The organism is Micromonospora sp. LOL_023 (assembly GCF_048060115.1).
GTDB lineage: Bacteria > Actinomycetota > Actinomycetes > Mycobacteriales > Micromonosporaceae > Micromonospora_E.
The window spans coordinates 1-54,917 of the sequence record NZ_JBHMIM010000041.1; the positions used below are offsets into that span (position 1 = coordinate 1).

General features: G+C 71.5%; 60 protein-coding genes (1 of these 60 running past the window's edge). 27 read left to right on the forward strand and 33 right to left on the reverse strand.

Annotated elements, in window-relative coordinates:
- Nucleotides 1-125 precede the first annotated feature (125 nt).
- From ACFHVL_RS21035 to pgsA, 9 genes are all read right to left on the reverse strand, one after another.
- Nucleotides 126-521: a PIN domain-containing protein gene (locus ACFHVL_RS21035; protein ID WP_416630035.1), complete on the reverse strand. Its 396-nt coding sequence runs from the start codon at nucleotides 519-521 to the stop codon at nucleotides 126-128.
- A complete protein-coding gene (locus tag ACFHVL_RS21040; protein ID WP_416630036.1) occupies nucleotides 518-730 on the reverse strand; it encodes a type II toxin-antitoxin system VapB family antitoxin in 213 nt (70 codons plus the stop codon). Before ACFHVL_RS21040 ends, ACFHVL_RS21035 begins: the two co-directional genes overlap by 4 nt.
- 65 nt (nucleotides 731-795) lie before the next feature.
- Nucleotides 796-1,545 (reverse strand): YebC/PmpR family DNA-binding transcriptional regulator, encoded by a 750-nt coding sequence (locus ACFHVL_RS21045; RefSeq protein ID WP_416630037.1) that lies wholly within the window; start codon nucleotides 1,543-1,545, stop codon nucleotides 796-798.
- A 30-nt stretch (nucleotides 1,546-1,575) separates the two neighbouring features.
- Nucleotides 1,576-2,172 carry a pyridoxal 5'-phosphate synthase glutaminase subunit PdxT gene (pdxT, locus tag ACFHVL_RS21050; protein ID WP_416630122.1) on the reverse strand — a complete coding sequence of 199 codons (597 nt, stop codon included), beginning with the start codon at nucleotides 2,170-2,172 and terminating at the stop codon, nucleotides 1,576-1,578.
- Between the two features lie 56 nt (nucleotides 2,173-2,228).
- Nucleotides 2,229-3,155, reverse strand: a complete 927-nt coding sequence (gene pdxS, locus ACFHVL_RS21055; protein ID WP_416630039.1) for a pyridoxal 5'-phosphate synthase lyase subunit PdxS — start codon at nucleotides 3,153-3,155, stop codon at nucleotides 2,229-2,231.
- Between the two features lie 137 nt (nucleotides 3,156-3,292).
- Entirely contained in the window at nucleotides 3,293-3,808 is a 516-nt protein-coding gene (locus tag ACFHVL_RS21060; RefSeq protein WP_416630040.1) for a hypothetical protein, read from the reverse strand.
- A 34-nt stretch (nucleotides 3,809-3,842) separates the two neighbouring features.
- A complete protein-coding gene (locus tag ACFHVL_RS21065) occupies nucleotides 3,843-4,988 on the reverse strand; it encodes a glycosyltransferase family 4 protein (RefSeq protein WP_416630041.1) in 1,146 nt (381 codons plus the stop codon).
- A 16-nt stretch (nucleotides 4,989-5,004) separates the two neighbouring features.
- Nucleotides 5,005-5,961 carry a phosphatidylinositol mannoside acyltransferase gene (locus tag ACFHVL_RS21070; protein ID WP_416630043.1) on the reverse strand — a complete coding sequence of 319 codons (957 nt, stop codon included), beginning with the start codon at nucleotides 5,959-5,961 and terminating at the stop codon, nucleotides 5,005-5,007.
- On the reverse strand, nucleotides 5,958-6,587 hold the full coding sequence (gene pgsA, locus ACFHVL_RS21075; protein ID WP_416630045.1) for a phosphatidylinositol phosphate synthase: 630 nt from the start codon (nucleotides 6,585-6,587) through the stop codon (nucleotides 5,958-5,960). The genes ACFHVL_RS21070 and pgsA overlap by 4 nt, the downstream gene beginning before the upstream one ends.
- A 298-nt stretch (nucleotides 6,588-6,885) precedes the next feature.
- Here pgsA and ACFHVL_RS21080 point away from each other — a divergent pair, with 298 nt between their 5' ends.
- Nucleotides 6,886-9,009 carry an elongation factor G-like protein EF-G2 gene (locus ACFHVL_RS21080; RefSeq protein WP_416630046.1) on the forward strand — a complete coding sequence of 708 codons (2,124 nt, stop codon included), beginning with the start codon at nucleotides 6,886-6,888 and terminating at the stop codon, nucleotides 9,007-9,009.
- Nucleotides 9,010-9,102: 93 nt separating this feature from the next.
- Here ACFHVL_RS21080 and ACFHVL_RS21085 read toward each other — a convergent pair whose 3' ends face one another.
- Both ACFHVL_RS21085 and thrS read right to left on the reverse strand, forming a co-directional pair.
- On the reverse strand, nucleotides 9,103-9,582 hold the full coding sequence (locus tag ACFHVL_RS21085; protein ID WP_416630124.1) for an HIT family protein: 480 nt from the start codon (nucleotides 9,580-9,582) through the stop codon (nucleotides 9,103-9,105).
- Nucleotides 9,583-9,683: 101 nt separating this feature from the next.
- Nucleotides 9,684-11,693, reverse strand: coding sequence for a threonine--tRNA ligase (gene thrS / locus ACFHVL_RS21090; protein WP_416630047.1), 2,010 nt, complete (start codon nucleotides 11,691-11,693; stop codon nucleotides 9,684-9,686).
- Between the two features lie 112 nt (nucleotides 11,694-11,805).
- Here thrS and ACFHVL_RS21095 point away from each other — a divergent pair, with 112 nt between their 5' ends.
- Nucleotides 11,806-12,948, forward strand: coding sequence for a class I SAM-dependent methyltransferase (locus ACFHVL_RS21095; protein ID WP_416630048.1), 1,143 nt, complete (start codon nucleotides 11,806-11,808; stop codon nucleotides 12,946-12,948).
- Nucleotides 12,949-12,982: 34 nt separating this feature from the next.
- Here ACFHVL_RS21095 and ACFHVL_RS21100 read toward each other — a convergent pair whose 3' ends face one another.
- Nucleotides 12,983-13,921, reverse strand: a complete 939-nt coding sequence (locus ACFHVL_RS21100; protein ID WP_416630049.1) for an ADP-ribosylglycohydrolase family protein — start codon at nucleotides 13,919-13,921, stop codon at nucleotides 12,983-12,985.
- Nucleotides 13,922-13,994: 73 nt separating this feature from the next.
- On the opposite strand from ACFHVL_RS21100, the gene ACFHVL_RS21105 reads away from it, so the two are divergent.
- The 3 genes from ACFHVL_RS21105 (at nucleotide 13,995) to ACFHVL_RS21115 (ending at nucleotide 16,655) form a co-directional block, all read left to right on the forward strand.
- The gene (locus ACFHVL_RS21105) at nucleotides 13,995-14,684 is read left to right on the forward strand and encodes a response regulator transcription factor (RefSeq protein WP_416630050.1); all 690 of its coding nucleotides are present in this window, start codon (nucleotides 13,995-13,997) and stop codon (nucleotides 14,682-14,684) included.
- Between the two features lie 29 nt (nucleotides 14,685-14,713).
- The gene (locus ACFHVL_RS21110; protein WP_416630125.1) at nucleotides 14,714-16,117 is read left to right on the forward strand and encodes an ATP-binding protein; all 1,404 of its coding nucleotides are present in this window, start codon (nucleotides 14,714-14,716) and stop codon (nucleotides 16,115-16,117) included.
- A gap of 271 nt (nucleotides 16,118-16,388) precedes the next feature.
- On the forward strand, nucleotides 16,389-16,655 hold the full coding sequence (locus ACFHVL_RS21115; RefSeq protein WP_416630051.1) for a hypothetical protein: 267 nt from the start codon (nucleotides 16,389-16,391) through the stop codon (nucleotides 16,653-16,655).
- Nucleotides 16,656-16,668: 13 nt separating this feature from the next.
- On the opposite strand, the gene ACFHVL_RS21120 is transcribed toward ACFHVL_RS21115, so the two are convergent.
- On the reverse strand, nucleotides 16,669-17,712 hold the full coding sequence (locus ACFHVL_RS21120) for an adenosine deaminase (RefSeq protein WP_416630053.1): 1,044 nt from the start codon (nucleotides 17,710-17,712) through the stop codon (nucleotides 16,669-16,671).
- A gap of 103 nt (nucleotides 17,713-17,815) precedes the next feature.
- Between ACFHVL_RS21120 and ACFHVL_RS21125 the strand changes: the two genes are divergently transcribed.
- A complete protein-coding gene (locus ACFHVL_RS21125) occupies nucleotides 17,816-18,802 on the forward strand; it encodes an aldo/keto reductase (protein ID WP_416630055.1) in 987 nt (328 codons plus the stop codon).
- A gap of 150 nt (nucleotides 18,803-18,952) precedes the next feature.
- Here ACFHVL_RS21125 and ACFHVL_RS21130 read toward each other — a convergent pair whose 3' ends face one another.
- The 7 genes from ACFHVL_RS21130 to ACFHVL_RS21160 all read right to left on the reverse strand — a co-directional run bounded on the left by ACFHVL_RS21130 (nucleotide 18,953) and on the right by ACFHVL_RS21160 (nucleotide 23,172).
- Nucleotides 18,953-19,156, reverse strand: a complete 204-nt coding sequence (locus tag ACFHVL_RS21130; protein WP_088962828.1) for a cold-shock protein — start codon at nucleotides 19,154-19,156, stop codon at nucleotides 18,953-18,955.
- Nucleotides 19,157-19,457: 301 nt separating this feature from the next.
- Nucleotides 19,458-19,730, reverse strand: a complete 273-nt coding sequence (locus tag ACFHVL_RS21135; RefSeq protein WP_416630056.1) for a DUF4235 domain-containing protein — start codon at nucleotides 19,728-19,730, stop codon at nucleotides 19,458-19,460.
- Nucleotides 19,727-20,032: a DUF3618 domain-containing protein gene (locus tag ACFHVL_RS21140; RefSeq protein ID WP_326554159.1), complete on the reverse strand. Its 306-nt coding sequence runs from the start codon at nucleotides 20,030-20,032 to the stop codon at nucleotides 19,727-19,729. The genes ACFHVL_RS21135 and ACFHVL_RS21140 overlap by 4 nt, the downstream gene beginning before the upstream one ends.
- Nucleotides 20,029-20,451 carry a phage holin family protein gene (locus ACFHVL_RS21145; protein ID WP_416630057.1) on the reverse strand — a complete coding sequence of 141 codons (423 nt, stop codon included), beginning with the start codon at nucleotides 20,449-20,451 and terminating at the stop codon, nucleotides 20,029-20,031. Before ACFHVL_RS21145 ends, ACFHVL_RS21140 begins: the two co-directional genes overlap by 4 nt.
- 50 nt (nucleotides 20,452-20,501) lie before the next feature.
- On the reverse strand, nucleotides 20,502-21,749 hold the full coding sequence (locus tag ACFHVL_RS21150) for a mechanosensitive ion channel family protein (protein WP_416630059.1): 1,248 nt from the start codon (nucleotides 21,747-21,749) through the stop codon (nucleotides 20,502-20,504).
- Between the two features lie 95 nt (nucleotides 21,750-21,844).
- Nucleotides 21,845-22,666: a DUF1206 domain-containing protein gene (locus ACFHVL_RS21155; RefSeq protein ID WP_416630060.1), complete on the reverse strand. Its 822-nt coding sequence runs from the start codon at nucleotides 22,664-22,666 to the stop codon at nucleotides 21,845-21,847.
- A gap of 101 nt (nucleotides 22,667-22,767) precedes the next feature.
- On the reverse strand, nucleotides 22,768-23,172 hold the full coding sequence (locus tag ACFHVL_RS21160) for a hypothetical protein (protein ID WP_416630127.1): 405 nt from the start codon (nucleotides 23,170-23,172) through the stop codon (nucleotides 22,768-22,770).
- A gap of 131 nt (nucleotides 23,173-23,303) precedes the next feature.
- Between ACFHVL_RS21160 and ACFHVL_RS21165 the strand changes: the two genes are divergently transcribed.
- Nucleotides 23,304-23,588, forward strand: a complete 285-nt coding sequence (locus tag ACFHVL_RS21165; protein ID WP_416630062.1) for a GNAT family N-acetyltransferase — start codon at nucleotides 23,304-23,306, stop codon at nucleotides 23,586-23,588.
- Nucleotides 23,581-24,675: a PQQ-dependent sugar dehydrogenase gene (locus ACFHVL_RS21170; RefSeq protein ID WP_416630064.1), complete on the forward strand. Its 1,095-nt coding sequence runs from the start codon at nucleotides 23,581-23,583 to the stop codon at nucleotides 24,673-24,675. Before ACFHVL_RS21165 ends, ACFHVL_RS21170 begins: the two co-directional genes overlap by 8 nt.
- Here the strand turns inward: ACFHVL_RS21170 and ACFHVL_RS21175 are convergent.
- A complete protein-coding gene (locus ACFHVL_RS21175; RefSeq protein WP_416630065.1) occupies nucleotides 24,631-26,220 on the reverse strand; it encodes a glycoside hydrolase family 3 protein in 1,590 nt (529 codons plus the stop codon). The two genes, ACFHVL_RS21170 and ACFHVL_RS21175, sit on opposite strands and share 45 nt — an antisense overlap.
- Before the next feature lie 260 nt (nucleotides 26,221-26,480).
- On the opposite strand from ACFHVL_RS21175, the gene ACFHVL_RS21180 reads away from it, so the two are divergent.
- The 4 genes from ACFHVL_RS21180 (at nucleotide 26,481) to ACFHVL_RS21195 (ending at nucleotide 29,782) form a co-directional block, all read left to right on the forward strand.
- Complete coding sequence (locus tag ACFHVL_RS21180; protein ID WP_416630066.1) at nucleotides 26,481-26,615, forward strand: hypothetical protein; 135 nt, start codon at nucleotides 26,481-26,483, stop codon at nucleotides 26,613-26,615.
- A 47-nt stretch (nucleotides 26,616-26,662) separates the two neighbouring features.
- The gene (locus ACFHVL_RS21185) at nucleotides 26,663-28,300 is read left to right on the forward strand and encodes a RecQ family ATP-dependent DNA helicase (RefSeq protein ID WP_416630068.1); all 1,638 of its coding nucleotides are present in this window, start codon (nucleotides 26,663-26,665) and stop codon (nucleotides 28,298-28,300) included.
- Between the two features lie 73 nt (nucleotides 28,301-28,373).
- Nucleotides 28,374-28,883 carry a hypothetical protein gene (locus ACFHVL_RS21190; RefSeq protein WP_416630070.1) on the forward strand — a complete coding sequence of 170 codons (510 nt, stop codon included), beginning with the start codon at nucleotides 28,374-28,376 and terminating at the stop codon, nucleotides 28,881-28,883.
- A gap of 101 nt (nucleotides 28,884-28,984) precedes the next feature.
- The gene (locus tag ACFHVL_RS21195) at nucleotides 28,985-29,782 is read left to right on the forward strand and encodes a TerC family protein (protein ID WP_416630072.1); all 798 of its coding nucleotides are present in this window, start codon (nucleotides 28,985-28,987) and stop codon (nucleotides 29,780-29,782) included.
- Here the strand turns inward: ACFHVL_RS21195 and ACFHVL_RS21200 are convergent.
- The 8 genes from ACFHVL_RS21200 to ACFHVL_RS21235 are packed head-to-tail and all read right to left on the reverse strand — an operon-like array spanning nucleotide 29,774 to nucleotide 38,548.
- Nucleotides 29,774-30,760 (reverse strand): DNA topoisomerase IB, encoded by a 987-nt coding sequence (locus ACFHVL_RS21200; RefSeq protein WP_416630129.1) that lies wholly within the window; start codon nucleotides 30,758-30,760, stop codon nucleotides 29,774-29,776. The genes ACFHVL_RS21195 and ACFHVL_RS21200 overlap by 9 nt on opposite strands.
- On the reverse strand, nucleotides 30,744-31,724 hold the full coding sequence (locus ACFHVL_RS21205; protein WP_416630073.1) for a glycosyltransferase family 9 protein: 981 nt from the start codon (nucleotides 31,722-31,724) through the stop codon (nucleotides 30,744-30,746). Before ACFHVL_RS21205 ends, ACFHVL_RS21200 begins: the two co-directional genes overlap by 17 nt.
- Entirely contained in the window at nucleotides 31,721-32,416 is a 696-nt protein-coding gene (locus tag ACFHVL_RS21210) for an SDR family oxidoreductase (RefSeq protein WP_416630075.1), read from the reverse strand. Before ACFHVL_RS21210 ends, ACFHVL_RS21205 begins: the two co-directional genes overlap by 4 nt.
- Nucleotides 32,413-33,924, reverse strand: a complete 1,512-nt coding sequence (locus ACFHVL_RS21215; RefSeq protein WP_416630077.1) for a PfkB family carbohydrate kinase — start codon at nucleotides 33,922-33,924, stop codon at nucleotides 32,413-32,415. The genes ACFHVL_RS21210 and ACFHVL_RS21215 overlap by 4 nt, the downstream gene beginning before the upstream one ends.
- Entirely contained in the window at nucleotides 33,921-34,685 is a 765-nt protein-coding gene (locus tag ACFHVL_RS21220; protein WP_416630079.1) for a D-sedoheptulose-7-phosphate isomerase, read from the reverse strand. The genes ACFHVL_RS21215 and ACFHVL_RS21220 overlap by 4 nt, the downstream gene beginning before the upstream one ends.
- A 1-nt stretch (nucleotide 34,686) precedes the next feature.
- Nucleotides 34,687-35,901, reverse strand: a complete 1,215-nt coding sequence (locus ACFHVL_RS21225) for a glycosyltransferase (RefSeq protein ID WP_416630081.1) — start codon at nucleotides 35,899-35,901, stop codon at nucleotides 34,687-34,689.
- On the reverse strand, nucleotides 35,886-36,860 hold the full coding sequence (locus ACFHVL_RS21230; RefSeq protein WP_416630082.1) for a glycosyltransferase: 975 nt from the start codon (nucleotides 36,858-36,860) through the stop codon (nucleotides 35,886-35,888). Before ACFHVL_RS21230 ends, ACFHVL_RS21225 begins: the two co-directional genes overlap by 16 nt.
- The gene (locus ACFHVL_RS21235) at nucleotides 36,857-38,548 is read right to left on the reverse strand and encodes an HAD-IIIA family hydrolase (protein ID WP_416630083.1); all 1,692 of its coding nucleotides are present in this window, start codon (nucleotides 38,546-38,548) and stop codon (nucleotides 36,857-36,859) included. The genes ACFHVL_RS21230 and ACFHVL_RS21235 overlap by 4 nt, the downstream gene beginning before the upstream one ends.
- 74 nt (nucleotides 38,549-38,622) lie before the next feature.
- Between ACFHVL_RS21235 and ACFHVL_RS21240 the strand changes: the two genes are divergently transcribed.
- The 3 genes from ACFHVL_RS21240 to ACFHVL_RS21250 all read left to right on the forward strand — a co-directional run bounded on the left by ACFHVL_RS21240 (nucleotide 38,623) and on the right by ACFHVL_RS21250 (nucleotide 40,567).
- On the forward strand, nucleotides 38,623-39,066 hold the full coding sequence (locus ACFHVL_RS21240) for an SRPBCC family protein (RefSeq protein ID WP_416630084.1): 444 nt from the start codon (nucleotides 38,623-38,625) through the stop codon (nucleotides 39,064-39,066).
- 53 nt (nucleotides 39,067-39,119) lie between these two features.
- Entirely contained in the window at nucleotides 39,120-40,151 is a 1,032-nt protein-coding gene (locus ACFHVL_RS21245; RefSeq protein WP_416630085.1) for an SDR family oxidoreductase, read from the forward strand.
- 65 nt (nucleotides 40,152-40,216) lie between these two features.
- Nucleotides 40,217-40,567 carry a hypothetical protein gene (locus ACFHVL_RS21250; RefSeq protein WP_416630086.1) on the forward strand — a complete coding sequence of 117 codons (351 nt, stop codon included), beginning with the start codon at nucleotides 40,217-40,219 and terminating at the stop codon, nucleotides 40,565-40,567.
- A gap of 42 nt (nucleotides 40,568-40,609) precedes the next feature.
- Here ACFHVL_RS21250 and ACFHVL_RS21255 read toward each other — a convergent pair whose 3' ends face one another.
- Nucleotides 40,610-42,214, reverse strand: a complete 1,605-nt coding sequence (locus ACFHVL_RS21255; protein ID WP_416630088.1) for a phytoene desaturase family protein — start codon at nucleotides 42,212-42,214, stop codon at nucleotides 40,610-40,612.
- Between the two features lie 69 nt (nucleotides 42,215-42,283).
- On the opposite strand from ACFHVL_RS21255, the gene ACFHVL_RS21260 reads away from it, so the two are divergent.
- Complete coding sequence (locus tag ACFHVL_RS21260; protein WP_416630089.1) at nucleotides 42,284-43,726, forward strand: aldehyde dehydrogenase family protein; 1,443 nt, start codon at nucleotides 42,284-42,286, stop codon at nucleotides 43,724-43,726.
- A 49-nt stretch (nucleotides 43,727-43,775) separates the two neighbouring features.
- Here ACFHVL_RS21260 and ACFHVL_RS21265 read toward each other — a convergent pair whose 3' ends face one another.
- Nucleotides 43,776-44,177, reverse strand: coding sequence for a ChaB family protein (locus ACFHVL_RS21265; RefSeq protein WP_416630130.1), 402 nt, complete (start codon nucleotides 44,175-44,177; stop codon nucleotides 43,776-43,778).
- A 139-nt stretch (nucleotides 44,178-44,316) separates the two neighbouring features.
- Here ACFHVL_RS21265 and ACFHVL_RS21270 point away from each other — a divergent pair, with 139 nt between their 5' ends.
- The 6 genes from ACFHVL_RS21270 (at nucleotide 44,317) to ACFHVL_RS21295 (ending at nucleotide 47,417) form a co-directional block, all read left to right on the forward strand.
- Nucleotides 44,317-45,294: a YihY/virulence factor BrkB family protein gene (locus ACFHVL_RS21270; RefSeq protein WP_416630090.1), complete on the forward strand. Its 978-nt coding sequence runs from the start codon at nucleotides 44,317-44,319 to the stop codon at nucleotides 45,292-45,294.
- A gap of 57 nt (nucleotides 45,295-45,351) precedes the next feature.
- Nucleotides 45,352-45,762: a DUF2795 domain-containing protein gene (locus tag ACFHVL_RS21275; protein WP_416630091.1), complete on the forward strand. Its 411-nt coding sequence runs from the start codon at nucleotides 45,352-45,354 to the stop codon at nucleotides 45,760-45,762.
- Between the two features lie 43 nt (nucleotides 45,763-45,805).
- Nucleotides 45,806-46,270, forward strand: a complete 465-nt coding sequence (locus tag ACFHVL_RS21280) for an SRPBCC family protein (protein ID WP_416630092.1) — start codon at nucleotides 45,806-45,808, stop codon at nucleotides 46,268-46,270.
- 147 nt (nucleotides 46,271-46,417) lie between these two features.
- Nucleotides 46,418-46,663, forward strand: coding sequence for a hypothetical protein (locus ACFHVL_RS21285; RefSeq protein WP_416630093.1), 246 nt, complete (start codon nucleotides 46,418-46,420; stop codon nucleotides 46,661-46,663).
- 127 nt (nucleotides 46,664-46,790) lie between these two features.
- Nucleotides 46,791-47,015, forward strand: coding sequence for a hypothetical protein (locus ACFHVL_RS21290; protein WP_416630094.1), 225 nt, complete (start codon nucleotides 46,791-46,793; stop codon nucleotides 47,013-47,015).
- Between the two features lie 15 nt (nucleotides 47,016-47,030).
- Nucleotides 47,031-47,417 (forward strand): DUF6401 family natural product biosynthesis protein, encoded by a 387-nt coding sequence (locus ACFHVL_RS21295; protein WP_416630096.1) that lies wholly within the window; start codon nucleotides 47,031-47,033, stop codon nucleotides 47,415-47,417.
- A gap of 107 nt (nucleotides 47,418-47,524) precedes the next feature.
- Here ACFHVL_RS21295 and ACFHVL_RS21300 read toward each other — a convergent pair whose 3' ends face one another.
- A complete protein-coding gene (locus ACFHVL_RS21300; RefSeq protein ID WP_416630097.1) occupies nucleotides 47,525-48,412 on the reverse strand; it encodes a mechanosensitive ion channel family protein in 888 nt (295 codons plus the stop codon).
- A gap of 140 nt (nucleotides 48,413-48,552) precedes the next feature.
- On the opposite strand from ACFHVL_RS21300, the gene ACFHVL_RS21305 reads away from it, so the two are divergent.
- The 5 genes from ACFHVL_RS21305 to ACFHVL_RS21325 all read left to right on the forward strand — a co-directional run bounded on the left by ACFHVL_RS21305 (nucleotide 48,553) and on the right by ACFHVL_RS21325 (nucleotide 54,315).
- Nucleotides 48,553-50,718 (forward strand): ATP-binding SpoIIE family protein phosphatase, encoded by a 2,166-nt coding sequence (locus ACFHVL_RS21305; RefSeq protein WP_416630098.1) that lies wholly within the window; start codon nucleotides 48,553-48,555, stop codon nucleotides 50,716-50,718.
- Between the two features lie 121 nt (nucleotides 50,719-50,839).
- Entirely contained in the window at nucleotides 50,840-51,622 is a 783-nt protein-coding gene (locus ACFHVL_RS21310; RefSeq protein ID WP_416630099.1) for a VOC family protein, read from the forward strand.
- A 179-nt stretch (nucleotides 51,623-51,801) separates the two neighbouring features.
- Complete coding sequence (locus ACFHVL_RS21315; RefSeq protein WP_416630100.1) at nucleotides 51,802-53,235, forward strand: glycoside hydrolase family 6 protein; 1,434 nt, start codon at nucleotides 51,802-51,804, stop codon at nucleotides 53,233-53,235.
- Nucleotides 53,236-53,464: 229 nt separating this feature from the next.
- Nucleotides 53,465-54,046, forward strand: a complete 582-nt coding sequence (locus tag ACFHVL_RS21320) for a general stress protein (protein WP_416630131.1) — start codon at nucleotides 53,465-53,467, stop codon at nucleotides 54,044-54,046.
- Nucleotides 54,047-54,180: 134 nt separating this feature from the next.
- On the forward strand, nucleotides 54,181-54,315 hold the full coding sequence (locus ACFHVL_RS21325) for a hypothetical protein (RefSeq protein ID WP_416630102.1): 135 nt from the start codon (nucleotides 54,181-54,183) through the stop codon (nucleotides 54,313-54,315).
- Between the two features lie 47 nt (nucleotides 54,316-54,362).
- On the opposite strand, the gene ACFHVL_RS21330 is transcribed toward ACFHVL_RS21325, so the two are convergent.
- Nucleotides 54,363-54,917, reverse strand: partial view of a pirin family protein gene (locus tag ACFHVL_RS21330; protein WP_416630103.1) — the 3' portion only. The gene runs 435 nt beyond the window's last position; the window shows 555 of its 990 coding nt (coding positions 436-990); its start codon lies off the right edge, out of view; the stop codon is at nucleotides 54,363-54,365.

Genomic DNA, 54,917 nt, shown 5'->3' on the forward strand with positions numbered 1-54,917 from the left:
CCTCGCCGAGCTACTATTAGCCCCGTCAGCAGCGTAAACACCCACTGTTGCGACGACCGGTTGAATCCGCCGCGAGAATTACGTACCCCAGCCCTCCCCTCGCGACGGTTCGGCGGCTTCAGCAGTCAGGCGATCCGCTCCTGAGCCAGTTGCGGCACGAAGCGGGCTGCAGTCTCGAAATCAGCGTCCTGGTGAAGCACCGTCAACTTCAGACGAATCGCGGTGGCGATCACGAGATGGTCGGCCACCGACACCCCTTGGTGGGCGCTGTGGCTGGCGAGTTCGCCCCGCACGACACGCACGACCCGCCAGGCGTCGTCCGGTACCGGAACCCAGGGGTACAGGTCACGTAGCCCGCGTTCGACCTGTTCGTACGCCTTGACATCCGCGATGGTGAGCACTTCTACGAGCACGGGATCGCAGACCGCGATCATGCCGCGCGCGGCCAGGTCGGACCAGTGCGGGTCGACCTGGCGGCGCAGCATCCGAACCAGGGCACTCGTGTCGACCAGGTACTTCACCTGTCGAGTTCGTCGAGCTGATCGAAGTGGAAACCGCCGGAGTCAGCGATCTCCTGGAGGTCGGTTAGTGCCCGCTGCCGGCGCTCGCGGCTGGACTCCACCGCCTGTCGGAGTGCCTCCGTCACCGTTTCCCGCTTCGTGCTTGTGCCCAGCGCGGCGGTGGCTTCCGCCAGCAGGTCCTCATCAAGATCCAGCAGCGTCTTGGCCATGAGATATACCTCCCAGCGAACAATATATCGCAGTTAAGCGTATATCTCGACGGTGGAGCCTGCCGTCAGCCGACGGCGGCGAGGACCTCGTCGGAGACGTCGAAGTTCGCGTAGACGTTCTGCACGTCGTCGCAGTCCTCCAGCACGTCGATGAGCTTGAAGATGCGTCGGGCGCCTTCCTCGTCCAGCGGCACGTTGACGCTGGGCACCAGGGAGGACTCCGCCGACTCGTAGTCGATGCCGGCGTCCACCAGAGCGGTCCGCACGGCGACCAGGTCAGTGGGCTCGCTGACCACCTCGAAGGCCTCGCCGAGGTCGTTGATCTCCTCGGCACCGGCGTCGAGAACGGCAAGCATGATGTCGTCCTCGGAGTGGTCGCCCTTGGGCACGATCACCACGCCCTTGCGGGAGAACAGGTAGGAGACCGAGCCGGCGTCGGCCAGGGTGCCGCCGTTGCGGGTCAGCGCGGTCCGCACCTCGGTCGCGGCCCGGTTGCGGTTGTCCGTGAGGCACTCCACGAGCAGCGCGACGCCGCTCGGCCCGTACCCCTCGTACATGATCGTCTGCCAGTCGGCGCCGCCGGCTTCCAGGCCGGAGCCGCGCTTGACCGCGCGATCGATGTTGTCATTCGGTACGGAGCTCTTCTTCGCCTTCTGGATGGCGTCGTACAAGGTGGGGTTGCCGGCCGGGTCACCACCACCGGTCCGGGCGGCGACCTCGACGTTCTTGACCAGCTTCGCGAACATCTTGCCGCGTTTGGCGTCGATGACCGCTTTTTTGTGCTTGGTCGTCGCCCACTTGGAGTGGCCGGACATGTGCACCTCCGTCGCTTCCCACCTGCGGGGTCAGCCTGCCGCAGCGGCCATCTCCACGAACAGCCGGTGAAGCCGACGGTCGCCGGTCAACTCTGGGTGGAAGGCCGTGGCGAGCAGATTGCCCTGCCGAACCGCGACAATCCTACCTGTGGCCACACCGGCGGCCACCCGGCCCAGCACCTCGACGTCTTCGCCGACCCGCTCGACCCATGGCGCACGGATGAACACCGCGTGAAACGGCGGGCCATCGACGCCGTCGATGACGACCGGTGCCTCGAACGAGTCCACCTGCCGGCCGAAGGCGTTTCGGCGTACGGACATCGAGATGCCGGCGAACGATTGCTGGTCGGCCCGGCCGTCGAGGATCTCGTCAGCCAACAGGATCATGCCGGCGCAGGAGCCGTACACCGGCATCCTGCCGGCGATCCGCTTGCGGATCGGCTCCATCAGGTCGAACGTGACGGCCAGTTTGCTGATCGTCGTCGACTCGCCGCCGGGCACCACCAGGGCGTCGACCTGCTCCAGTTCCGCCGGGCGGCGCACCGGCGTGGCCGTGGCGCCGCACTCGGTCAGCGCCCGCAGGTGCTCGCGGACGTCGCCCTGCAGCGCCAGGACGCCGACCCGCACCGCGCCTGTGTCACGGACCCGGTGAGCGTCGTCGCCGACCCGTTGAGCGTCGCCGCTCACCAGCCGCGCTCGGCGAGCCGGTGCGGGACCGGGATGTCGTCGACGTTGATGCCGACCATCGCCGCGCCGAGCCCCCGAGAGACCTTCGCGAGCACGTCCGGGTCGTCGTAGAAGGTGGTGGCCTTGACGATCGCCTCCGCCCGCTGGGCGGGATTGCCGGACTTGAAGATGCCGGAGCCGACGAAGACCCCCTCGGCGCCGAGCTGCATCATCATCGCCGCGTCCGCCGGGGTCGCGATGCCGCCGGCGGTGAAGAGCACCACCGGCAGCTTCCCGGTCTGCGCGACCTCCTTGACCAGGTCGTACGGGGCCTGCAGCTCCTTCGCCGCGACGTACAGCTCGTCCGGCGACAAGGAGGTCAGCCGGCGCAGCTCCGCACCGATGCGGCGCATGTGCGTGGTGGCGTTGGAGACGTCGCCGGTGCCCGCCTCACCCTTCGAGCGGATCATCGCGGCGCCTTCGGTGATCCGGCGCAGCGCCTCCCCGAGGTTGGTGGCACCGCAGACGAACGGCACGGTGAACGCCCACTTGTCGATGTGGTTGGCGAAGTCGGCCGGCGTGAGCACCTCGGATTCGTCGACGTAGTCGACGCCGAGGGCCTGCAGCACCTGGGCCTCGACGAAGTGGCCGATCCGGGCCTTGGCCATCACCGGGATCGAGACCGCCTCGATGATGCCGTCGATCATGTCCGGGTCGCTCATCCGCGATACCCCGCCCTGGGCCCGGATGTCGGCCGGCACCCGCTCCAGGGCCATCACGGCGACGGCACCGGCGTCCTCGGCGATCTTCGCCTGCTCGGGCGTGACCACATCCATGATCACCCCGCCCTTGAGCATCTCGGCCATGCCCCGCTTGACCCGGGCGGTGCCGGTGGCGGAGGCGGGGGTGGCCGCAGAAGTGGCCGCAGCGGTGGTCTCGGACACGACGGATCGGCTCCTCGGCGATAGTGCGACAGGGCGACAGGGGGTTCGTCTGCGATGCTACGCCCGCTGGCGGGGTCCACCGACAGCCAATCGGCAACCCGGTGGCCTGCACTATGGCCCAGCTCACCCCGGCTGGCCTACGGGTGCGGCAGCCGCGCCAGGGCCGAACTGCGGGTCACCGTCGGGTCGTCGATGTCGAAGTACCGAGGCTCGTCGTGCCGGCGCCCGAAGCGCATCAGCCGCACCAGCGGACGGCGTCGGGCCAGCAGCGCGTCGCGGACCAGGTCGGTGTGCACCTGCCGGGCCAGCACCAACCGCCGGCTGGCCACCACCACCGCCTCGGTCGTCGAGTCCCGCCCGGTCAGCGCCGTCGCCCGCAACTGCCGGGTGAGATCGTTCTCGGCCGCTTCCCGTTCCTCCGGCGAGACGGCGTCCAACGCGATCCGGGCCGCGGCGTACAGCTCGATGCCGGGCCGCTCCTCGGCGAGCACCGCCGCGGCCGCCGCCCGCCGCAGCAGGTGGGCGTCGAGGGCCCGCGCCGCCGCCGCGACCCGCACGTGCAGCCGGTCGACCCGGGCCGCGGTCCAGGTAAGGTACGCCGACACTAGGACGACCGCGACACTCACACCGACCACCCACCACATTCCCGGCATCGTAGTGCCGTCGGCAGCTGTGCCGTCGGCCCGATCACCGTGGGTCCGCCCACTCCTGGTAGAGCACCCGCCCGTCGGTCGCCTCGATCGCGGCGGCGTACACCTCCAGCACCTGGCGCGCGACCATCGGCCAGTCGTAGTTCGCCACGAGTTGTTCGGCGCGTTCGGCGAACGCCAACCGGCGCGGCTCGTCGTCGAGCAGCCGCTCGACCGCCGTACGAAGGGCGACCGGATCGCCGGTCGCGAACAGCTCCCCCGCCTGTCCGTCGTCGAGTACCCGGCGGAACGCGTCCAGGTCGCTGGCGACCACGGCCGTGCCGGCGGCCATCGCCTCGGTGAGGATCATCCCGAACGACTCGCCGCCGATGTTCGGTGCCACGTAGAGGTCCACACTGCGCAGCATCCGCGCTTTGTCCTGCTCCGACACCTGTCCGAGGAAAGTGACCCGCTCCCGCAGTTCATCGGGTATGCCGGCGTAGAGCTCTTCCGGGTGCCCAGGGCCGGCGACCAGCAGTCGCAGCTCGGGCCGGTCCGGCGCCAGGGCGACGAACGCCTGACGGAGCAGCCCGAAACCCTTACGGGGCTCGGTGAACCGGCCGAGGAAGCCCAGTGCGCCACCGGACCCCGGCCAGCCCGGCAGCGGCGGCGCGCCGGCGAACTTCGCCACCGCCACCCCGTTCGGGATCTCCACCGCTCCCCCGTCGAGGTGCTCGACCTGCACCCGGCGGGCCAATGCCGAGACCGCGATCCGCGCGGTGATCTTCTCCAGGACGAGTTGCAGCGCCCCCTGCGCGGCGGCGAGCGCCCGGGATCTCATCATCGCGGTGTGGAACGTCGCCACCACCGGGCCTTTGGCGCAGAGCACCGCCAGCAGGCTGACGCTGAGCGCGAACGGCTCGTGCACGTGCAGCACGTCGAAGTCGCCGCGGTTGAGCCAGCGGCGCACCCGGGTGGTGACGACCGGTCCGAAGCTGACCCGGGCCACCGACCCGTTGTAGGGGACCGGCACCGACCGGCCGGCGGCCACCACGTACGGGGGGAGCACCGATTCCTCGTCGGCCGGCGCCAGCACGCTCACCTCGTGGTCGAGGGCGATCAGTGCCTCGGCGAGATCGATGACGTGGTTCTGCACCCCTCCGGGAACATCGAGGGAGTACGGGCACACGATGCCGATCCGCACAGTGTCTACCCGCCGCTCAGCCCGGCCCGGTGGTGCCGGACCGGCCCCGCTCGGTGGTGGCCTGGTTTGTGGTGGGCTGATCTGTCGCGGGCCGGTCGTCGAGCCAGAGCCGCTGCATCATGTGCCAGTGTTGCGGATATCGGGCAATGCCGGCCGCCAGCCGGTCGGCAATCTCCTGGGTGAGCAGCCGCACCCGCCCGTCCAACGAGCCTGCCGCCGGATCGGGTAGTGGCACCGGCCCGTCCAGCGCACCGTGGGCCCGGTCCGGCTCGAACCACATCGTGGTGACGTACAGCGGGGCACCGGTACGCAGCGCGAGCAGGGCCGGGCCGGGCGGCATCCGGGTCCGGCCGCCGAAGAAAGTCACCTCGACGCCACGGGCCGACAGGTCCCGGTCGGCGAGCAGCGGCACCACATGTCCCTTGCCGATCCGGTCGACCAGCACGTCGAACGGGGGCCGGTCGCCGCCGGTCGCCGGAATGATCTCCATCCCGAGGCGTTCCCGGGCGGCGACGAACTGCTCGTACACCCCTTCGGGCCGCAACCGCTCCGCAACCGTGGTCAACGGCCAGCCCTGCGCGGCCACCCAGGCACCGGCCGCATCCCAGTTGCCGGCGTGCGGCAACGCCACCACCGAGCCTTGACCGGCCGCGACGTTCGCGCCAAGCATCTCCCCACCGGCCAGGTGGAAGCTGGCAAGCCGCTGCTCGTGACTCAACGACGGCAGTCGGAACATCTCCATCCAGTAGCGGGCGTACGAGCGCACCGCGTCCCGCAGCAGCAGGTCGAACTCGGCCGCCGGCATGTCCGGGCCGACCACCCGACGCAGGTTGCCGGCGAGTCGGCGGACCGCCGCCGCCTCACGCCGGTGCGCCCGGTCGGCGCCGGCCCGGAACAGCGCCGCGGCCACCGGGCGCGGCAGGGCCCGGACCAGTCGCCAGGCGGCGGCGTAGCCGAACTCGACCGGCGTCACGCGTCCACGCCCTGCGCCAGCTCGACGCTCTGCCGGTGGACGTGAGCGACCCGCTGCCAGATGGTCACCACGGACAGCACCGCCAGCAGCCACAACGCGGCCGGCAGGCCCCAACTGACCCCGACGCCGCTGAGCAGGCCGCCGGTCCCGACCAGGATCAGCCGCTCGGTCCGTTCGGCGATCCCGACGTTGCAGGTCATGCCGAGGCCCTCGGCCCGTGCCTTCACGTACGAGACGATGCCGCCGGCGACCAGGCAGATCAGCGCCGCCACCGCGCCGGGCCGGTCGCCGCTGACCGCCAGCCAGTACGCCACCGCGCCGAAGATCGCGCCGTCGGCGATCCGGTCCATGCTCGAGTCGAGGAACGCCCCGAAGGTGCTGGTGCCGCCGCGCAGCCGGGCCATCGTGCCGTCCAGCATGTCGGTCAACGCCGAGACGGTGACGATCACCAGGCCGGTGAGCAGGTACCCCCGGGCACCGAAACCGATCGCGCCGATGAGCACACCGACGGTGCCGGCGACCGTGACCGCGTTCGGTGAGATCCCGACGCCGAGCAGTCTGCGGGCTACCGGCTCGATCACCCGGGTGATGCCCGCGCGGGCGGACACTCTGAAGATCTTCGCCATGGCGGTCCCACGATAACGGTCGGTGGAAACGGTCGGCTCGGTGGCCGTGGACATGACCCGGTGGCGGTCACCTCGCGCGCCGCGCTTGTGTACGGGGCGTCGCGGGTGTGGGATCGACACGTGAACGTGAACGAGCTCACCCGGGCAGGATTCACGTTACCGAGCGGGTTCCAGCCACCTGAAGATGTCGCCGCGGAATCACCCCGCGATCATCCCCCAGTGGTCCCGAGGGCCGTCCCCGGCCGATCGGGCCGCGACGTCCGCCCCACGCACGCAGGTAGCCAGGAGGAGCGCAGTCATGGCGCAGAAGAACCACGACCGGGGGTCCACCGGGACCATGCCGCTGGTGACCGAATCTGATCAGATCCGCAACGTCGTCGTCGTCGGGCACTCCGGAGCCGGCAAGACCACGTTGATCGAGGCGCTGCTGGCCGCGACCGGCACGGTCAGCCGGGCCGGGACGGTCCCGGACGGCACGACGGTCTGTGACCACGATCCGGCCGCCGTACGCCAGCAGCGGTCGGTGGCGCTGACCTGCGCGCCGCTGTTCCATCACGATTTCAAGGTCAATCTGCTGGACACCCCGGGCTACCCGGATTTCATCGGCGAGCTGCGGGCGGGTCTGCGGGCAGCGGACGCCGCGCTGTTCGTGGTCTGCGCCGCTGACGGGATGGACACGGCCACCGCCGCGCTGTGGGAGGAGTGCGCGGCGGTCGGCATGCCCCGTGCGGTGGCGATCACCCGGCTGGACCATCCGCGCGCGGACGTCGACGAGGCGATCGCGCTGTGCCAGCGGGTGTTCGGCGACGACCTGCTGCCGCTGCACCTGCCGATGCTGGCCGACGACGGGGTGCAGACCGCCGGGCTGCTGGACCTGCTCGCCCGGCAGGTGCTGGACTACTCGGCCGGCTACCCGCCGCAGGTGCGTCAGCCGGACCCGGAGCACCTGCCGGCGATCACCGAGGCGCGCGACGAGTTGATCGAGGGCATCATCGCCGAAAGCGAGGACGAGACCCTGCTCGACCGGTACCTCGCCGGCGAGCAGCTCGACCCGAAGATGCTCGTCGACGATCTGGAGGCGGCGATTGCCCGGGGGCATTTCCACCCGGTGCTGCCGGTCTGCGCGCACACCGGCGTCGGGCTCGACGCGTTGCTGTGGCTGCTGACCGCCGCGTTCCCGGCACCCGTCGAACACACCCTGCCGGCGGTGACCGGACTCGACGGCACGCCGCGGCCACCGTTGGCCTGCGACCCGGCGGGTCCGCTGGTCGCCGAGGTGGTCCGGACCACCGTCGACCGGCACCTCGGACGGGTGTCGTTGGTCCGGGTCTTCTCCGGCACGTTGCGTACCGATCGGCGGGTGCACGTCGCCGGGCACGGTCTCAGTGAGCGTGGGCATCCCGACCACGACGCCGACGAGCGGGTGGGGCACGTCTACAGCCCGCTCGGCGCGCAGCTACGGGAGGTCGGGTGCTGCGTGGCCGGCGACATCTGCGCGATGACGAAATCGGGCAACGCCGAGACCGGTGACACCATCTCGGCCGCCGAGGAGCCGCTGCTGGTCGAGCCGTGGGAGATGCCGGAGCCGCTGCTGCCGGTGGCGGTGGTGGCCCGCACCCGCGCGGACGAGGACGCGATGGCCCGTAACCTGGGCCGGCTGGTCGCCGGGGATCCGAGCCTGCGGCTGGTCCGCGACGCCGAGACGCAGCAGTTGGTGCTGTGGTGCACGGGTGAGGCGCACGCCGACGTGGTGCTGGACCGGTTGCGCGCCGGCGGGGTCGAGGTGGACACCGAGCCGGTCCGGGTGCCGCTGCGGGAGACGTTCACCGCGTCGGCGCGGGGGCACGGCCGGCAGGTGAAACAGTCCGGTGGCCATGGCCAGTACGCGGTCTGCGACATCGAGGTGACCCCGCTGCCGGAGGGCAGCGGCTTCGAGTTCGTCGACCGGGTGGTCGGCGGTGCCGTCCCGCACAACTACATTCCGTCGGTGGAGAAGGGGATCCGGGCCCAGTTGACCAAGGGCGTCATCAGTGGGCACCCGGTGGTGGATCTGCGGGTGACCCTGGTCGACGGCAAGGCGCACCCGGTCGATTCGTCGGACGCGGCGTTCCAGGCGGCCGGCGCGCTGGCGTTGCGGGACGCGGCGGCGAAGGGCCGGCCGGCGCTGCTGGAGCCGGTCGACGAGATCGTGGTACGGGTGCCGGGCAGCTTCGTCGGTGCGGTGCTCAGCGACATCGCCGGCCGACGGGGCCGGGTGTTGGGTACCGCCGCGGCCGACGACGCCGATGACCGTACGGTGATCCGGGCCGAGGTGCCGGCGACCGGGTTGCTACGGTACGCGGTCGAGCTCAGATCGCTGACCAGTGGTGCCGGCACCTTCAGCCGGGTGTTCGCCCGCTACGAGCCGGTGCCCGCCACCTGACGACGCCCTTTCTACCGACGATCTTGCACTTATCGAGAGCTTTTGCCTGATTTGTCCATCGATAAGTGCAAGATCGTCGTGATCATGGGGGGGTCAGGGGGTTGCTGGCCAGGCGGCGGCGAACAGGTCCCGGGTGTCGGCGAGCAACTGCGGCAGCACCTTCGTCCGGCCGATCACCGGCATGAAGTTGGCGTCCCCACCCCACCGGGGCACCACATGCTGATGCAGGTGGGCGGCGATCCCCGCACCGGCGACCGAGCCCTGGTTCATCCCGATGTTGAACCCGTGCGCGTTGCTGACCGTGCGGATCATCCGCATCGCGATCTGGGTGAAGGCGGCAAGCTCGGCGGTCTCGCCCGCACCCAGCTCCGGGTAGTCGGCGACGTGCCGGTACGGGCAGACCATCAGATGACCCGGGTTGTACGGATAGAGGTTGAGCACCGCGAACACCCACTCGCCCCGGGCCACCACCAGGCTCTGCTCCGCCGGCCGCTGCGGTGCCTGGCAGAACGGGCAGCCACCCGGCGACTCGTAGCCGCCGTCGGGTCGGTCCGCGCCGGAGATGTAGGCCATCCGGTGCGGGGTCCAGAGCCGCTCCAGGCCGTCCGGCTCCGGCCCGCCCGTCACCCCACCGCCAGTCACCCCACAATCCTACGGGCCTGCCGTGGCCAGGTTCAGTCGCCAGCCGTCGGATTGGCGTTGGTCCGCGACCGCACCACGTCGACGACGTGCGCCACCGCCTCGGCCACCGGCACCCCGTTGCGCTGCGAACCGTCGCGGTAGCGGAAGGAAACCGTGTCGCCAGCCACGTCGGCGTCGCCGGCGATCGCCATGAACGGCACCTTCTGCTGCTGGGCGGTGCGGATCTTCTTCTGCATCCGGTCGTCGGAGAAGTCGACCTCGGCGCGGATGCCCTCGGCGCGCAGCATCGCCACGAACTCGGCGAGATAGTCGCCGTGCTCGCCGCGGATCGGGATACCCACCACCTGCACCGGCGCCAGCCAGGCGGGGAACGCCCCGGCGTAGTGCTCGGTGAGGATGCCGAAGAACCGCTCGATCGAGCCGAAGAGCGCCCGGTGGATCATCATCGGCTGCTGCCGGGTGCCGTCGGCGGCCTGGTACTCCAGCCCGAACCGGCGTGGCTGGTTGAAGTCGAGCTGGATGGTGGACATCTGCCAGGTGCGGCCGATCGCGTCGCGGGCCTGCACCGAGATCTTCGGGCCGTAGAACGCCGCGCCGCCCGGGTCGGGCACCAGCTCCAAGCCCGAATCGACCGCCGCCTGCCGCAGGGTCTCGGTGGCTTCTTCCCACTCGGCCGGGTCACCGATGAACTTGTCCGAGTCGTCGCGGGTGGACAGCTCCAGGTAGAAGTCTTCCAGCCCGTAGTCGCGCAGCAGGTCGAGCACGAAGGCGAGCAGCGAACGCAGCTCGCCCGGCATCTGTTCCTTGGTGCAGTAGATGTGCGAGTCGTCCATGGTCAGCCCACGAACCCGGGTCAGCCCGTGCACCACGCCGGACTTCTCGTAGCGGTAGACGGTGCCGAACTCGAACAACCGCAGCGGCAGCTCCCGGTAGGACCGCCCGCGCGACCTGAAGATCAGGTTGTGCATCGGGCAGTTCATCGCCTTGAGGTAGTACTGAGCGCCTTCCATCTCGGCCGGCGGGAACATGGTGTCGGAGTAGTACGGCAGGTGGCCCGAGGTTTCGAACAGCTGAGACTTGCTGATGTGCGGGGTGTAGACGAACTCGTACCCGGACTGCTCGTGCCGCTGCCGGGAGTAGCCCTCCAACTCGCGACGGATGATGCCGCCCTTGGGGTGGAACACCGCCAGCCCGGAGCCGATCTCGTCGGGGAAGCTGAACAGGTCGAGGTCCGCACCGAGCTTGCGGTGGTCGCGACGGGCGGCCTCGTCGAGCAGCTTCAGGTACGCCTTGAGGGCATCGCGGGTCGGCCAGGCGGTGCCGTAGATCCGCTGCAGCTGCGGGTTGCGCTCCGAGCCCCGCCAGTACGCCGCCGCGCTGCGCATCAGCTTGAACGCGCCGATCAGCCGGGTGGACGGCAGGTGCGGGCCACGGCACAGGTCGGACCAGCAGACCTTGCCCGAGCTGGGGTCGAGGTTGTCGTAGCTGGTCAGTTCGCCGCCACCGACCTCCATGACCTCGGCGGCGTCGAAGTCGGCAGCGCCCTTGACGTCCACCAGCTCCAGTTTGTACGGCTCGTCGGCGAGCTCGGCGCGGGCGGCGTCGAGGTCCGGGAAGCGGCGCCGACGGAACCGCTGACCGGACTTGATGATCTCCTGCATCCGCTTTTCCAGCTTGTCGAGGTCATCGGGCTGGAACGGCTTGGCGACGTCGAAGTCGTAGTAGAAACCGTTGGAGATCGGCGGGCCGATGCCGAGCCGGGCGTCGGGAAAGAGGTCCTGCACCGCCTGGGCGAGCACGTGCGCGGTGGAGTGGCGCAGCACGTCGAGCCCGTCCGGCGAGTCGATGGCGACCGGTTCGACGGCTGCGTCGGCGTCCGGCACCCAGTCGAGGTCGCGCAGGGTCCCGTCGGTGTCGCGTACCACGACGATGGCCTTCGGCCCGTGGACCGGCAGCCCGGCAGCCGCGATCGCGTCCGCGGCCGTGGTCCCGGCCGGGACCACGACGGGTTCGGCTGGGGTGGTGGCTACGCTTGCGGACACGACGGACTCCTTCAGAGTTGCGGATCGCGGTACGGCAGACAGCCGGCACCGATGGTATAGGTCCCGACGGGAACGCCTGACGGCGACGTTGCCCCGGCGTTAGATTGACGCCGTGGCTCCCACCGACATGGTCGGCGCCCTGCGGCGCCGATACGACTCATTTTTCGCCAGCCGGCGGCCGGTGCCGTTCGCGGTGATCGACACCACCGGCGGGGAACACCGTTTCGGGCCCGGCGCGCCGGAGTTCACCATCGCGGTACGGGATCCGCGTGGCGCTCGGGCGCTGGCCGGTCTCGACCAGTTCGCGGTCGTGGTCGCGTACCTGCAGGGCTGGCTCGACGTCGACGGTGACCTGGCGGCCGCGCTGCGGATCCGGGAGTTCTTCACCGACCGGCACCCGGTGGCCCGGTACTCCGGGCTGTTCGCCGGTCTGCTGCGCGGGCGGCGGGAGGGCGACCGGCGGGCCATCTCCCACCACTACGACGCCGAGTCGGAATTCTTCCTGACCTTCCTCGACACCCGGCACCGCTGCTACACCGAAGGGGTGTTCCTCGCCGACGACGAACCGCTCGAAGACGCGATGACCCGCAAGATGGACATGGCGTTGGAGGCGATCGAGGTCAAGCCCGGCGACCGGGTGCTGGAGGTCGGCGGCGGCTGGGGGGCGTTCGCCGAGCACGCTGCGCGGCGCGGCGTCGAGGTGACCACCACCACCTTGTCCCGCGAGTCGGAGCAGTACCTGACCGGGCTGTTCGAACGGGAAGGGCTCGACGTGCGGGTGGTCCGCCAGCACATCTTCGGTTTCCGCGACGAACGCCGCTACGACGCCATCGTGAACATGGGGGTCACCGAGCACCTGCCGGACTACCGGCGCACCCTGCGCACGTACGCCGAGTTGCTCAAGCCGGGTGGGCACGTCTACCTCGACGCCCTGGCGATGCGCCGTAAGCACGTGGCGTCGGCGTTCATGAAGCGCTACATCTACCCGGGCCGGTCGGCACCACTGCTGCTGCACCAGTACCTGCGGCAGGTGGCCCGCTCGCCGTTCGAGTTGTGCAGCATCGCCGACGACCGGCACAACTACTACCTGACCTGCCGCGAGTGGGCGCGTCGGCTGGACTCGGCCCGCGACGACATCACCCAGCGCTGGGGCGAGGCGATGTACCGGCAGTTCCGGATCTTCCTGTGGGGTTCGGCGGCCGGCTTCGACACCGGGCTGGTGCAGGCGTACCGCTGGGTGTTGCGGCTGCCCTGAACGGCGGGCCTGAACGGGCCGGCCCGTTGGCGGGTCAGCCCGGTCGAGGTATCCAGGCCGGAAGCGGCTCTCGGGCGGCCAGCCAGTCGTCCGGCACCCCGCCGGGCCCCCCGCAGCCGACGTAGCCGGCGACGACCCCACCGGTGATCGCGGCGATGGTGTCCACGTCGCCGCCGGCCGCGACGCACGCGACGATCGCGGCCGGATAGTCGTCCAGGTGCCGGGCGGCCACCCAGATGGCGAACGGCACCGTGTCCGCCGCCGCACAGGTCGACCCGTTGCCGAGCTCCTCGGCCGCGATGGCGACCGGGCGTCCGATGAGCCGCCGCGCCTGGCGCAGTCCGCGGTGTACGGCGCTGCCGGCATCGACGGCGGCGCAGGTGGCGTCGACCACCTCGCCCGGGGTCGGCCGGCGGCCGCCGACGCGGGCGCGGACGGCGAACGCGGCGGCGGTGGCGACCGCGACCGCGCCGGCGATGCCATCGGGATGTGCGTGGGTCACCTCGGCGCTGGCCGCAGCCGCACCGGCGGCCCGGGTGAGCGAGTCGGCGTAGTAGGCGCCCAGTGGCGCGACCCGCATCGCCGCGCCGTTGCCCCAGGATCCCTGGCCGTCGAACGCGGTCGACGCGGCGACCGGCCACGGCGTACCGTCTCGGACCAGCCGCAACAGGTCGGCCGCGCCCCGGCCGTAGCCGCGGGCCGGGTCGTGCCGGGCGGCGAACCCGGCAGCCAGCCGGTCGCGGTCGATCCGGCCGGCGGCGGCGCCGGTGCCGAGCAGATCGACCAGGACGCAGGCCATCTCGGTATCGTCGGTCCAGGTCCAGGGCGGCGCGGGGAGCTGGCCGGCGGCGAGCGCGGCTGCGGGATGCCGGCCGCGCACGCACCGCTCGCCCAGCGCGTCGCCGACCGACAGCCCGGCCAGGCTGTCGCGGGCGAAGCCCAGACGGACGTCGTCGTAGAGCGTGAACGTCATTACCGTGCGATCATGCCGGTGGCGTCGGCTGACCGCAATGACCCCGACTTGCCAGGGGCAGTACGGTCGTGTGGTGGCTACGGTGCTGTTGGTCGAGGACGACCACGTCGTGCGCGGCGCCATGTTGCGTTCGCTGGCCGATCGTGGGCACGCGGTGCACGCGGTCGGCACCGCGCTGGACGCACTGCGCCGGGTCGCGGCGGAAACCCCTGACCTGGTCGTGCTCGACCTGGGCCTGCCGGATCTCGATGGCGCGGACGCGCTGCGGATGCTCCGGGGCATTACCGACGTACCGATCATCATCGCCACCGCGCGCGACGACGAGCAGGCGATCGTTCGGCTGCTGCGTGCCGGAGCCGACGACTACATGGTCAAGCCGTTCACCGGCGCGCACCTGGACGCCCGGATAACCACGGTGTTGCGCCGGGCGGGCCGGGCCAGCCGCTCGGTGACGCCGGCCGTGCACGAGGTGGGCGGGCTACGGGTCGACGTCGGCGAGCGCAGCGCGACGCTGGACGGCGAGGCGCTGGCGCTGACCCGGAAGGAATTCGACCTGCTGGCCTACCTGGCAGCCCGACCTGGGCGGGTAGTCTCCCGCCGAGAGCTGTTGGAGGAGGTATGGCGGCAGCCGTCGGTCGGCGAGGACCAGACCATCGACGTTCATCTTTATTGGCTTCGCCGCAAAATGGGCGAATCCGCAGCGAAGCCGCGCTACCTGCGCACCGTGCGGGGGGTCGGCTTCCGGTTGGTGGTACCCGACTGAGGTTGGCGCTGGCCTACCTCGGGGCCGGCATGACGTCGATCATCGCGCTGGTCTTCCTGATCCCGCTGGGTCTGCAATTGCAGCAGGAGACCCGTGAGCAGGCACTGGCCGACGCCGCCCGGCGGGCCGCAGTGGTCAGCGGCGCGCTGGCGATCAGCAACGACCCCGAGACGGTACGGGCGGCGATCGCCAGCCTCGGCGACAGCGCGCAGCGCCAGCCCGTGGTACACGGGCTCGAACTTGGCGGTACCGCCCGCGCCGACACCCAGGACGTCGCCGAAACCGCCGCCGGGACCGAGCCGGTGGTGGTCGCGGCCGACGGTGGAGTGCTGCGGCTGGAGCCGGTCACCGTCGGCGACGCCGCGACCGTCATCGAGGTGTTCGTCTCCGACGCCGAGCTCAACCAGGGTGCGGCCGGCACCTGGCTGCTGCTGGTGGCGATCGCCGCCGGCCTGGTGGTCTGCTCGGTCATCGTGGTGGACCGGATCGCCGCCCGCGCCGTCGCCTCGGCCCAAGGTCTGGTCAAGGCGGCGATGGCGGTCGGCGACGGCGATCTCGGGGTACGGATCCAGCCGAGCGGACCACGCGAACTGGCCGAGGCCGGATACGCCTTCAACCGGATGGCGGACCGGCTGGTCGCGTCGCGCACCGACGAGCGGGAACTCGTCGCCGACCTGTCCCACCGGCTACGCACCCCGCTGACCGTGCTGCGGCTGGACGCCGACGCCCTCGACTCCGACGACACCAGCGTCGGTTCGTTCAGCGAGGCCGAGCTGGACCGTAGGCGTACCATCCGCCGGATCCGTCAGGCGATCGTCACCCTCGAGGGCGAGGTCGACGTCCTGATCAACACCACCCGCAAGACGGTGAGCGTGGAGGCCGGGCCGGGCAGCTGCGACGTCGCCGAGGTGGTCCGCGACCGGATGGTCTTCTGGTCGGCGCTGGCCGGTGACCAGAACCGACCGTACGACGTGATCGGCGCTCAGCTGCGGACTCCGGTGCCGGTGCCCCGAGCGGAGCTCGCCGCGGCCCTCGACGCGGTACTGGGCAACGTGTTCCGCTACACCCCGCAGGGCACCGCGTTCGAGGTCGCCGTCTCCCGTCGGGACGGCTACGTCGCGATCCGGGTCGACGACGCCGGCCCGGGTATCGCCAACCCGGACCGGGCGCTGCGGCGCGGCGCCAGCGACCAGGGCTCGACCGGACTCGGCCTGGACATCGCCCGCCGGGTGGCGATGCAGGCCAACGGCTCGGTGAGCCTGGACCGGGCGCGGCTCGGTGGCGCCAGCGTGGTGATGCTGCTCGCCGACGCCGAGGCCGCGCCGCCGCGTCAGGTCAGCAGGTTCGGGCTGGTCGGGCGGCTGGCCCGGGAGCGGGACCGCGATCGCGACCGGGGCCAGGGCCGGGGTCGAGGCGTCTTGACCCCGGACTGAGCCAGGCCGACACACCGTGAGCCCGGCGGCCACACCGTCAGGTAACGCTGCGGTCTTGGCTGGCGCAAGTCTTCCTTAGGTCTGGATTAACGTCGTTCCGCACGCCGACCCCTTGGTGACAGCATCTGCTCACGAACCCATCGGCGTCCCTGGACCGTCGCCCGCAGTACCGTCCCGATTTCCCGGTCCAGGGTCGCCTGCGCGCGGCGGGGCCCGGTCCCCCAACATCGTCGTCCCGCCGCGCGCCCACCTTGGACAGAGGCAGGTTGACGTGCCACCGCCGCTTCGGAATTCCCCGACCGGGACCCGGCGGGACGGGCAGAAGGACAGCACCGGCCCGTCTGATCCGTCCGGCCCGCCACCCGGCCCTGATCCGTCCGGCCCGCCGGCGGACGATCCAACGGCCACCGCCGAGGACGAACCCGCGCTGATCACCTCCCGGCAGCTGCTGCGCTGGGTCGCGGTGGTCAGCGCACTTGTCGTCGCGGTGCTCGCCTGCTGGCAGGACCCGAGCTACGCCGGGACGTACGCCAGCTAGCCGCGACTCCCAGTCAGCTGCTCGCCGACCGGTGAGCGTCGATCTCGGCGAGCAGCCGTGCCTGATCGGCGACCGGCAGAAACGACGCGGTGACCGCGTTGCGGGCCAGACCGGCCAGCTGCTGCACTCCGCCACCCAGCAACGCGGCGGCGACCGCGTACTCCTCGTTGAGGGTGGTGCCGAACATCGGCGGGTCGTCCGAGTTGATGGTGACCAGGAGGCCGGCCGCCACCATCTCGGCGAGCGGGTGCTCGGCCAGCGTGGCGACCGCGCCAGTGCGTACGTTCGACGTGGGGCAGACCTCCAGTGGAATCTGCCGCTGCGCCAGGAACTCGACCAGCTGCGGGTCGCGCACACAGGAGATGCCATGGCCGATGCGTTCGGCGTGCAGCTCACGCAGGGCGTCCCAGATGGTCTGCGGCCCGGTGGTCTCACCGGCGTGTGGCACCGAGTGCAGCCCGGCGGCTCGGGCCTTGTCGAAGTACGGCTTGAACTGTGGCCGGGGGACGCCGATCTCCGGACCGCCGAGACCGAAGCTGATCAGCCCGTCCGGTGCCTCGGTCAGGCTGATCCGTAGGGTCTCCTCCGCCGCCGCCAACCCGGCCTCACCAGGGATGTCGAAACACCACCGCAGCTCGATGCCGAAGTCGGCGCGGGCCCGTAGCCGGGCGTCCTCGATCGCCGCACAGAACGCCGGCGCCGGGATCCCCCGGCGTACGTGTGAGTACGGCGTGACCGTCAACTCGGCGTACCTGACCTGCTGGGCGGCCAACTCCCGGGCCACCTCGTGGGTGAGGATCCAGACGTCCTCCTCGTCGCGGATCAGATCCACCACACTCAGATAGATCTCGATGAAGTGGGCGAAGTCGCGGAACACGAAGTAGTCGGCGAGCGCCGCCGGATCGGCCGGCACCGGCGAGCTGCCCCGGTGCCGGTCGGCAAGCTCCGCGACGATTCGCGGCGATGCCGACCCGACGTGGTGGACGTGCAGCTCGACCTTCGGCAGGCCGGCGATGAACGCCAAGAGCTCAGGCGTTGCTGCTGGAAGTTGGCTCATCGTGCGCTCGTCCTCTCCCCGGGACCGGCGCCACTGCGGTGATCTACGGCGCTCGACCGGCTTCGCCGAGCGTACCGTTCGCATTGTCGTCTAGGCTCTGCTGGTGGACAAGGGTGCGTTTCCGCGGCTCGGCCGCACGGTAGGTGTGATCGGTCTGGGTGCCTGGCAGCTCGGCGCGGACTGGGGGACGGTCAGCGAGGACGACGCGCTGGCCACGCTCGCCGCGGCGGTCGAGGCCGGCACCACGTTCCTGGACACCGCAGACGTGTACGGCGACGGGCGCAGTGAGCGGATCATCGGCCGGTTTCTCCGGGAGTCGGCGGCGGGCGGCGATCTCTTCGTCGCTACGAAGATGGGTCGCCGGGTGCCGCAGGAGCCGTCCGCGTACGTGCTGGACAACTTTCGTGCCTGGACCGACCGGTCCCGGGCCAATCTCGGCGTCGACACTCTCGACCTCGTCCAGCTGCACTGCCCGCCGACCGAGGTGCTGCACACCGACGCCGTCTACGACGCGCTGGACACCCTCGTGGCGGAGAAGCGGATCGCCGCGTACGGGGTGAGTGTGGAGACGGTCGCCGAGGCGCTCGCCGCGATCGCCCGACCGGGCGTGGCCAGCGTGCAGATCATCCTCAACGCGTTGCGGCTCAAGCCGCTCGAACAGGTGTTGCCGGCAGCCGCGGCGGCCGGCGTCGGCATCATCGCCCGGGTGCCGCTGGCCAGTGGGCTGCTGTCCGGTCGCTACGACGAGCAGACCAGTTTCGCCGCCGACGACCACCGCAACTACAACCGCGAGGGTGCCGCGTTCGACGTCGGGGAGACGTTCTCCGGTGTCGACTTCACCACCGGGCTGGCCGCGGTGCGTCGCCTGGCACCGCTCGTGCCGGCACCGGCGACCATGGCACAGTTCGCGTTGCGGTGGATTCTCGACCAGCCGGGTGTGACGGTCGCGATCCCTGGTGCCCGTAACCCGCAGCAGGCCCGGGACAACGCCGCCGCCGGCGCGCTGGGGCCCATCGACGAACCGACCCGGCGGTCGGTGGTGGCGATTTACGACGAACTGATCCGGCCGCAGGTGCACCACCGCTGGTGAGTCTCGGCCGGCTCACAGACCCCCGTAGCCCGCCGCAGAAGCGCAGCCGAAGAGCCCAAGAAGCCCCGTATCCGGCCGGATACGGGGCTCTTGTCACGACCGTTGCGGGTCGATTCGGGCCCAAGCGCCGGCACAGACCGGCGGCTGGGGTCAGATGGGGCGGACCTGCTCGGCCTGCGGGCCCTTCTGGCCCTGGGCGATCTCGAACTCGACCCGCTGGTTCTCTTCCAGCGACCGGTAGCCGCTGGACTGGATGGCCGAGAAGTGGACGAACACGTCAGCACCCCCGCCGTCGACGGTGATGAAGCCGAAGCCCTTGTCTGCGTTGAACCACTTCACGGTTCCCTGCGCCATGTGTATCTCCTTCTGAAACTGGCGGCCAAGCACGCCGTGCGGCCGGTTGGCCGTTTTCGAGCAGCGGCGCCTGAGGTGGCCTCCGGTGAAGGAGGTCTTCTCAACCCACGCTGTCTCGCAACAGCGTGGAAAGCAAACCACGTACGCAAAAACTTCGCACAGCCTACCTGACGAACGTCTCCTACATGTGACCTGAGACGCCGTTCACGCGGTCGTGGCGGACCGAAATAGTCCCCGGTCACGCCACCCGCTTACCGCTGTTGAGCTGGTCAAGTTGATCATACGATTGCCATCGAGGCAGTCATGACGGCCAGTGGCCGGTGAGCCGCCGTACCCCGGTCGCACCACCCCGGTCCACCGCGGCGCGAACGGCCGAGAAGATCGCGCCCTGCAGGGCCGCGGCGGCCAGGATCTCCCCCCAGCCACGCTCCTCGTCGATCGCGCTGGGCACCTCGTCGTGACCGGCCGCGATCTTCCACACCTGATGGAAGATCGCCCCGGCCAACGCGCCGGCCGCCATCCCCAGCACGAGTCCCACCGGACGGTAGGCCAACTTGTTGATCGACTTGCTCACCGGCGCCTCCCCTTGGTCATCAGCCACACCACGACGGCGGTCAACGTGACGCCGGTCAGCACGATCACCGGTACCGCGCCGCGCAAGTCGGTTCGCCGCGCGTCGGCCACCGCCCGCCCCGCCTGGTCGCGCAGTCGCTGGCCGGTACGGGCGGCGCCCAGCCGTACCCGGCTCTTCACGTCGGTCTTCGCCGCCAGCGCCTGCACGGTCTGTCCCAGCTCGGCTCTGGTCTGCCGGATCTCGGCCCGTAGCAGGTCCAGGTCGCCGGTGCCGTTGCCGTTCCTACCGTTGTTGGCCGTCACGGCTGCCGCCCCCGCTTCATCGCCGCGCTGACCACCGTCACGTCGGCACGCACGCTGTCCGCTGCCGCGGTCGGCACCGGTGGCGCGGCCTGGCGCACCTGCCGCCGGCCGGCCAAGGCCAGCCCGCCGGCCACCATGAACAGCGCCAACGCCACGACCAGCGCCGCCACCCACGGCGGCCACGCCAGGCCGAGCAGCAGCACCACGGCGGCGATCAACGTACCCAGGCCGTAGAGCGCGATGACGCCGCCGCCACCGAACAGGCCGATGCCGAAGCCGGCGTGTTTCCCCTTCTCCGTCAATTCCGCACGTGCCAGCGCGAGTTCATCGCGCACCAGCCGTGACAACTGCTCGCCGGCCTGCTGAACGAGTTCCGCGGTGGACTGCTCGGCGGGCGGCCGGTGCAAGACGTCGGCCATGGTGCCTCCTTTCCCGCTGTTCGCCGCTATATGCCCGGCCCGGCACCTGATCAATCCTGTTGGCGGCGATCCTGGCCAGCTGTTTCGTCCCGACCGACGAAGACCGACGCCCTGGCCTCGCCTTCAGCCCCGCCGCCGAACAGCCGGGCGTCGTCGGGTGGGTCGCCGTCGAGTTCCCGGGCGTCGTCGGGAGCCCGGTCGGCATCCGCTGCCCGGACGTCGCCGGCCGGCCGGCGACGCAGATCGAGCCAGTCCAGCAGCTCCCGACCGTCGCCGACCTCCGCGCGCCACCTGGGCAAGGCGGTCGGCCGCTGGTCGCGTACCCAGCGGACCAGATGTTCACGGACCAGACACCGCAGATCCCACAAACTCGGCGAATCGGCCGCGCTGACCAGCGCCCGCAGTCGCACCGTGCCACCGGTGGCCTCGGTCACCTGCAACACGCACACCCGCCCGTCCCAGAGGTCGGTGCTCTCCACCAGGCGGCGCAACTCCTCGCGCATCGCCTGCACCGGCACCGACCAGTCGAGGTCGAACTCGGCGGTGCCGAGCACCGCGGCGCGGGTACGGGTCCAGTTCTGGAACGGCTTGGTGGTGAAGTAGGAAGTCGGCAGGATGAGCCGACGGTCGTCCCAGATGTGCAGCACCACGTAGCTCAGCGTCAGCTCCTCGATCCGGCCCCATTCACCCTCGACCACGACGACGTCGTCGATGCGCACCGCGTCGCTGAAGGCCAACTGCAGGCCGGCGATCACGTTGCCGAGCACGCTCTGCGCCGCCAGCGCGGCGACCACACCGATCACACCAGCAGAGGCGAGCAGGCTCGCGCCGATGCCGCGTACCGCCGGAAACGTCATCAGCATCACCCCGACGGTGAGCAGCACGATCACCGCGATGGTCACCCGGCGCAGCATCACCACCTGGGTGTGCAGCCGGCGCGCGTGGCGGTTGTCCGGTACGTCGACCCGGAACCGCGCCAGCGTAGTGTCCTCCATCGCCAGCAGCACCGCGCCGACCAGCCAGGCGCCGGACGCGATGGTCGCCAGGACCAGCAGATGCAGCGTCGTCCGGCGCCACGGCTCGCCCACCGCGTACCCGGTGGAGAAGCGCACCGCGAACTGGATCGCGGCGACCGTCGCGGCGACCAGCATCGGTCGATGCGCGTGGGTGGCGAGTTCGGCGAGCAGGACCGACCGCCGGCCGAGTCGGCGCACGATCCGGTGGTTGATCACCACCAGGGTGTTCGCGAACAGCGCAGCGGCAACGGTCACCAACGCCGTCGTCACAACCGGGTGCACGAATTGTTCTCCCTTCACGGGTTGCGGTCATCTGGGGGGACGAACCGCCAAGAGTGCCCGCGGTGGAAGGGTTCCGCCAGTCGAACCGGCCAGGTTCAGACCTTGCGGTAGCGCGACTGGGCGAAGCAGAAGACGCCGAACGCAGCGAAGCCTGCGGCGACCAGACACAGCAGGATGGTGCCGAACGCCTGCTCCCGCAGGGTGTGCAGGGCCGCGTCCAGGCCCCGGGCCCGCTCCGGGTCGTACTGGACGGCGGCGACCACCACCAGCAGACCGGCGGTGCCGTACGCCACACCCTTGGCGAGGTAGCCGACCGTACCGAGCCGGCAGACCGTCCGGCGTACCTTGGCGCTCATGTCCCCGGTCGCCAGGTGCTTGGCGAACCGCTGGGTCGCTCCGTTGAACGCCATCCCGGCACCGACCCCGACCAGTGCCACGCCGGCCAGGCCGACCAGCCACTGTCCGCCAGGAGCGGACATCACCCGCTCACTCATCGCCTGTTGCTGGTCCGCGCTGTCGGCGTTGGCGTCGCGGAACACCTGCACGGCCGTCCAGGCGAACGAGAGGTAGACCGCGGTACGCCCGGCCGACAGCACCCGTTCGAGGATGCGGTCGGTGCCCTGCTCGACCCGGTGGCCGACAGCCGCCTCGATCCCCTGCCAGAGCGCCATCGCGGCGAGTCCCACCGCGACGCCGATCAGCAGCACCCCACCGAGCGGCTGCTCTGCGAGCGTCCGCAGGGCACCGGACTGGTCACCGTCGGCGGCTGGTCGGCCGAAGGCGATCTGCACCGCGAGCCAGGCCACCAGCAGGTGGACCAGTCCGTAGCCAATGAACCCGCCTCGGGCGAGCAGCTCCAGCCAACGACTGTCGCCAACCTGGTGAGCGGTGCGTCGGGCGTCTCGGGTGTTCGGCATGGGCGCTTCAATGACCGTTCGCGACCATCGCCAAACCTGTTCGCGACCATCGCCAGACCTGCCGGTGGGGCGAAGGCACCGCCGGACCGGTCGGTGATGGCCTACTGGCGGGTGACCTGGATCGCCACCTCCGACTCGGTGACCCGCTCCAGGCTGACCGCGAACCCACCCACCTCGGTGGCCTGCTCCCCCACCGTCAGGGTCACCTGCTCGCCGGCCACCTCCACGGTGACCCGGTCCCCTTCGGCGTTGATCAGTCGCGCGTCGATGCCGAGGAAACTCGCCCGCGCGTCGACGCCCCGGTTGAAGGTGACCGTGCATGCGTCCAGCCCACAGTCGGTGCTCGCCCCCTCGGAACTGCAGCCGGCGAGCAGCGCCGCGCCGAGCGTCAACGCGGCGAACCCGGCGGCCCAGCGGCCGCCTCGGCCGGGGCGCCGACCGGCGAACGGGGAGGTCTGGACGGTGGTGCCGGGAGGTTCGGCGGCCGGCGGAGCCGGGGGTGAGATCGTCACGGGTCAAGGGTACCGACGCGGTACTACCTGCGGCCGGCGCGCCCGGGCCGGGCCGGCCGGCTAGGCTCGGCCCGGTAGCGGGACGGCGGAGGGCCGCCCGATCCCCGGTCCAGGAGGTGCCCAGCGTGACGTTTCTGGTCGAGGACAATCCGGCGCGCCACCGGTTCGAGATCCTCGTCGACGACGGTCTGGCCGGCTTCGCGTCCTATCGGATCACACCCGGCACGGTGGTCGTGACGCACACCGAGATCGACCCGGCCCACCGGGGACAGGGCGCCGGCGACGCGCTCGCGCACGGGCTGCTCACCCGGATCAGCGAACGCGGCGAGTTGGTGGTGCCACAGTGCCCGTTCATCGCCGCCTACATCGAGCGGCACCCGGAGTTCGCCGCGCTGGTCGCCGGTGGCTGAGGCCGACCGGCAACGGACACTACGTACGGTGGTCGCGCTGGCCACGGTGGTCGCGCTGGCCGCCGCCGTGCTGGCGGTCGGCGGCTGGCTCGGCTGGTTCAGCGACCCGACGATCTCCGACGCCCCAGAGGCGTCGGCTGACGTCGAGGTGGTCGCCACCGGGCTGGTGGCCCCGTGGGATCTGGCGTTCCTGCCGGACGGCACCGCGCTGGTCACCGAGCGGGACAGCGCCCGGCTGCTGGCGGTCGACGGCCAGGGCACGATCCGGGAGGTCACCACGATCGCCGACGCCGCCCCGGGCGGCGAGGGCGGGTTGCTCGGCGTCGCGGTCTCCCCGCAGTTCGCGACCGACCGCTGGGTCTACCTGTACTACACGACGGCCGACGACAACCGCATCGTCCGGCTGCGGATCGAGCCGGACGGCGCGGCGGGCACCCCCGAGCCGGTGTTGACCGGTATCCCCCGGTCCAGTACGCACAACGGCGGCCGGATCGCCTTCGGTCCGGACGCGATGCTGTATGCCGGCACCGGTGACGCCGGCGACCGGGGTGCCGCGCAGGATCCCGCGAGCCTGGCCGGCAAGATCCTACGGCTGGCACCGGACGGATCGGCCGCGCCGGACAACCCGTTCCCGGACTCGCCGGTGTTCAGTCTCGGGCACCGCAACGTCCAGGGTCTGGACTGGGGGCCGGACGGGCAACTGTTCGCCAGCGAGTTCGGCCAGAACCGCCATGACGAGTTGAACCGGGTCGAGGCTGGCGGCAACTACGGCTGGCCGACCGCCGAAGGCGTCGCCGAGTTGGCGGAGTTCATCGACCCGGTGGCGACCTGGGCACCACGCGATGCCTCCCCCAGCGGGCTGGCCTTCCATCAGGGCCGGTTCTGGCTGGCCTGCCTGCGGGGCGAACGGTTGTACCGGGTGGAGGCGGATGGCACCGGGGCCGAGACGCTGATCAGCGGCGAGTACGGCAGACTCCGACATGTCGTGACGGCACCGGACGGTACCTTGTGGGCGCTGACGTCCAACCGGGACGGTCGTGGTTCACCCGTCGTGGACGACGACCGGATCCTGCGTATCACCGGCTGAGCGGGCCCGGCCCGGCTCCGCCGGCTCGATTCCGACCGGCGCGGGGCCGGCGAGTAGTTCCGCCGCCGCCTCGGCGTTGGCCCGGCTGGCTCCGTACGTGGACAGGTGGGTACCGCCGGTGACCCGGACCGGGACGCCCATCTCGACCACGACGGCGTCGGGACGCGCGGCCAGCAGCTGGTCGACGGCGGCCGACATCCACGGGTGGCGGTGCAGGTCCCGGACCACCAGGACCAGCGCGTGGCCATCGGCGGCGGCGAGTACCGGGTCGGGTGTCCGGCCGAGATCGACTTCGGTCAGCCGGACGGTGACCGTTCCGGGTCGCCGTCTGGTCAACGGCTCGCGCAGACCCCAGGGGGTCTCGGCGCCGGTGGCGATGTTGTGTGGTGGCGCGAACTCGACGACGTACGGCTGTCCCCGTAGGGGCAGGGTGCCGTCGGCCCGGACCCGGACGGCGCGGCGGGCGGCGGTGAGCCCCACCGTGGGTCGCGCCGGAGCGTCGGCGCTGGCCGACGGTGCCCCGTCGGCCAGCGTCGTGCGCCGCCGTGCGGTCCAGTCGGCGAGTCGTTCGATCCGCTCGGCCGCCTCGGCCAGTCGCTGGGCCGGCAACTGTCCGGCGGTCACCGCGTCGACGATGGCGTCGCGCAGCAGTCGGGCGGTGGCCTCGTCGGCGTGTTCACCGCCCACGCAGACCGCGTCGACGCCGGCGGCGAGCGCTCGTACCGTCGCGCCGGCCAGGCCGAACCGGGCGGTGACCGCGCTCATCTCGATCCCGTCGGTGACCACCACGCCGGTGAAGCCCAGTTCGTCACGGAGCAGGTCGACCAGGACGGCACGGCTGAGAGTCGCCGGGCGGACCGGATCGATCGCCGGTACCAGCAGGTGCCCGGTCATGATCGTCTGGCTGCCGGCGGCGATGGCCGCCCGGAACGGTGCGAGCTCGACGGCGTCCAGCCGGATCCGGTCGGCGCCGATACGGGGCACCGCCACGTGCGAGTCGACGCTGGTGTCGCCGTGGCCGGGGAAGTGCTTGGCGCACGCGGCGACCCCGGAGCCCTGCATGCCCCGGATCCAGGCCGCAGTGTGCCGGGCGACCAGGTGCGGGTCGTCACCGAACGCCCGGACGCCGATGACCGGGTTGTTCGGGTTGGAGTTGACGTCCGCGACCGGTGCGTAGTTGATGGTGATCCCGGCCTCAGCCAGTTCCTGTCCCAGGTCGTGGGCGACCTGTTCGGTCAGCGCGGGGTCGTCCACCGCGCCCAGCGCCAGGTTCCCGGGACGGGAGCTGCCCCGGCGGGACTCGAGCCGGGTGACGTCACCGGCCTCCTCGTCGATGGCGACGAGGATGTCCGGACGCTCGGCGCGAAGTGTCGCGGTGAGCGCGGCGACCTGGGCGGCGTCGGTGACGTTTCGGGCGAACAGCACGACGGTGCCCAGACCGGCTGCGATCCACTGCCGCACCCAGTCCGGGGCGGTGGTTCCGGTGAATCCGGGCTGCAGCACGGTGGCCGCCATGCGCCGCAGGCTCGGGCTGGAGTCGACCATGCGGCAGGCACGCTCCTTCGAATCGGTGGTGGGATCACGCGAGCCGCCCGGCGACCATCGGCGTGGGGCCTCGCGCGCATCCGGCCGGTCCGGGTTGGCCGCAGACAATGGTCACACCCCCGAATCTATTAGTCAATAAACCTTCCTATTAGCCGGGACCCGGCTCGGCGGGGCGGTTCGCCCCGGCGTCGACCGCGAGGGCGGGCAGGTCCGCGGAACACACTGTCGCCCGACGGACAACGGTGTGGGACAGTGCGCAGATGGCACCGGTCGTCCTGTTCGCAGCCGAAGACGTCAGTTGGCACGACATTCCCGGCGTCCAGGTGGTCGGCGCGGTCCTCGGCGTCCTGCTCCTGATGGCCGCCCTGCGGTCGATGTTCGGCAAGGGCCGCTGAGCCGGCGCTGTTTGATCACCGCCGCCGCCGGGTAACCATGGCTTCCGATGAAGCTGCCCCTGCACTCACCCCGCCTGCGCCGCGCGGCCCGACAGCGTTTCGGCTGGTCGGCACTGCGACCCGGACAACTCGGCGCGATGCGCGCGCTACTCAAGGGCCGCGACGCGCTCGTGGTGCTGCCGACCGGAGCCGGCAAGTCCGCCGTCTACCAGGTACCGGCCAGCATGCTGACGGGTCCGACGGTCGTGATCTCCCCGCTACTCGCCCTGCAGCAGGATCAGATCACCGCGCTCAACGACCGGAACCAGGCCGACCTACGCGCGGTCCGGATCAGCTCGGCGGAGACCCCAACGCAGCGGCAGGCCGCGCTCGACCAGGTACGCCGCGGCCAGGCCCGGTTCCTGTTCACCACTCCGGAACAGCTCTGCGACCCGGACCGACTGGCGGACGTACGTGATCTCAAACCGTCCCTGGTCGCGGTCGACGAGGCGCACTGCATCTCCGCGTGGGGTCACGACTTCCGCCCCGACTACCTGTCCATCGGGCATCTGGTCCGCGAATTGGGCCGCCCACCGGTGGTCGCGCTCACCGCCACCGCCTCACCGCCGGTACGCGAGGACATCGTCGCCCGACTCGGCCTGACCGATCCCCATCTGGTGGTCGCCGGCCTGGACCGACGCAACCTCTTCCTGGAGGTCGCGCACTGCCCGACCGAGGACTACCGGTGGCGCCGGCTACTCGCCCTGCTCGACGTCGAGCGGCCACCCGGCATCGTCTACGTGCCGACCCGCCGGGCGGCCGAGGAGTTCGCCGATCGCCTCGCCGCAGCGGGGCATCCGGCCCGCTGCTATCACGGCGGCATGGCCGCCGGTGCACGGGAACGCCTGCACGAGGAGTTCCTCGACGGGCTCGTGCCGATCATGGTGGCCACCTCCGCGTTCGGGATGGGCATCGACAAGCCCGACGTGAGATGGGTGGTCCACACCGCACTGCCCGACTCTCCGGACAGCTATCTGCAGGAGATCGGCCGCGGCGGCCGCGACGGCGATCCGTCCCGGTCGCTGCTGCTGTGGCGGGCCGAGGACATCGGACTGCAACGCTACTTCACCACCAGTCCGCCCGAACACGACGACCTGCGTGACCTCGCGGCCCTGCTGGACACCAGCCCCACCACCCGCAAGCAGCTAGGCGAACGCACCGGGCTGGGCACCCGCCGACTCGGCCAGCTGCTGGCCCTGTTGGAAGAGGTCGGCGCCGCGCGGACCGTCGCCGGAAGCCGGGTCGTCCGCCCGCCGTACGCGCCGCTGCCCGCGCTGGCAGCCGCCGACGCTGTGACGGCGGCCCAGCGCAGGCAGACACTGCAGCGGTCCCGGACCGACATGATGCGGGCGTTCGCCGAGGCGACCGGGTGCCGCAGCCAGGCGCTACTGGCCTACTTCGGTGAGCACATGGCGGAGGTCTGTGGTCACTGTGACAGTTGCCACGCCGGCACCAGCGTCGCGGACGACGGGGCCAGCGGCCCGTTCCCGGTGCACAGTATGGTGCGACACGCCGAGTGGGGTGCCGGCATGGTTCTCGGCTACGAGGAGGATCGGATGACGGTGCTCTTCGACGGTGTCGGATACAAGACGTTGTCGGTGCCGGTGGTCAGCGATCAGGGCCTACTGGCCGCCGAGCCGCGGTGAGGCGACGTTGAGCCGCAGCGCGGCTCGGCCCGCGTCGGGCAGCCCGCCCGGCGGACCGTTTGTTGAGAGGGGCATGAGTGTGACGGACCTGCCGGTGTACACCGAGCTCGGATTCTCCGACGAGGAGTGGGGGCTGCTGGTCGGACTGCCGCAGGCGGTACTGACCGCGGCGAGCGCGGCCGAGGCCGACAGCGGGCGACGGACCCGCGCCGAGAACGCCGCCGGCCTGGAGGCGATCGGCACCGGCCGCGAGACGGCCAGCCCGCTGGTCACCGCGGTCGCCACCGAACTGGTCACCCGGGTCGGCGACCCGGAGACCGGCGAGGAGCTGCCGGTGATCGAGCCGGCCGACCCACAGGCGTTGATCGCCGACGTGCTGGCCCGGGCCGGGCAGGCGGCCAAGCTGCTCGCCGACCGGGTCGACGACGGCGAGGCCGGGGCCTACAAGCACTGGTTGGTCGGCATCGCGGAGCAGGTGGTGGGCGCCGCGACCACCGGTGGGGTGCTGGGCCTGGGCGACGAGACGGTGACCGAGTCGGAGCGGAGGTTCCGCGACCGTCTCGCCCACGTACTCAACGACTGACTTCCCGTACCCACCGGTGCGCTCGATCTTGACCCGCCCCAGTACGGTCTTGGATCGCGGGCCGGTCGAGGCCCGGTGGACCCCCCTCCCCTGGGAGCATCATGGAGCTTCTGACCAGCCCCGAGCTGTGGATCGCCTTCGCGACCCTGCTGCTGCTCGAGGTCGTGCTGGGCATCGACAACGTCGTGTTCATCTCGATCCTCGCCGGGCGGCTACCCGAGCATCAGCAGGCTCGGGCGCGCACCGTCGGTATCTCGCTGGCCCTGATCACCCGGCTGCTGCTGCTCGCCTCGCTGTCCTGGGTGATCGGGCTGACCGCCCCGCTGTTCACCGTGTTCGGAATGGAGATCTCCGGTCGGGATGTGATCCTGCTGCTCGGCGGCGGCTTCCTGCTCGCCAAGGCGACCTATGAGATTCACGAGCATCTGGAGGGCACGGATCACGGCAAGAGCGGCAAGACCGCGTCGTTCGCCGGGGTGATCGCCCAGATCCTGGTGCTGGACGTGGTCTTCTCGCTCGACTCGGTGATCACCGCGGTCGGTATGGTCGACGAGCTGTTCATCATGGTCGCCGCCGTCGTCATCGCGATGATCATCATGCTGGTCTCGGCGGGAGCCGTCAGCGGTTTCGTCAATCGGCACCCCACCGTGAAGATGCTCGCGCTGTCGTTCCTGCTGATCATCGGCGGCAGCCTCATCGCGGAAGGGCTCGGCCAGCACATCCCCAAGGGCTACGTGTACGGGCCGATCGCGTTCTCCATCTTCGTCGAGATGCTGAACCTGCGGTTGCGCTCGCGTAGCAAGCTGCCGGACGCGAAGCCGGTCAACCTGCACCCGACCTTCGTCAAGGAGCCACCGGCACCGGCCGCCACCGGCGACGGCCAGCGGCCGTCAGCGTAACGGCAGCAGCCGCCGCACCGCCTGTTCGGCCGCGGTACGGGTGGGCTCGCCGGCACCGAGGCGAGCCACCCGGCCGCGGTGGAACAGTTCGACGACCCGCGGGTCGACGTATGACGCGCGGGCGACGGTGGGGGTGTTGCCGAGTAGCCCCGCGACCTCCCGCATCACCGAGGCCACCGCTCGGCGGCGCGCCGCCGCCGAGCGGGGCACCCCGCCCCCGGCGAGTCGAGTCGCGGCCAGCACCGTCGCGTGCCAGGTACGGAAGTCCTTGGCGGTCATCTCGGTGCCACTCGCCCGACGCAGGTAGTCGTTGATCTCGTCGCTGCGCACGTCCCGCCACTGCCGGCCGTCCCAGTAGCAGAACAGCCGCTGCTCGCCCCGACGGCGGCGGCGCAGCGCCCGCAGCACCGCGCACACCTGCTCGTCGTCGATCTGCCGTACCTGTGGCACCCCGCCCTTGGCGGGAAACTCCAGAATCACGCACCCCCGGCCGACCCTGGTGTGCGTCGACCGCAGCGTGGCCAGCCCGAACGTCGGATCGTCGCCGGCCGCGTACTGGTCGCTGCCGATGCGGAACATGCCCAGGTCGAGCAGACGCACCAGGGCGGCCAGCACCCGTTCCCGGCACAGTCCGTCGCCGCGCAGGTCGGTCGCGATCCGCCGCCGCAGCCGGGGCAGCCGGTCCGCGACCTGCCGTACGTGCTGGAACTTCGCGGTGTCCCGCCGGATGCGCCACTGCGGGTGGTACAGGTACTGCCGCCGGCCGGCGGCGTCCACCCCCACCGCCTGGACGTGCCCCACCGGGTCCGGACAAATCCACACGTCCCGCCAGGCCGGTGGGATCGCCAGGTCCCGCAGCCGGCCGAGCTCCTGCGGGTCGCTGATCCGGCGGCCCGCCGCGTCGAGGTAGGTCGTGGCGCGTCCCCGCCGGTGTCGCCGGTACCCCGGCCGATTCAGGTCGCTACGCCGCAGCCGCAGCACGTTCCACCTGCTCGACGGCGTCGAGTACCTCGCCGACACAGATCGCCGCCATCGCCGGATCCACCGCTTCCGGCGGACCCACCAGCTCCACCGGCTCGCCGTCGACCACCCCCGGCTCCTCGGTACCGCGCGACAACGCCGGATACTGCAGCACCCGGTGCCGCCGACGGTCGATCGTCGGCCCCCAGCGTGTCGGCGAGGTGGGTCCGAACAGCAGCACCGACGGCACCGCGAACGCCGTGGCCAGATGAGCGGCCCCGGTGTCCGCCGCGATCAGCAGGCGGGCATGCGACAGCAGGGCCACGAACCGGGACAGGTCCATCCGTCCGGCGCAGACCGCCGTCGCCGGTAGTCCGGCACCGGCCGCCACCGCCTCGGCGAGCGGACGTTCCCGCGCCGAACCGGTCACCGTCACCCGATGCCCGGCTCGGACGAGCCGCCGGGCCAGCTCGGCGAACCGCTCCGCCGGCCAGCGCCGACGGGGTGACGCCGCGCCCGGATGCACCACGGTCACCCCGACCTGCACCCGGTCCGGTGGTGGCCGGCGCAGCAGCAGGTCGGCGGGGTCGGTGTCGACGCCGTACCAGGCCAGCAGCCGACACCACCGCGACACCTCGGGCTCGTCGTCGCGCCACAGCGGGCCGTCGGAGTGCGCCGCCTGTGGGCACTCGTACGCCCACAGCCGCCCGGGCCGGGTCGCCCGCAGCAGTTGATGCGACCGCGGGCCCCGGCCGTGCAGGTTGACCGCCCAGTCCGGCACGGCGTCGAGCGCCGGCACCGTGTCCAGCCCGGACAGCGGCACCAGCCGATCCACCGCGTCGATCAGGTCGACCAGCGGAGCGAGAACAGCCGGTGCGGCCAGGGCGATCGGCGTCGCCGGGAACCCGGCACGCAGTCCACGCAATGCCGGCACCACCGTGGCCACATCGCCGATGCCGAGGGCCCGCAGCACCAGGATCACGGGTACGACGATTCCTGGTCCGCGCAGATGACCATTTCCCGTACCGCGCAGCCCACCGGCTGCTGCAGCGCGAACAGCACCGCGGCCGCCACGTCGCCGGGTTCGTTGAGGGCGGCGTCGACGCCCGGCCGGTACTGGGCGACGCGGTCGTCGAAGAACGCGGTCCGCATCCCCCCGGGTATCAGCAGAGTCACCCCGACCGTTCCGGCGAGTTCCGCCGCCAGCGCCCGGGTGAAGCCGACCACCCCGAACTTCGCCGCGCAGTAGGCGGTCGCGTCGCTGACCGCCTTCACCCCGAGGGTCGAGGCGATCGTGACGACCGATCCGCCGGCACCGGTCAGCCAGGGCAGCGCGGCCCGGATCACCGCGGCGGTGGCCAGCAGGTCAACGGTGACGATCCGCTCCCACATCTGCGCCGGCAGGTCGGCGAGGCGGCCGGGGACGTCCATCCCGGCGGCGGTGACCACCGCCCCCATTCCACCGAGCTGCTCGGCGAGGCTCCGGGTGGCGGCTTCGGCCGCCCGGGTGTCAGCGAGGTCGCACTCGATCCACGGCACCCCGTCGGTCGGTTGCCGCCGGTCGATGACGCACGGGCGGTAGCCGGACTTGGCCAGCAGTGCGACGACAGCGGCGCCCAGGCCACTCGCGCCGCCGGTGACCAGTACCGCTGGACCGCTGGGATTGTTCGTCACGCGGGCTCCTTGCGTAGTTCGACGTGGCCGTCGGGGACGCCGCGGGCACGGGCCATGGCGATCAGGTTGGTGGTGGAACGGCCGTCGAGGTACGGCACGATCGCGGTCTGTCCGCCCCACCGGCGCAGCAGGCCGGCCTCGGGAAGATCCGGCTGGCCGGCACCGTCACCGGCGTAGTCGCCGCCCTTGACCCAGATGTCCGGCCTCAGCCAGCTCAGCACCGCGTGCGGGGTGTCCTCGTCGAAGATCACGACCGCGTCCACGCAGCCCAGTGCGGCCAGCAATCGGGCCCGGTCCCGCTGGGTCACCACCGGGCGGCCCGGCCCTTTGAGTCTTGCCACACTGACGTCGGAGTTGACGCACACGATCAGGCAGTCGCCCAGTTGCCGGGCGGCTTGCAGCGCCGTCACGTGCCCGGCGTGCAGCAGGTCGAAGCAGCCGCCACTGGCAACCACCGTGCCGCCGCTGGCGCGGACCCGGGCGGCGAACTCGCCGGCCGCCTGGTGCCCGATCCGTTGTCCGGTGACGGCCGCGTCGAACTCCGCTGTCGGGTGCGCCGAGTCGGCGAGACCGGACCGGACCGGACCGACCGACCGGTCGTGGTCGTCGGCAAGCAGCCGGCGCACCCCGGCGGCTCCACCGTCGAGGACGTACCGGCAAGCCCGCTCCACCGCCGTCTGAACCGCTTCGGAGACCAGCGCGCCGCCGGCCAGGGCAAGCGCGGCAGCGGTGGCGAACCGGTCCCCTGCACCGCAGGTGTCGCCGTCCGCGCTGGCCGGGGCGGGCACCATCAGCGGGACGCTGCCGGTGTGGCAGAGCAACGCGCCGTCGCCGCCCATCGTGACCGCGACCGCCCCGGCCCGCCAGCGGCGGCGCAGCTGGTCCGCGCCGGCCGTCGCCGTGGCCACGCGGCTGTCGGCGACCGGCTGGCCGGTCAGCTGCCGGACCTCCGTCTCGTTGGGAGTGACCAGTCGGGCACCGGCGACAGCGGCCGGCCCCCGGGGGTGCGGATCCCACACCACCGGCGCGGCGGTGGCGGCCAGCGCGGCACGCAGCGCCGGCAGCCGCGCCACTCCCCTGCCGTAGTCGCTCACCACCACCGCCGCCGCCGACGCCAGCAACTCCTCGGTGGCCGGTGACAGCGCGCCACCGATGGCGCCGAGGCCGCCCCGGTCCAGGCGTAGCAGTACCTGGCCCCGAGTGCGCAGCCGGATCTTCTCCGCGGTGGCGCCGCCGAGCGGCAGTGGATGCAGATCGATGCCGGCGGCGCTGAGCAATGCGGCCAGCCGGGCACCGGCGGCGTCGGATGCGAAGGCGCTGACCAGCGCCACCGGATGTCCCTGCCCGACGGCGAGGACCGCGGCGAGGCCAGCGCCGCCGGGCCGGTCGTCGACGTACCGCTCGTCGAGCACGGGGGCGGCAGCGTCCGGGCAGACCCGGGTGACCGCGCCGTCGACGTCGCGGTCGAGCAGGGTGTCGCCGACGATGACGATCGGCGCGGCGGTCATGGCCGGCCGCCACTGGAGTCGACCACCGGGAGCCCGGAGACCGTCGCCGCCCCGGCCGGGGTCGGCGCGGACCGGACCGGGGCCGGCGCGATGCCTGGTGGCTGCGCCGCCGCCGGTGGCACCGCGCCGACGCTGTCCGGGATGTCGGCGGTGAGCCCACCGGTCACCGCGCCGACCAGGCCCAACACGCTGGGCAGCGTGCGGTCCACGTACTCGCAGAGCAGATGCGCGCTGACCAGGTGCAGTTCCTGCACCACCTGCGGGTCGGCGGCCGGCACCGCCAGCACCTCGTCACACGCCTCAGCCAGCAGGTTCGGTGCCGGCCCGGTGCAGGCCCAGCACCGCAGCCCGGCCTGATGGCCGGCGTGCGCGGCGGCGAGCAGGTTCGCGCTGCGGCCGCTGGTGGACAGCAGCAGCAGGATGTCGCCGGGCCGCCCGTGTGCGCGTACCTGCCGGGCGAAGACCTCGTCGAAGCCGAAATCGTTGCTGATCGCGGTGAGCGACGAGGTCTCGGCGGTCAGCGCGATCGCCGACAGCGGGGTCCGGTCGTCGCGCAGCTTGCCGACCAGTTCGGCGGCGAGGTGCTGCGCCTCGGCGGCGCTGCCGCCGTTGCCGGCCACCAGCAGCCGTCCACCGTGGCCGAGCGTCCAGGCCAGTTCCGCGCCCCACCGGCCCAGCAGGGACGCCACCTGGCGGTACGGCGTCAGCGCCTCGGCCAGCCCGGCAAGGTGGGCGTCTAGCAACGCGTCCGCGTCGGTCACCTCACGCCACCACCCGGCTCGGCTGGCGCACCCCGCTGACCACGCCGTAGATCGCGGTCAGCTGTGCTGCGGCGCGTTGCCACGAATAGCACTGCCGGGCCCGGTCCAGCGCCGCCGTCGCGTACGCGAAGCGGCGCACCCGGTCGCTGAGCAGCCGGCGCATCGCCATGCCGAGCGCCCGGGGGTCGCGGGCCGGGACCAGGTCGCCGGTGAGGCCGTCGACGACGGTGTCGGTGAGCCCGCCGACCGCAGTGCCGATCACCGGCACGCCACAGGCCATCGCCTCCAACGGGGTCAGGCCGAACGGCTCGTACCAGGGGGCGGCGACGAGTACGTCGGCCGACCGGTACCAGCGCGGCATCTCCTCGCGCGGTACCCCGCCGACGAGTCGGACCCGGTCGCCGACTCCGCAGGCCTCGGCGAGTTGGCGCAGTTGGCGGGCCTGCGGGTCGGCGTCGAGCTCAGTTGGAGGCGGACCACCGACGACGACGCATTCGGCGTCCGGCGCGAGCTGCATGGCCCGGATCACGTCCTGGAACCCCTTGCGGGCGACCAGCCTACCGACGGTCAGCACCCGGTGCCGGTCGGCGCCCCGGTCGGCCACCGGGCCGTCCGGGGCGAACGTCCGGTCATTGACCCCGGACGGCACCACCGACAGCCGGCCCCGTGGCACCCCCATCCGGATCAGCTCGGCGACCTCGTCCTGGGACTGGGCGATCACGCGGTCGACGCTGCGCCCCAGCGCCCGCTCGTAGCCGATGCGCCGCGGCGGGCTGGTGTCCATCGCCCCTTGGTGACGGCGTTTGACAGTGCCCAACGCATGATAGGTGTGCACGACCGGCACCCCGGTCGGCCGGCCGGCGGCGACCGCGGCCAGGCCACTCATCCAGAAGTGGGCGTGCGCCACCGCCGGGGTCCAGTCCTGGCTCCACTGGCCGGCTAGCCACCGGCTGAAGTCCGCCATGTACGGCAGCAGATCGTCCTTGGCGATGTGCTCGGCCGGCCCGGCGGGCACGTGCACCACCGCCACGCCGTTGTCCAACTGCACCAGTTCGGGCAGCTCTGGGGAGTCGCGCCGGGTGTAGACGCGCACCTCGTGGCCCTCGTCGGCAAGTGCGGTGGACAGTTCGGCGACGTGGGTGTTCTGGCCGCCGGCGTCCACCCCGCCGAGTGCGGCGAGCGGGCTGGCATGCTCCGAGATCATCGCGATGCGCATAGCGCCTCCTCCAGCAGCTCGTCCCAGTCCGCGAGGAACCGGTCCAGTCCGTAACGGTCCTGCGCCGCCCGCCGGGCTCCGTCGCCGAGTCGGCGGGCGGCGGCCGGCTCGTCGAGCAGCCATTGGGCGGCGTCGACCAGGGACTGCACCCGGGTGGCGAGCACCCCGGCGGACGGCGGCACCGCGGCGACCGCCTCGGTGGTGCCGAGCACGATCACCGGCATGCCCATCGCCATCGCCTCGATCAGGCTCAGCCCGAGCGAGGTCCACCGGCACAGGTGCAGATAGGCCCGTCGGCGGGCCACCTCGCGGTGCATGTCCGCCTGCGGCAGGTCGTCGTGGACGGCGACCCGCGGTCCGGCCGGGCCGAGCGCCTCGGGCAGGCCGGTGACGCCCATGCCGTACACGTCGAGGGGCGCCACCTGGGCGAACCGGGGCATCAGGTCGGTGCCGGTGATCCGGCGGCGGCGGACGGGTTCGTTGGTGACGACGGCGAACCGGTCGAGGTCGCCGCTGTAGCGGGCGGTCGGCGCGAGGATGCCGTGCTCGATGACCCGGGTCCGGGTGCCGCCGGTGTCCCAGAACAGGTCGTTGAAGTGGGTCACGTGCACGACGGTGAGGTCGTCACGGTCGGCCATCGGATGGCGGGTCGCGGGGACGTCGCCCTTCGGTGTGTTGTGCTCGACGTAGATCGCCGGCACGTCGCGGCCGACGGAGCGGCCGAGCCAGCTGGTGGCGAGGTCGAGCTCCTCGGGACGTTGCAGGACGACCAGGTCGACGTCGGCGGTGGCGAGCTGGCCGGGGCGAACCTCGGTGACGCTGTCCGGCCAGGGGTAGGTCCGCGCCCGGCCCAGCCCGTACGGACCCCGGTCCGGGGTGACGGGGACCAGGTAGTGGTGCTTTCCGTGTACGAAGGCGGTGGTCCATGACCCGTGGACGTGCCAGAGCAGGATGTTCATCCGACCGTCCCGCAGATCAGCCGGACCGCGTCGACGACACGGTCCGGGGAGACCGACGACAGGCAGGGGTGGCCGGGCACCGGGCAGCGGGCGGCGCGGGTGTTGCGGCAGCCGGCCACCGGATCGCCCAGCCGCACCCACGGCACCCGGTACGGTCCCCACTGGCCGAACGGCACCGTCGGTGCGAACAGGCTGACCACCGGGGTGCCGACCGCCGCCGCCAGATGGGCGGGCCCGGTGTTGCCGACGATCAGGGCGCTGGCCTGCGCGATGATCGCGGCCAGCCGGGCGAGCGAGGTCTGGCCACCGAGGTCGATGCCGTCCCGGCCGGCGACCCGGGTGCTCAGCGCCCGTTCGCCCGGCCCACCGGTGACGACCACCCGGTGTCCGGCGGCGTGCAGGGCGCTGACGAAATCGGCGCAGCGCTCCGGTGGACAGGCCCGGGATTCGACGGACGACCCGGGGTGGACCACCACGTAGCCCGGCGGGCCGGCGGGGCCGGGGTCGGCCGCCGCCACCTGGCCCTCGTCGGGCAGGGTTCCCGCGGCGGAGAGCCGATCCGCAGCGGGTCGCAGACAACCGGGACGCAGCTGCAGCGTCGGCTCGTCGGTGTCGGGCAGGGCGTATCCGGCGGCGGCGGCGAGTGACAGGGCCCGCTCCGGCTCCGGTACGCCTGGCGGAACCCGGTGCCGTACGTCGAGCAGCGCGCCGGGATAGTCGTCGCTGATCGCGGCGATCCGGCGCACCCCGGCCAGCCGCAGCAGCAGGGCCAGGGGCAACGGCGACTGGTGGAACGAGGTGAAGATGATCGCCTCGTCGACGCCGGTGCGGGCCAGGCGGTCGGTGAGCAGGGTCAGGTCGGCCGGGTCGACCGGTTGCGGAGCGGGGTCGATCCACGGCAACGGCCACTCGATCAGTTCGGTGACGCCGGGCAGCAGTTCGGCGGCCGCCCGTCCGCGCGGGCCGCAGAGCATCACGACTTCGTCGGCGCCGGCCGCGACGGCCCGGATCGCCGGGCCGGTCACCAGCACGTCTCCGACCGAGTCGCAGCGCGCGACGAGCACCCGGGCGCGCCGGCCACCGGGGCGGGGCGCGGTGGCGATGCGCTGCCGGCGCAGGACGAGGTCGACCGCGCCGGCGAGGTCGCCGGCGACGGCCGGCGCGGCGGCCACCTCCTCGGGGCGGGTCACCTCGGTCGGGACCAGGATGGCGGTGGCTCCGGCGGCCCCGGCGGCGGTGACGTCCCGGCCGATGTCGCCGATCACGACGCAGCGCTGGGTGGTGGTGCCCAGGGCCCGGGCGGCGGCGTGGATCATGCCGGGGGCCGGTTTGCGGCACCGGCAGCCGTCGCGGTCGTCGTGCGGACAGACATGCCAGGTGTCGAACGGGCCGAGTAGTTCCTCGACGCGCGCGTGCACCCGGGCCAGTTCGTCGATGGTGAAGCAGCCCCGGGCCAGGCCGGACTGATTGGTGACGACGCCTAGGCGCAGACCGGCGGCGCGCAGCCGGTCGAGGGCGGCGCGGGCCCCGGGCACCGGTTGGACCAGGGCCGGGTCACCGTTGTACGGCACGTCGTGTACGAGTGTCCCGTCACGGTCGAACAGCACCGCGTCGAACAGCCCGCGGCTTCGACTGATCTGTTCGCTTCGCACCTGGCTCCGTTTCCCGGGGGTGCGGCGAGTAAACATCCTTCGCGTTCGTCCGATCCGCACCATTTGGCGGTCGTCGGGTTAGTCGGCGCGGGCAGGGGTACCCGCCGGCTGTGGCTGTCGTGCAACGGGTGATCCCCGCTCCACCGGATCAGGTCTTCACCGTGCTGGCCAACGGTTGGTCGTACAGCGACTGGGTGGTGGGCACGGTCCACATCCGCGACGTGGACGAAAACTGGCCACAGCCGGGTGCCAGGCTGCGTCACAACGCCGGGCCGTGGCCGCTGTCGCTGTCGGACACCTCGACCGTGCTCTCCTGCGATCCACCGCACGAGTTGACGCTGCGGGCCGGGCTCTGGCCGCTGGGCGAGGCGACCGTGGTGTTCCGGCTCGCGGTGACCGAGGCCGGTGCCACCCGGGTCACGATCGCCGAGTCCTTCACAGCCGGACCACTGCACTGGATCCGTACCAAGATCGATGATCTGGTGCTGCACCACCGCAACAGGGAGACGCTTCGGCGGCTGTCCGACATCGCGACCCGCAAGGTCGTGGTCTGAGGCCGCAGCAGGGGAGTCGACAGCGTACGTAATGCCACAGGGAGGCGAGCGGGATGAGTCAGACCGTGATGATCACCGGAGCGAGCGCGGGCATCGGACGGGCCACCGCGCAGCGGTACGCCCGGCGGGGCGCCCGGCTGGGGTTGGTCGCCCGGGGCGAGGCCGGGCTGGCCGCCGCCGCGGCCGAGTGCCGGGAACTGGGCGCCGAGGCGGTCGCCACCTACCAGGTCGACGTGGCCGACCCGGCGGCCGTCGACCGGGCCGGTGACGACCTGGTCGACCGCAACGGCTGCCTCGACGTGTGGATCAACAACGCGATGGTGTCCGTGTTCGCCCCGACCTGGGAGATCAGCGCGGACGAGTTCCGTCGGGTCACCGAGGTCAACTATCTCGGCACGGTGCACGGGACGCTGTCCGCGCTGCGCCATATGCGCCCGGCCGGGATCGGCACCATCGTGCAGGTCGGATCGGCGCTGGCGTACCGGGGAATCCCGTTGCAGTCGGCCTACTGCGCCAGCAAGCACGCCATCCAGGGGTTCAACGACTCGTTGCGCTCGGAGCTGCTGCAGGCCAGTCCCCGGATCAAGCTGTCGATGGTGCAGTTGCCCGCCGTGAACACGCCGCAGTTCTCCTGGGTCCGCACCCACCTGCCCCGACACCCGCAGCCGGTGCCGCCGATCTTCCAGCCCGAGGTGGCCGCGCGGGCGATCTGTTGGGCGGCGGACAAGGGCCCACGGGAGATCAACGTCGGCGGCCCGACGCTGCGGGCCCGCCTCGCCGACGTGTTGGCTCCCGGGCTGCTCGACCGGTTCCTCGCGCTGCGCCAGGTGGGTTTCGACGCGCAGCAGACCGACGAGGTGATCGACCAGGCGACCTGGCGGGACAATGTGGACAGCCCAATGGACGCCGAGATCGACCACGGGGCGCACGGGGTGTTCGACGAGCAGGCTCACCACCGGTCGCTGGCGCTGTGGGCGGTGACGCACAAGCAGACGGCCACCGCGCTGTTCGCCGCCGGCCTGGGCGCGGCCCGCGCGGCGGTCGGCGCCGGGTCGAACCGAGTACGGATGGCAGCTGGCCGGTAACGACCGGCAGGACCCGGGCGCAAATCTGACATCGACCCCGATCTCGGTCGGGATCGCCCCAGACGGTGCACTCAACTACAATAGGTGATCTAAAAGTCATCTCCCCTGAACTCCTCACGGCCTTCGAGGCGCACCCGTCCGCCCAGTACTGGATCTTCAACCGGCAGATCGCCAGTCGCAGCAGTGGCTGGGTCCGCCGGATCTACACCGGCAGCAACCCGCACACCCGCCATGTACATCTGTCGATCCGACAGCACGCCGGGGCGGAGCAGGACACCACCGGCTGGGAGCTACGGCCCGGGGCGGTCGAACCGGCGCCGCCGACGGCCGGGGTACCGACTTCACCGGCCCCAGTACCCGTGCCGGACGTGCCCGGACAGCCGTCGCGGCGGCGGGCCCGAATGGTGATCGACTGAATTTCAGACCTCGCTCGACGGTCCAGCCTCGACCAGCCACGGTCAGCGGTAGATCGCCCGTTGCGCGGCCGACACGACCGCGCCGTACAACGGGCCGGTCAACGCCCGGTCGCGGGCCAGCGCCGCCCGCGCGGCGTTCGCCCCGGGTGCCCCGTGCACCCCGCCGCCGGGATGCGCCGACGCCGAGGCGAGGAAGAGCCGGTCCACCGGGGTGTCCGCGCGGCCCAGGCCGGGCACCGGCCGGAAGAACAGTTGCTGGTACGCGGCCGCGGTGCCGCCACCGACGGCTCCCCCGACCAGGCTCGGGTTGCGTTCCTGCAGGTCGGCTGGGCCGGCCACGTGCCGGGCGCGGACCAGCGCCCCGAATCCGGGCGCGTGCCGTTCCAGCACCGCCTCCATCCGGGCGACCTGGTCGAGAATCTCCTCGGAGCGCCAGTGCACCCGGTGCGGCAGGTGGGTGTAGGCCCACAACGTTTCGGTCCCCTGCGGCGACCGGCTCGGATCCGCCGTGGTCAACTGGCCGAGCAGCAGGAACGGATCCCGGGGCACCTCGCCGCAGGCCAGGGCGGCGGCGTACCGGGTGAGACCGTCGAGGTCGGCGCCGAGATGGACGGTGCCGCTCGCGGCGACCGCCGGGTTGCGCCACGGCATCGGCGCCGACAGGGCCCAGTCGACCTTGACCGTCGAACCGTCCCACCGGAACCGGCTCAGGTCGTCGGTCATCCGCGTCGGCAACCAGGCGCCGCCGACCAGATCGAGGAGAAGGGTCGGGGCCGGCACATCGGCGAGTACCGCCCGGCGGGCCCGCCACAGCCGTCCGTCGACGGTCCGGACCCCCACCGCCCGGCTCCGCGCGACCAGCACCCGGTCCGCGGCGGCCCCGGTCACCAGCCGCCCGCCACGGGTACGCAGCCGGCCCACCAGCGCGTCGGTGATTCGCTGGGCACCGCCGGCCGGCACCGGCCAGCCGACCTCCTGCCCGAGCATGGCCAGCAGCCACCCGTACACCCCGGACGCGGCGTCGTCGGGCGCCAGGTCGGTGTGCAGTGCGCAGCCGGCGAGCAGTGCCGGACCGCCGTCGCCGTCGAACAGCTCCCAACCGAGTTGCCGCACCGGCAGCAGCAGCCGGCGGGCCAGCCGCAGCGACCCGGCGACCCGCAGCCGACGCAGCAGGGTCGCGGCGCCACGGATCGGCGGGAACGGGGTGAACAACGCGTCGATCAGCGGAGCGGAGACGCCACGCCAGTCACCGTACGCGGACAGCCACCGTTCCCCGTCGCCAGCGGCGAACGCCTCCAGCGACGTCGCCGTCCGCCGCGGATCGAGGTTGACGACCGCAGCCCGGTCGTCGGGCAGCAGATGGGCGAAGACGTCCTTGGCGTGCCGCCAGCGCAGCCCGAACTCGGCCAGCCGCAACTCGCGCAGCACCGGGGAGACGAATCCGAGCGGGTAGAAGGAGCTGTACAGGTCGCTGAGGTAGCCCGGGGCGGTGACCGCGGCGGAACGTACCGCTCCGCCGGGAGCGCCGGTGGCTTCCAGCACCAGCACGTCCCAGCCGGCGTCGGCGAGCAGATTGGCGGCGACCAGCCCGTTGTGCCCGGCACCGATGACGACCGCGTCCGCTGTCTCCACACCCGAGATTGTCATCCCGGCGCGGCTACCCCGTCGGCGCGGGGTCAAACGTTTGCCGCGGCGGGCAGCGGGAAGACCCGTCGAATGTACGAGGTGGAGCAGTTCATCGACGGGGCGTGGGGGCGGTTCGGCGACCGCACGGAGTTCGTGGTCGACGATCCGTCCGACGGCGGCCCGGTCAGCCGGAGCCCGGTGGCCACCCCGGCCGACGTGGAGACGGCGGTCAAGTCCGCGCGGGAGGCGGCCCCGCGCTGGGCGGGCACCTCGGCGGTGGAGCGGGCGGCCGCGCTGCACCGGATCGCGGACGCGCTGGCCGGCGCGACCGACCGGGTCGCCGAGGCGGCCAGCGCCGAGATGGGCAAACCGCTGGCGGGAGCGAGGGCCGGCGTCGCGGCCGGCGTCGCGACCCTTCGTCAGTACGCCGAACTCGGTCCGGTGCACCGGGGGCGGGCGCTGGCCGGCAATGTCGACGCGCTGGACGTGATGGCGTACACGCCGAGGGGTGTGGTGGCGGTGCTGACGCCGTGGAACGACCCGGTCGCGGTGGCCTGCGGGCTGCTCGGTGCCGCGCTGGTCACCGGCAACACGGTCGTGCACAAGCCGAGTGAGCGTTGCCCGGCGACCGGGATGCTGCTCGGCCGGTTGGTCGCCGACGAACTCCCCGACGGCGTCTTCGCCCTGCTGACCGGTGGCGCCGACGTCGGTGCCCGGATCGCCGCCGCCGACGGGGTCGACCTGGTCGCACACGTCGGATCGACGGCCAGTGGTCGAGCGGTGGCGCAGGCGTGCGCCCGGACCGGGGCCAAGGTCCTTCGGGAGAACGGCGGCAGCGACGCCCTGATCGTCGACGAGGGCGTCGATCCGCAGTGGGCTGCGCAACAGGCCGCGCTGGGCGCCCTGGCCAACTCGGGTCAGGTCTGTGTGAGCGTCGAGCGGATCTACGTCCACAGCGTGGTCGCCGAGTCGTTCGTGTCGGCACTCGCCGAGCACTGCTCAGGCATGCGGCTCGGGCCGGCGAGTGACCCGTACACCGAACTGGGTCCGTTGGTGGACCGCCGGCACCGCGACCAGGTGCACGCGCAGGTGATGGCGGCGGTCGCCGAGGGCGCCACGGTGCGCTGCGGCGCGCAGATCCCGGACGGGCCCGGTGCCTACTATCCGCCGACGCTGCTGACCGGGTGTACCGACGACATGGCGGTGATGCGGGACGAGACGTTCGGCCCGGTGGCTCCGGTGATGACGGTGGGATCGTTCGACGAGGCGCTGTCCCGGGCGGCGTGTTCACCGTACGGGCTGTCGGCCACCGTGCTGACCCGATCGATGACCCATGCCCAGCGGGCGTGGCGCGACCTGCCGGTCGGCACCGTGAAGATCAATTCTGTGTTCGGTGGCGCTCCCGGTGGAGCCGCGCATCCGCGACGTGGCAGCGGCGAAGGGTTCGGCTACGGGCCGGAACTGCTCGACGAGATGACGACGGTCAAGGTGCTGCACCTGCAGGCCCCGGGCGGGCCGGACGGCCGCTGGTGACGTCCACCGGCCGTCCGGGACGGACACTTCTGGTGCGCCGTGGCTGGGCTCAGTTCTGGCGGGCCCGGGCGGTCTCCCGGCGGTTGGCCCGGCCGATCGCGGACACCAGCTGGTCCTTGGTCATCGACGAACGCCCCTTGACATCGAGTTCACGGGCCACCGAGATCAGATGGTCCTTCGACGCGGTGGCGTCGACGCCACCGGCGCCCTGCGCCGGTTCGTCCTGGTAGCCGCGGGCCGCCTGCGCGTCGCTGGGGCCCTTGCGCTGCTTGGGCTCCCAGTGGTCGCCGACCTTCTCGAAGGAGTGCTTCAACGAGGCGAACGCGGTGCGGTGCGAACGCTCCCCCTCGCCGTAGGTCTCCACCGCCGCGTCATGGGTCTTCGACCAGGTCTCCTGTGCCTTCTCCGACGAGCGGCGCAAGGTGCTGGGTAGTTCCTCCCGAGCCGGCATGATCGCCTCCCTCACCATCGTGTTCGACGTCGTGTCCACGTCGTGCGAACCACCGTGCCCGCAGATGTGCCCGACCGGCCGCCGGGCAAACCCGTCCGCCGGGTTTACCCGCACGGGAACGAGGGTAGGAAATGGCGATATGGAGACCCCGCGTGCGTCGACGGCCAGGGTCAACGAGGCCCGTCCCGAGCGGACGCTGCGGTTGCGGGACCTGCGGCCGGCCACCTGGCGCACGGTGATCGTCAACAGCGGTCACAGATTCGTCAAGGACAACTGTCTCGACTGGGCGGCGGCGCTGACCTACTACGGGGTTCTCGCGCTGTTTCCCTCGCTGATCGTGATCGTCGCGCTGGTCGGTCTGGTCTCCGACGGGGAACGGACCGTGGACACCGTCGTCGAGTTGGCCGACGAGGTCGGGGCCGGCGCGGTGGTCGGCAACGAAGGCTTCATCGAGATCGTCAACGGTGTGGTGAACCAGCAGAGTTCGGCCGGGGTGCTGCTGAGTTTCGGTCTGGTGGCCGCCGTCTGGTCCGCTTCCGGGTACGTCCGGGCGTTCGCCCGCGCCGCCAACGCCATCTACGGCGTCGAGGAAGGCCGACCGTTCTACAAGTTGCAGCCGCAGCAGCTCGGCCTGACCGCCGCAGGCCTGGTGCTGCTCGCGCTGGTCGCCACCATGCTGATCGTCAGCGGCCCGGTCGCCGACTTCGTCGGCGACGCGCTGGGCCTGGGCCAGGCACCACGGACCGCCTGGGGCCTGTTCAAGTGGCCGGTTCTGGTCGCCATCGTGGTGCTGCTGCTGACCCTGTTGTTCTGGATCGCGCCGAACGTACGCCAGCCACGGTTCCGGTGGTTGGCCGTGGGCGGCGCGGTGACCCTGCTGCTCTGGGCGGTCGCCTCGGTCGGCTTCGGCACCTACGTCGCGTACTTCGGTTCGTACGACGTGACGTACGGCAGCCTCGGCGCGGTGATCGCGTTCCTGGTCTGGATGTACCTGACCAACCTGGCGGTGATGCTCGGCGTCGAGATCAACGCCGAGGTGCAGCGCGGCAGGGCCAGACAGGCCGGGGAGCCCGACCCCAGCGATCCGGTGCTGCCCGCCCGCACCCCGGCCGAATGAGCGGCGCCCACGACAGCCGATGGTTTAGCCTCGTCCGTCCCGGGTAGTCGAAAAGCTATGGAACGCGGCAATAGCAAGCACGGCCCACGAGTGGACGACGCGATGGCCCAGGAGATCCGCGGGACCACGCAGGGCGTCGCGGGCGGCCGGGCAGAGGAGTGGCACGAGGCGGAACCCCCGGGCGAAGACCAGCCGGAGCCGACCACGGTCCCGGCCGGGGACAACCGCTCCGGTACGCCACAGGGCATGACCAACGAGGACGTCGAGCAGCGCAGTCGACTCGGCCGCTACATCAACCTGACCGCGCTGCCGGGCGACCGCGCCACCCTGCGCCGTAGCGCCGAGGACAACGAGGCCCCGACGGACGTGCTCGACGAGATCGACCAACTGCCGGCGGGCCGCACGTTCCAGACGGTGTCCGAAGTGTGGGCCGAACTCGGCCATGCGAACGAGACGACACGCTGGTGACCGCGCCGCCCGTGGCCCAGCAGTCAACGAGGAGGAAACCAAGATGGGTGCAGTGACCGAGTATGTGGATGTCGCGGTACCGGTACGTACCGTGTACAACCAGTGGACCCAGTTCGAGGAGTTCCCGCAGTTCATGGAGGGCGTCTCCGAAGTAACCCAGGTTTCGGACACGATGACCCACTGGACGACTGAGATCGCCGGGGTGACCCGCGAGTTCGATGCGAAGATCACCGAGCAGATCCCCGACGAGCGGGTCGCCTGGACCGCCACCGATGGCGTCAAGCAGGCCGGTGTGATCACCTTCCACCGTCTCGACGACCACCACACCCGGGTGACCGCACAGATGGAGTTCGATCCGGAAGGTATCGCCGAACAGGCCGGTGACAAACTCGGCATCATCGACCGCCGGGTCAAGGGCGACATGAAGCGCTTCAAGGAGTTCATCGAGAACCGCCAGGGTCTGGAGACCGGCGCCTGGCGTGGAGAGGTGTCCCGGCCGCAGCCGTGAGCCTCCATTTCCTCTTCCGTACCTTGACTTGACGACGGCGGTGGCGCGGACCGAACCAGGTCCGCGCCACCGCCGCCTTCTGCGAGGCGACCTCGAGTCGGGGGCGCCGGGAGTTTGCCGCCGACCGGCCGGGGTACCGGATTCGGTATGACTGAACCCGTGGATGGTCTCTGGCGCGACGAGCAACGACTTCCCCTGCGCGACCTGGAACGGGCGGTCGCCGCACCGGCCGCCGACGGCGAGGTCGACGATGTGACCGGCGGCGACGCCGGGGCCGAGGCCGAGTTCGGTCACGGGGCCGAGCCGGCCGATCAGCCGGCGGCGCGCGCCGCAGGAACGGACCCCGAGCGCGCATACCGGCCGTCGACGACGGGCCGCACCGGCCCCAACTGACGCATCCCCCGTCGTTTCGTCGACCACCGACGTCGGCGGTCGACAAGACAACCCATCCTCGGATCGGGCACTGATCCTCGTCCGATCGGCTGACGGCAGTACGGATCTGGGGAGCAAGACTTTTCGGATGCGTCCCGCCCCTGGTTTCCTCACCTCGCGTCAGCGACGTTGGGCCTGGCTCGGTTTCGTGCTGGCCGCACTGCAGGCCCCGGTTTCGGCGTACCTGCTTCCGGACGACTCCTGGCTGTTCAGCGTCTGCGTCGCGCTCATGGTGGCCACTGTCATCATCGCCGACGACGCGGCCCGGCGCCGGCCGGCGGCTGTCGACACGGGCGACCGGCGTGTCGAGTAGTAGCCGAGCGTCGCGATGAGCGCCGGTCCCTTCGCCCCGTCCCCCCGCCGGGGCCTGCTCGCCCTGCCGGCCGCCCGGCGATCGGCGTACACCTCGCTGCGCGAGCTGCACGCCCTGCTCGGTGCCGCCGGACTGCCGGCCGCGACCGCCACGCCCGGTCTGCTCGCCGAGGTGGACCAGCATCGCGCGGCGATCCGCGACCGGCTGTTGCTGGATCTGCGCCCACTCAACGCGGTGACGCTCGCCCGGTACGCCGACGGGGTGCTCGACGCAGCCGTCGAGTCCGGCTGGCGGCCACCGGCCGGGCCGGACACGGACTGGAGCCGGGTCGACTGGGTGACGGTCCGGCTGCTCGCCATCTGTCACCTCGCCGCCACCAACCGCCGGGCGCTCCTGCGCTGACCCGTCGGGCCCACCCGCACCCGGCATGGACCTGTCCCGGGTCAGGGTCTGAGCCCTGCTCGGGACAGGTCCACATCGTCACCGCTTGACGGACGACCGGACTGCGGTCAGCCGTTGGGTCGACGGCCCGGCTGTGTCATGCCACCGGGTTGGCTGGCCCCGGGCCCGGTCATACCACGCCCGCTGGCCGCCTCCCGGCCGCCCGACATCGCCGGCGCCTGCTGGGACTGTGGGATCACCTGGGTCGGCTCGTGCATCCGCTGGCCCACGTCGTCGCGTCCCGCCTGGTACGCCTGATGGCTGTCCCTGATCGCCTGGGACTCCTCCGACATCCGGTTCAACCAGCCTTCCCACCGCTGCTGCATGGGGCGGACCAGACCCCCGCCCACACCGATGATCGCGATGCCCGCGACGGTGGCCAGAACCGCGATCAACACCGGAGTGGTGACCGTGGTGGCGATGCCGACCTGGTTCAGGGCGGCGATGACGCCCAGCGCGATGACGAACACCGACGCCGCGGTGGCCAGCACCCGGCCGTAGGACAGGCCGCCGAGCGCGCCCGCGACCAGGTCCCGTACCGCGGTGGCGATTGCCGCAGCCACGACAACGATCACGATCGCGACGAACGCCCGTGGCAGCCATGCCACGACGGCACCGATCAGGTCACTGATCGGATTCGGACCCCACACCCCGAACGCGAACTGCAGGGTGAACAGCAGCACCGCGTAGTACGCCAGTCGGGCCAGGACGTCACTGGCGTCGTACCGGGTCCGTTCCAGCGCCTTGCCGACTCCCCCGCGCTCCACCGCCCGGTCGAAACCGACCCGTTCGAGCGCCTTGTCGACTCCCTTGAGCACAGCCCGTGCGATCAACCATCCGACCACGAGAATCGCGATGAACGCGATGGCCCGGGGCACGAAAAGTATTACGGACCGCCACATGTCAGTCAGCGCATTCCCAATATCGACCTGCGCCGACGCGTACGTCGAGGACATCCGGTCCCCCCTTCCGCCTCGTCTACCGATGCGTCGCCTCGCTGTCGCTAGGACGCGCAGCATCGCCTACCGCCGGCCCGCATACCCACCCTGGGCCGGTCCACGCCCTCGACCGATCACCGCCCGGATAGGCTTCCCCCATGGCAGGCACCGCCGGACAGACCCGCGACTCCCCTACGGGCGTACCGGTCGCGCGTACCGCCGGGTCAGCGGAGATTGCCACGCCGAGCGCGGCCACGCCGTCCGGACCGCCGCCCGCCCTGGCTGATCGGCACGACTGGTCGGATACCCCGCTGGGCAACCCCGACAGCTGGGACCCGGCGCTGCGAGCAGCCGTCGAACTGGTGCTGGCCTCGCCGGTGCCGATGGCGTTGGCCTGCGGCGACGACTTCCTCATGATCTACAACGACGCGTACGCGGAGTTGCTCGGCGCGAAACACCCGGACGCCTTCGCCCGGCCGGCGGCCGGTGTCTTCGCCGACTCGTGGCACCAGCCCGGCGTGGGTGACGTGGTCGAGCGGGTCTACCGCACCGGGGAACCGTTCCTCGAATCCGAGACCGTCGCCCCGTTCAGCGCGAACGCCGAGTTGGTGGGCGGGACCGCGTACACCCGGGGCTACTCGGCGGTGCGCGACAGCCACGGAGCGATCATCGGGATGCTCTCGGTGGCCACCGAGACGGGCGCCATCACCCACCGGTTGCAGAGCATCAGCGAACTGACCGCGGCGTTGGCCGGCACGCTCACCCTCGACGACGTGGCCCGGGTGGCGCTGCGGTACGGCCTCGCCTCACTCGATGTCGACCAGGTGGCGTTCGGAATCGACGACGGCGGCGGGTGGCGGGTGGTCCGCCGGGTTCGCGGCGAGTTGCTCGACGAGGCCGACGAACGCCTCCCGCCGGTCTGGCGGCGGTTCCCACGGGACGCCGCCACCCCACTGGCGACCGTCGGCTCCACCGGGGTGCCCCGGTTCACCAGCGACGGCCGGCCGCTCGCCCGCTTCGCCGCCGACCGGCACGACGAGCGGGTGGCGGCACTCGCGGCGCTGCCGCTGCGGGCCGGCTCGCTGCGCGGCGCGATGACCTTCGGCTACCGGGATCAGCATCAGTGGGCTCCGGCCGAGCGGGCGCTGCTGTCGGCGGTGACCGAGTTGGTCACCCAGGCGGCGGAGCGCGCCCGGCGGTTCGAGACCCAGCACGGCACGGCCCAGCTGCTGCAGCGCAGCATGCTGCCGGAGCAGTTGCCCGACCTGCCCACATTCCGGTTGGCCGCGCGCTACGACCCGGGGGTGGACGGAAACTCGGCCGGCGGCGACTTCTACGACGCGTTCCGGCTGCCCGGCGGCGGGCTCGCCGTCGTACTCGGCGACGTCGCCGGGCACGACGTGCGGGCCGCCGCGCTGATGGGCCAGGTCCGGGCCGCATTGCGCGGGCTCGCGCTGACCGACCCGCAGCCTGCCGCGGTGCTGACCGGGTTGGATCGGCTCGTCCACAGTTTGAGCGAGGAGAGCCGCAACGAAGAGCTGTTCGTCACCGTGCTGTACGGCGTGCTCGACCCGGCGACCGGCCAGCTGACGCTGGCCAGCGCAGGCCATCCCGCGCCGTTGATCCGCCGACCGTCGTCCCCCGGAGTGGTGGCCGATTTCGCGCAGGTGCCACCCGGGGTGCCGCTCGGGCTGGCCGGCCCGCGCCAGCCGACCCTCGTCGAACTACGTCCCGGCGACACGCTGCTGATGTTCAGCGACGGGGTGGTGGAGCGACGCGGCCAGGATCTCGGGGCGGGGATGTTGTCGCTGGCAGCGGCTGTCGCGGCGACCAGCACCAGTGATCCACGCAACCTCTGTGCCGTGGCCAGCGCAGCGGTGCCCGGCACCACCGACGACGACGTGGCCGTGCTGGCGATGGAGCATGCTGCTGCCCCCAGCAGGTCCGCCGGTCTGCTGGTGCCGGCCGAGCCGATCGCGCCGAGCCGGGTGCGGCACTGGCTGGCGGATCAGCTGGCGGAGTGGCGCGTCCCGGAATCGGTGATCGGCCCAGCGGTGCTGTGCGCCAGCGAGCTCACCACGAACGCGCTGTTGCACGCGGGCACCGAGGCCCGCGTGGAGATCGATCTCAGCCCGGAGCGGCTCCTCGTCTCGGTTGCGGACAGTGGCACCCGGGGTACGGTCAGCCGGGCCCGCACGGACACGCTGAGCAGTCGTGGCCGAGGGCTTGGCCTGATCGAGCAGTTGTGCGACACCTGGGGCACCGACCCGTCGGTACGTGGTTCCACCGTGTGGTTCGAGATCATGCTCCCCGCCAGTTCGTAATTTAGATATTCACTCACAGTGACGGCAATTGGCCCTTTTGGCCGACCCGCGCCCGGCATCCCGGTGGCGTACAGTAACGATCACGCCGAACGGGATGAACGATGCTAAGAGGGTGCAAAGGGTGCGAATCAGAGGCTACGCCGCGGGAACCCCTTGCTGGTCTGAGCTACGCACCAGCGACCCCACGGGTTCGATCGAGTTCTACCACGAGCTGTTCGGCTGGAAGCCGGTCGGTGACACCGGCGGGCCACGGGTCGATTTCCACCTGCGTGACATGGCTGTCGCCGGGCTGAGCACGAACGCCGACACCGGCACACCGTCGGCATGGTTGACCTACCTCGCTACCGACGACACCGCCGCGACGGTCGACGCGACAGCCCGCGCGGGCGGAGTCGCCGTCGCCCCGGCGGTCCGGCACCCCGATCGCGGCGTCTCAGCCCTGGTGGCGGACCCACAGGGCGCGGTGTTCGGGTTGTGGCAGCGAGGCCCGTTCCCGGGCGCCCAGGTCGCCGCCGAGCCCGGCACGATCTGCTGGAACGAACTCGCCACCCGGGACGTGGCCGGTGCGGGCAGCTTCTACGGGACGGTCTTCGGCTGGACCGCGCGAGCCAGCGTCTACGGCGGGACCGACGGCTACCAGGACTGGCTGCGCGAGACGCGCGAGGTCGCCGGGCTCATCGAGATGGGCGAGCGCTACCCACCTCAGGTGCCGGCGCACTGGCGCACCACCTTCGAGGTGGACGACTGCGCGACGGCCGTGCAGCGCTGCAGGTCACTCGGCGGACAGATCACCTTCGGGCCGTACGAGGCGGGTCCCGGCACGTACGCGCAGTTGACGGATCCGCTCGGCGCCTCCTTCGGGATCATCGCGGTATGTCCGGAGTACCGCGCGTCACTGGGGTGAACACCAGCGGTGACCGCCAACCCAGCGAGCTCCGGCGATATCTCACGCTATGTCATCTTCTGGGCGGTGGCGTCACAGGCTCTTCACATATCGGCAACACACCCGTACGGTAATGGATGTCTATGGGAGCGCTTCCACTGAGCTCCTTAAATATACGTCCCTACCCGGAGGGAGTACCCATGCGCAGGAGATCTGCGCTCACCGCAGTTGGTGCCGCCGCCGTCATGGCGTTCACGGTCGCCACCGCGGTCGGTGTCGGGCTGCTACAGCCCCGCGCTGCCCAGGCAGCCGACTCTGTCTTCTACGTCGACCCGGACACCCAGGCCGCCCGCTGGGTGGCGACCAACCCCGGCGACTCCCGGGCCCCGCTGATCCGCGACCGGATAGCCACCGTGCCCCAGGGACGGTGGTTCACCCAGTACAACCCCAGCGAGGTACGCAACCAGGTCAGCTCCTTCGTCGGCGCCGCGGCGGCGGCCGGCAAGATCCCGATCATGGTGGTCTACAACATCCCGAACCGCGACTGCAGCAACCACAGCGGTGGCGGCGCACCGAACCACAGCGCCTACCGGCAGTGGGTCGACCAGGTCGCCGCCGGGCTGGGCAACCGCCCGGCGTACATCGTGCTGGAGCCGGACGTACTGGCACTGATGGGCACCTGCATGAGCGCTGGCGAGCAGGCCGAGGTCCGAGCCTCGATGGCGTACGCCGGCAAGGCACTCAAGGCCGGATCGTCCCAGGCCAGGGTCTACTTCGACGCGGGGCACTCCGCGTGGCACTCCCCCTCCGCGATGGCGGGCTTGCTGGTCGGAGCCGACGTGGCGAACAGCGCCCACGGCATCTCCAGCAACGTGTCGAACTACCGCAGCACCAGCGAGGCAGTCAACTACGTCAAGGCGGTCATCAACGCGACCGGCGCAAACCACCTCACTGCGGTGATCGACACCAGCCGCAACGGCAACGGACCGCTCGGTTCCGAGTGGTGTGACCCGGGAGGCCGCGCGATCGGCACGGCGAGCACCACCAACACCGGCGACGCCAAGATCGACGCGTTCCTGTGGGTGAAGTTGCCCGGCGAGGCGGACGGCTGCATCGCCGCCGCCGGCCAGTTCGTGGCGCAACGCGCGTACGACCTGGCGATCGCCGCCGGCCCGACCACGGCGCCGCCACCTACCACCGGTCCGCCGCCGACCACCGGTCCGCCGCCGACCACGGGCCCGCCACCGACCACAGGACCACCACCCACCACAGGACCACCACCCACCACAGGACCACCACCCACCACAGGACCACCACCGGGTGCGTGCCGTGTCAGCGCCACCACGAACCAGTGGACCGGCGGTTTCACCCGAGAACTCCGGCTCACCAACGGCGGCGCGGCGGTCAGCAACTGGACCCTGGTCTTCACGGCCGGCTCCAATGTCAGCCTCAGCAACGGCTGGAACGGCACCTGGAGCCAGTCCGGCAGCCAGATCACCGTACGCAACGCCGCGTGGAACGGCTCGCTGGCGACCGGAGCCACCGTCAGCATCGGCTTCCAGGGCACCTACACCGGCAGCACCCTGCCGCCGCTGAGCAACTTCACCCTCAACGGCGCCGCCTGTAGCAGCTAGCGCCGTCACCGGACCGCGCCGAACGTCCCCCTCGCGCGATCCGGTTCCCGGTCCGGCCCGCCGCCGGACCATGCTTCGGCCCCTCCCGTTCGGGAGGGGCCGAAGTCGTGCTGTGCGCCGGACGGGCCCGCAGCGAGTCAGTTCGGTACGGGCGAACAGGTTACCTGGCGGGCTCCCCGGGCACCCTGCCCGCGAAAGGAGGCCGATCATGACCAGATCCACGATCCGGATGGACGGCTCGTCACCAGGCACGTTCGGCGACACGGCCAACTTCCCGGCGGGCAACATGCCAGGCGGACCAGCCGGCTATCCCACCGCTCCAGGTGCCGCTCCCGAACTCGGCGATCACGCCCGGACGACGGTGACGATCGCCACCTATCCGGACTACGCCTCGGCCCAACGAACCGTCGACGACCTGTCGGACAACCGGTTCCCGGTCGAACGCACCGCGATCGTCGGCACCAATCTGCGGCTGGTGGAGGACGTCACCGGCCGGCTCACCACCGGCCGGGCCGCCCTCGCCGGAGCGGGCACGGGCGCCTGGTTCGGTTTGTTCATCGGGCTGCTCATCGGCATCTTCGCGGTGGTGAACTGGCTGGGGATCATCGTCACCGCGCTGGTCATCGGTGCGGTCTGGGGTGCGGTCTTCGGTGCCGTGGCGCACGCGATGACCGGCGGCCGGCGGGACTTCTCCTCCCGCAGTCTGCTACAGGCCAGCCAGTACGGCGTGACGGTGGATGCCGAGTTCGCCGAGCAGGCGCACCAGGCCGTACGGCGGATGAACCCGACTGCGGGATCCGGTCGTCAGTAGTGGGTTTCGCCGGGGCAGCACGGGTACTGGGTTCTGCGACCGCACGCCCGTGGGTGGCACAACTCCGGGATTCACGGACGCGCCCTGTCGCATACCGTCACTGTCAGGCCAGGACAGCAGGCTGAGGAGGCACGATGAGCACCGAGATCGTCACCCAGGATCCCCAGCAGACCTACTCCGGCGAGACCGTCCAGAGTGAGCAGGGGCTACTGCTGGCAGTCCTGCTGATGGTGGTCCTGGGGGTACTCGGGGTCTTCCTGGTCTCGTAAGGTTCTGCCCGCAGGCTGTGCCTGCGGGCAGAATCCGGGTTTCTCGGTCACCGTGGCGGCTGCTGACCGCCGCCGTGCGGCACCCGGGCCGCCGGGACGACCCCGAGTCGACCCGCCTGGTAGTCCTCGAACGCGGTGACCAGCTCCGCCCGGGTGTTCATGACGAATGGTCCGTACTGGGCGACCGGCTCCCGGATCGGCTGCCCGCCCATGATGTAGACGTCGAGCTGCGGGGTGCGGCTGTCCTGCTGGGCGTCGGCGGTGACCCGCAGCGTGTCGCCGGGGCCGTGCACGGCCAGCTGCCCGGTCCGCGCCGCGTGTGGCTGCTCGCCGACGGTACCCTGCCCGCCAAGTACGTAGACGAGCGCGTTGAAGTCCGCTCGCCACGGCAGATCCACCTGAGCGCCCGGCTGCACGGTGAGGTGGGCGATGGTGATCGGGGTGTGGGTGGATCCGGGACCCTGGTGCCCGGCGATCTCGCCGGCGATCACCCGGATCAGCGCCCCACCGTCTCCGGTGGTGAGCAGGCCGACCTCCCGCGCCCGGATGTCCTGGTAGCGCGGGACGGCGAACTTCTTCGCCCTGGGCAGGTTCACCCACAG

Coding starts and splice junctions, on each gene's coding strand:
- ACFHVL_RS21040 (WP_416630036.1), bottom strand. CDS start 730: ATGGCCAAGACGCTGCTGGATCTTGATGAGGACCTGCTGGCGGAAGCC.
- ACFHVL_RS21045 (WP_416630037.1), bottom strand. CDS start 1,545: ATGTCCGGCCACTCCAAGTGGGCGACGACCAAGCACAAAAAAGCGGTC.
- ACFHVL_RS21060 (WP_416630040.1), bottom strand. CDS start 3,808: ATGCCGGGAATGTGGTGGGTGGTCGGTGTGAGTGTCGCGGTCGTCCTA.
- pgsA (WP_416630045.1), bottom strand. CDS start 6,587: ATGGCGAAGATCTTCAGAGTGTCCGCCCGCGCGGGCATCACCCGGGTG.
- ACFHVL_RS21080 (WP_416630046.1), top strand. CDS start 6,886: ATGGCGCAGAAGAACCACGACCGGGGGTCCACCGGGACCATGCCGCTG.
- ACFHVL_RS21085 (WP_416630124.1), bottom strand. CDS start 9,582: ATGGCCTACATCTCCGGCGCGGACCGACCCGACGGCGGCTACGAGTCG.
- ACFHVL_RS21100 (WP_416630049.1), bottom strand. CDS start 13,921: ATGACGTTCACGCTCTACGACGACGTCCGTCTGGGCTTCGCCCGCGAC.
- ACFHVL_RS21110 (WP_416630125.1), top strand. CDS start 14,714: ATGACGTCGATCATCGCGCTGGTCTTCCTGATCCCGCTGGGTCTGCAA.
- ACFHVL_RS21120 (WP_416630053.1), bottom strand. CDS start 17,712: ATGAGCCAACTTCCAGCAGCAACGCCTGAGCTCTTGGCGTTCATCGCC.
- ACFHVL_RS21130 (WP_088962828.1), bottom strand. CDS start 19,156: ATGGCGCAGGGAACCGTGAAGTGGTTCAACGCAGACAAGGGCTTCGGC.
- ACFHVL_RS21145 (WP_416630057.1), bottom strand. CDS start 20,451: ATGGCCGACGTCTTGCACCGGCCGCCCGCCGAGCAGTCCACCGCGGAA.
- ACFHVL_RS21155 (WP_416630060.1), bottom strand. CDS start 22,666: ATGCCGAACACCCGAGACGCCCGACGCACCGCTCACCAGGTTGGCGAC.
- ACFHVL_RS21175 (WP_416630065.1), bottom strand. CDS start 26,220: ATGGTCGACTCCAGCCCGAGCCTGCGGCGCATGGCGGCCACCGTGCTG.
- ACFHVL_RS21180 (WP_416630066.1), top strand. CDS start 26,481: ATGGCACCGGTCGTCCTGTTCGCAGCCGAAGACGTCAGTTGGCACGAC.
- ACFHVL_RS21185 (WP_416630068.1), top strand. CDS start 26,663: ATGAAGCTGCCCCTGCACTCACCCCGCCTGCGCCGCGCGGCCCGACAG.
- ACFHVL_RS21190 (WP_416630070.1), top strand. CDS start 28,374: ATGAGTGTGACGGACCTGCCGGTGTACACCGAGCTCGGATTCTCCGAC.
- ACFHVL_RS21195 (WP_416630072.1), top strand. CDS start 28,985: ATGGAGCTTCTGACCAGCCCCGAGCTGTGGATCGCCTTCGCGACCCTG.
- ACFHVL_RS21215 (WP_416630077.1), bottom strand. CDS start 33,924: ATGACCGCCGCGCCGATCGTCATCGTCGGCGACACCCTGCTCGACCGC.
- ACFHVL_RS21225 (WP_416630081.1), bottom strand. CDS start 35,901: ATGCGCATCGCGATGATCTCGGAGCATGCCAGCCCGCTCGCCGCACTC.
- ACFHVL_RS21230 (WP_416630082.1), bottom strand. CDS start 36,860: ATGAACATCCTGCTCTGGCACGTCCACGGGTCATGGACCACCGCCTTC.
- ACFHVL_RS21235 (WP_416630083.1), bottom strand. CDS start 38,548: ATGTTTACTCGCCGCACCCCCGGGAAACGGAGCCAGGTGCGAAGCGAA.
- ACFHVL_RS21245 (WP_416630085.1), top strand. CDS start 39,120: ATGAGTCAGACCGTGATGATCACCGGAGCGAGCGCGGGCATCGGACGG.
- ACFHVL_RS21255 (WP_416630088.1), bottom strand. CDS start 42,214: ATGACAATCTCGGGTGTGGAGACAGCGGACGCGGTCGTCATCGGTGCC.
- ACFHVL_RS21260 (WP_416630089.1), top strand. CDS start 42,284: ATGTACGAGGTGGAGCAGTTCATCGACGGGGCGTGGGGGCGGTTCGGC.
- ACFHVL_RS21265 (WP_416630130.1), bottom strand. CDS start 44,177: ATGCCGGCTCGGGAGGAACTACCCAGCACCTTGCGCCGCTCGTCGGAG.
- ACFHVL_RS21270 (WP_416630090.1), top strand. CDS start 44,317: ATGGAGACCCCGCGTGCGTCGACGGCCAGGGTCAACGAGGCCCGTCCC.
- ACFHVL_RS21275 (WP_416630091.1), top strand. CDS start 45,352: ATGGAACGCGGCAATAGCAAGCACGGCCCACGAGTGGACGACGCGATG.
- ACFHVL_RS21280 (WP_416630092.1), top strand. CDS start 45,806: ATGGGTGCAGTGACCGAGTATGTGGATGTCGCGGTACCGGTACGTACC.
- ACFHVL_RS21285 (WP_416630093.1), top strand. CDS start 46,418: ATGACTGAACCCGTGGATGGTCTCTGGCGCGACGAGCAACGACTTCCC.
- ACFHVL_RS21290 (WP_416630094.1), top strand. CDS start 46,791: ATGCGTCCCGCCCCTGGTTTCCTCACCTCGCGTCAGCGACGTTGGGCC.
- ACFHVL_RS21295 (WP_416630096.1), top strand. CDS start 47,031: ATGAGCGCCGGTCCCTTCGCCCCGTCCCCCCGCCGGGGCCTGCTCGCC.
- ACFHVL_RS21300 (WP_416630097.1), bottom strand. CDS start 48,412: ATGTCCTCGACGTACGCGTCGGCGCAGGTCGATATTGGGAATGCGCTG.
- ACFHVL_RS21305 (WP_416630098.1), top strand. CDS start 48,553: ATGGCAGGCACCGCCGGACAGACCCGCGACTCCCCTACGGGCGTACCG.
- ACFHVL_RS21315 (WP_416630100.1), top strand. CDS start 51,802: ATGCGCAGGAGATCTGCGCTCACCGCAGTTGGTGCCGCCGCCGTCATG.
- ACFHVL_RS21320 (WP_416630131.1), top strand. CDS start 53,465: ATGGACGGCTCGTCACCAGGCACGTTCGGCGACACGGCCAACTTCCCG.
- ACFHVL_RS21325 (WP_416630102.1), top strand. CDS start 54,181: ATGAGCACCGAGATCGTCACCCAGGATCCCCAGCAGACCTACTCCGGC.